60 protein-coding genes, 1 tRNA gene, 1 pseudogene and 2 riboswitches (2 of these 64 only partly in view) are annotated in these 55,385 nt (G+C 59.9%); of the genes and pseudogenes, 29 read left to right on the forward strand and 33 right to left on the reverse strand.

What is annotated here, in order from left to right:
* Positions 1-126, reverse strand: partial view of an L-serine ammonia-lyase gene (locus G6K99_RS12275; protein ID WP_174196670.1) — the beginning only. It extends 1,275 nt beyond the left edge of the window; the window shows 126 of its 1,401 coding nt (coding positions 1-126); the start codon lies at positions 124-126; the stop codon falls past the left edge of the window.
* 217 nt (positions 127-343) lie between these two features.
* On the opposite strand from G6K99_RS12275, the gene G6K99_RS12280 reads away from it, so the two are divergent.
* Together G6K99_RS12280 and G6K99_RS12285 are read left to right on the forward strand one after the other, a co-directional pair.
* Complete coding sequence (locus G6K99_RS12280; RefSeq protein WP_062457000.1) at positions 344-1,075, forward strand: DUF599 domain-containing protein; 732 nt, start codon at positions 344-346, stop codon at positions 1,073-1,075.
* Positions 1,072-2,061: a heparan-alpha-glucosaminide N-acetyltransferase domain-containing protein gene (locus G6K99_RS12285; protein ID WP_174196671.1), complete on the forward strand. Its 990-nt coding sequence runs from the start codon at positions 1,072-1,074 to the stop codon at positions 2,059-2,061. The genes G6K99_RS12280 and G6K99_RS12285 overlap by 4 nt, the downstream gene beginning before the upstream one ends.
* Positions 2,062-2,065: 4 nt before the next feature.
* Here G6K99_RS12285 and G6K99_RS12290 read toward each other — a convergent pair whose 3' ends face one another.
* Positions 2,066-2,452, reverse strand: a complete 387-nt coding sequence (locus G6K99_RS12290; RefSeq protein WP_092662576.1) for a MerR family DNA-binding transcriptional regulator — start codon at positions 2,450-2,452, stop codon at positions 2,066-2,068.
* 77 nt (positions 2,453-2,529) lie between these two features.
* Positions 2,530-3,948: a magnesium transporter gene (gene mgtE, locus G6K99_RS12295; protein WP_062457009.1), complete on the reverse strand. Its 1,419-nt coding sequence runs from the start codon at positions 3,946-3,948 to the stop codon at positions 2,530-2,532.
* Positions 3,949-4,162: 214 nt separating this feature from the next.
* Between mgtE and G6K99_RS12300 the strand changes: the two genes are divergently transcribed.
* Together G6K99_RS12300 and G6K99_RS12305 are read left to right on the forward strand one after the other, a co-directional pair.
* The gene (locus G6K99_RS12300) at positions 4,163-4,654 is read left to right on the forward strand and encodes a peptide deformylase (RefSeq protein WP_174196672.1); all 492 of its coding nucleotides are present in this window, start codon (positions 4,163-4,165) and stop codon (positions 4,652-4,654) included.
* Between the two features lie 74 nt (positions 4,655-4,728).
* Complete coding sequence (locus G6K99_RS12305) at positions 4,729-5,226, forward strand: BON domain-containing protein (protein ID WP_174196673.1); 498 nt, start codon at positions 4,729-4,731, stop codon at positions 5,224-5,226.
* Between the two features lie 56 nt (positions 5,227-5,282).
* On the opposite strand, the gene lipB is transcribed toward G6K99_RS12305, so the two are convergent.
* Positions 5,283-6,020, reverse strand: coding sequence for a lipoyl(octanoyl) transferase LipB (gene lipB, locus G6K99_RS12310; protein ID WP_113110830.1), 738 nt, complete (start codon positions 6,018-6,020; stop codon positions 5,283-5,285).
* Between the two features lie 176 nt (positions 6,021-6,196).
* Between lipB and G6K99_RS12315 the strand changes: the two genes are divergently transcribed.
* The 9 genes from G6K99_RS12315 to fghA all read left to right on the forward strand — a co-directional run bounded on the left by G6K99_RS12315 (position 6,197) and on the right by fghA (position 12,093).
* A tRNA-Leu gene (locus G6K99_RS12315) sits at positions 6,197-6,281 on the forward strand.
* Positions 6,282-6,426: 145 nt separating this feature from the next.
* Positions 6,427-6,663: a hypothetical protein gene (locus G6K99_RS12320; RefSeq protein WP_062457020.1), complete on the forward strand. Its 237-nt coding sequence runs from the start codon at positions 6,427-6,429 to the stop codon at positions 6,661-6,663.
* A gap of 141 nt (positions 6,664-6,804) precedes the next feature.
* Complete coding sequence (locus G6K99_RS12325) at positions 6,805-7,725, forward strand: DMT family transporter (RefSeq protein WP_174196674.1); 921 nt, start codon at positions 6,805-6,807, stop codon at positions 7,723-7,725.
* Positions 7,726-7,766: 41 nt separating this feature from the next.
* A complete protein-coding gene (locus tag G6K99_RS12330) occupies positions 7,767-8,396 on the forward strand; it encodes a GNAT family N-acetyltransferase (RefSeq protein ID WP_244631435.1) in 630 nt (209 codons plus the stop codon).
* A 105-nt stretch (positions 8,397-8,501) separates the two neighbouring features.
* A complete protein-coding gene (locus G6K99_RS12335) occupies positions 8,502-9,629 on the forward strand; it encodes an S-(hydroxymethyl)glutathione dehydrogenase/class III alcohol dehydrogenase (RefSeq protein ID WP_174196675.1) in 1,128 nt (375 codons plus the stop codon).
* Positions 9,626-10,087, forward strand: coding sequence for a GNAT family N-acetyltransferase (locus G6K99_RS12340; RefSeq protein WP_244631436.1), 462 nt, complete (start codon positions 9,626-9,628; stop codon positions 10,085-10,087). The genes G6K99_RS12335 and G6K99_RS12340 overlap by 4 nt, the downstream gene beginning before the upstream one ends.
* Complete coding sequence (locus tag G6K99_RS12345) at positions 10,084-10,530, forward strand: YaiI/YqxD family protein (protein WP_174196676.1); 447 nt, start codon at positions 10,084-10,086, stop codon at positions 10,528-10,530. Before G6K99_RS12340 ends, G6K99_RS12345 begins: the two co-directional genes overlap by 4 nt.
* A gap of 31 nt (positions 10,531-10,561) precedes the next feature.
* Positions 10,562-11,233, forward strand: a complete 672-nt coding sequence (locus tag G6K99_RS12350; RefSeq protein WP_174196677.1) for a DUF1345 domain-containing protein — start codon at positions 10,562-10,564, stop codon at positions 11,231-11,233.
* Positions 11,234-11,259: 26 nt separating this feature from the next.
* The gene (fghA, locus tag G6K99_RS12355) at positions 11,260-12,093 is read left to right on the forward strand and encodes an S-formylglutathione hydrolase (RefSeq protein WP_062457042.1); all 834 of its coding nucleotides are present in this window, start codon (positions 11,260-11,262) and stop codon (positions 12,091-12,093) included.
* A 54-nt stretch (positions 12,094-12,147) separates the two neighbouring features.
* On the opposite strand, the gene G6K99_RS12360 is transcribed toward fghA, so the two are convergent.
* From G6K99_RS12360 to crcB, 6 genes are all read right to left on the reverse strand, one after another.
* A complete protein-coding gene (locus G6K99_RS12360; protein WP_062457045.1) occupies positions 12,148-12,531 on the reverse strand; it encodes a DoxX family protein in 384 nt (127 codons plus the stop codon).
* 93 nt (positions 12,532-12,624) lie between these two features.
* Positions 12,625-13,116, reverse strand: a complete 492-nt coding sequence (locus G6K99_RS12365) for a hypothetical protein (protein ID WP_062457054.1) — start codon at positions 13,114-13,116, stop codon at positions 12,625-12,627.
* A gap of 56 nt (positions 13,117-13,172) precedes the next feature.
* On the reverse strand, positions 13,173-13,964 hold the full coding sequence (locus G6K99_RS12370) for an ATP12 family chaperone protein (RefSeq protein WP_174196678.1): 792 nt from the start codon (positions 13,962-13,964) through the stop codon (positions 13,173-13,175).
* Positions 13,965-13,973: 9 nt separating this feature from the next.
* Entirely contained in the window at positions 13,974-14,627 is a 654-nt protein-coding gene (locus tag G6K99_RS12375) for an HAD-IA family hydrolase (protein WP_174196679.1), read from the reverse strand.
* Positions 14,624-15,616, reverse strand: coding sequence for an RluA family pseudouridine synthase (locus G6K99_RS12380; protein WP_062457061.1), 993 nt, complete (start codon positions 15,614-15,616; stop codon positions 14,624-14,626). Before G6K99_RS12380 ends, G6K99_RS12375 begins: the two co-directional genes overlap by 4 nt.
* A 38-nt stretch (positions 15,617-15,654) precedes the next feature.
* Positions 15,655-16,032, reverse strand: a complete 378-nt coding sequence (crcB, locus tag G6K99_RS12385; RefSeq protein WP_062457064.1) for a fluoride efflux transporter CrcB — start codon at positions 16,030-16,032, stop codon at positions 15,655-15,657.
* A gap of 117 nt (positions 16,033-16,149) precedes the next feature.
* On the opposite strand from crcB, the gene G6K99_RS12390 reads away from it, so the two are divergent.
* The gene (locus tag G6K99_RS12390; protein WP_062580651.1) at positions 16,150-16,431 is read left to right on the forward strand and encodes a hypothetical protein; all 282 of its coding nucleotides are present in this window, start codon (positions 16,150-16,152) and stop codon (positions 16,429-16,431) included.
* Between the two features lie 3 nt (positions 16,432-16,434).
* On the opposite strand, the gene G6K99_RS23305 is transcribed toward G6K99_RS12390, so the two are convergent.
* Both G6K99_RS23305 and G6K99_RS12400 read right to left on the reverse strand, forming a co-directional pair.
* The gene (locus G6K99_RS23305) at positions 16,435-17,622 is read right to left on the reverse strand and encodes a GNAT family N-acetyltransferase (protein WP_174196680.1); all 1,188 of its coding nucleotides are present in this window, start codon (positions 17,620-17,622) and stop codon (positions 16,435-16,437) included.
* A gap of 87 nt (positions 17,623-17,709) precedes the next feature.
* On the reverse strand, positions 17,710-18,255 hold the full coding sequence (locus G6K99_RS12400; protein WP_174196681.1) for a copper chaperone PCu(A)C: 546 nt from the start codon (positions 18,253-18,255) through the stop codon (positions 17,710-17,712).
* A gap of 173 nt (positions 18,256-18,428) precedes the next feature.
* A riboswitch (glycine riboswitch) is annotated at positions 18,429-18,515 on the forward strand.
* Positions 18,516-18,600, forward strand: a riboswitch (glycine riboswitch).
* An 85-nt stretch (positions 18,601-18,685) separates the two neighbouring features.
* On the opposite strand from G6K99_RS12400, the gene gcvT reads away from it, so the two are divergent.
* From gcvT to G6K99_RS12435, 7 genes are all read left to right on the forward strand, one after another.
* Positions 18,686-19,822: a glycine cleavage system aminomethyltransferase GcvT gene (gcvT, locus tag G6K99_RS12405; RefSeq protein WP_174196682.1), complete on the forward strand. Its 1,137-nt coding sequence runs from the start codon at positions 18,686-18,688 to the stop codon at positions 19,820-19,822.
* An 80-nt stretch (positions 19,823-19,902) separates the two neighbouring features.
* Positions 19,903-20,265: a glycine cleavage system protein GcvH gene (gene gcvH, locus G6K99_RS12410; protein ID WP_174196683.1), complete on the forward strand. Its 363-nt coding sequence runs from the start codon at positions 19,903-19,905 to the stop codon at positions 20,263-20,265.
* Positions 20,262-23,135 carry an aminomethyl-transferring glycine dehydrogenase gene (gcvP, locus tag G6K99_RS12415; protein ID WP_174196684.1) on the forward strand — a complete coding sequence of 958 codons (2,874 nt, stop codon included), beginning with the start codon at positions 20,262-20,264 and terminating at the stop codon, positions 23,133-23,135. Before gcvH ends, gcvP begins: the two co-directional genes overlap by 4 nt.
* 227 nt (positions 23,136-23,362) lie before the next feature.
* On the forward strand, positions 23,363-23,572 hold the full coding sequence (locus tag G6K99_RS12420; RefSeq protein WP_062457081.1) for a cold-shock protein: 210 nt from the start codon (positions 23,363-23,365) through the stop codon (positions 23,570-23,572).
* 233 nt (positions 23,573-23,805) lie between these two features.
* The gene (gene rpsU, locus G6K99_RS12425; protein WP_062457083.1) at positions 23,806-24,051 is read left to right on the forward strand and encodes a 30S ribosomal protein S21; all 246 of its coding nucleotides are present in this window, start codon (positions 23,806-23,808) and stop codon (positions 24,049-24,051) included.
* Positions 24,052-24,168: 117 nt separating this feature from the next.
* On the forward strand, positions 24,169-24,393 hold the full coding sequence (locus G6K99_RS12430; protein ID WP_062458069.1) for a hypothetical protein: 225 nt from the start codon (positions 24,169-24,171) through the stop codon (positions 24,391-24,393).
* Positions 24,394-24,589: 196 nt separating this feature from the next.
* Positions 24,590-24,847, forward strand: a complete 258-nt coding sequence (locus G6K99_RS12435) for a hypothetical protein (protein ID WP_062457086.1) — start codon at positions 24,590-24,592, stop codon at positions 24,845-24,847.
* 41 nt (positions 24,848-24,888) lie between these two features.
* On the opposite strand, the gene G6K99_RS12440 is transcribed toward G6K99_RS12435, so the two are convergent.
* Positions 24,889-25,278, reverse strand: a complete 390-nt coding sequence (locus G6K99_RS12440) for a RidA family protein (RefSeq protein WP_092662284.1) — start codon at positions 25,276-25,278, stop codon at positions 24,889-24,891.
* Positions 25,279-25,426: 148 nt separating this feature from the next.
* On the opposite strand from G6K99_RS12440, the gene G6K99_RS12445 reads away from it, so the two are divergent.
* On the forward strand, positions 25,427-26,029 hold the full coding sequence (locus G6K99_RS12445) for a TetR/AcrR family transcriptional regulator (RefSeq protein WP_113112177.1): 603 nt from the start codon (positions 25,427-25,429) through the stop codon (positions 26,027-26,029).
* A 9-nt stretch (positions 26,030-26,038) separates the two neighbouring features.
* Here the strand turns inward: G6K99_RS12445 and G6K99_RS12450 are convergent, their stop codons facing one another.
* Together G6K99_RS12450 and dusA are read right to left on the reverse strand one after the other, a co-directional pair.
* Complete coding sequence (locus G6K99_RS12450) at positions 26,039-28,396, reverse strand: EAL domain-containing protein (RefSeq protein ID WP_174196685.1); 2,358 nt, start codon at positions 28,394-28,396, stop codon at positions 26,039-26,041.
* Positions 28,397-28,546: 150 nt separating this feature from the next.
* The gene (gene dusA, locus G6K99_RS12455; RefSeq protein WP_244631437.1) at positions 28,547-29,512 is read right to left on the reverse strand and encodes a tRNA dihydrouridine(20/20a) synthase DusA; all 966 of its coding nucleotides are present in this window, start codon (positions 29,510-29,512) and stop codon (positions 28,547-28,549) included.
* Between dusA and G6K99_RS23525 the strand changes: the two genes are divergently transcribed.
* Positions 29,489-30,697, forward strand: a complete 1,209-nt coding sequence (locus tag G6K99_RS23525) for a helix-turn-helix domain-containing protein (RefSeq protein WP_371816168.1) — start codon at positions 29,489-29,491, stop codon at positions 30,695-30,697. The genes dusA and G6K99_RS23525 overlap by 24 nt on opposite strands.
* Positions 30,698-30,718: 21 nt before the next feature.
* A complete protein-coding gene (locus G6K99_RS12465) occupies positions 30,719-33,298 on the forward strand; it encodes an HWE histidine kinase domain-containing protein (protein ID WP_062580637.1) in 2,580 nt (859 codons plus the stop codon).
* Positions 33,299-33,402: 104 nt separating this feature from the next.
* Here the strand turns inward: G6K99_RS12465 and G6K99_RS12470 are convergent, their stop codons facing one another.
* The gene (locus G6K99_RS12470) at positions 33,403-33,666 is read right to left on the reverse strand and encodes a hypothetical protein (protein ID WP_062457099.1); all 264 of its coding nucleotides are present in this window, start codon (positions 33,664-33,666) and stop codon (positions 33,403-33,405) included.
* A 219-nt stretch (positions 33,667-33,885) separates the two neighbouring features.
* Between G6K99_RS12470 and G6K99_RS12475 the strand changes: the two genes are divergently transcribed.
* Together G6K99_RS12475 and G6K99_RS12480 are read left to right on the forward strand one after the other, a co-directional pair.
* The gene (locus G6K99_RS12475; RefSeq protein ID WP_174196841.1) at positions 33,886-34,572 is read left to right on the forward strand and encodes a fumarylacetoacetate hydrolase family protein; all 687 of its coding nucleotides are present in this window, start codon (positions 33,886-33,888) and stop codon (positions 34,570-34,572) included.
* A gap of 22 nt (positions 34,573-34,594) precedes the next feature.
* The gene (locus tag G6K99_RS12480) at positions 34,595-35,122 is read left to right on the forward strand and encodes a gamma carbonic anhydrase family protein (RefSeq protein ID WP_174196687.1); all 528 of its coding nucleotides are present in this window, start codon (positions 34,595-34,597) and stop codon (positions 35,120-35,122) included.
* Here G6K99_RS12480 and G6K99_RS12485 read toward each other — a convergent pair whose 3' ends face one another.
* Genes G6K99_RS12485 through G6K99_RS12495 form a run of 3 tightly spaced genes read right to left on the reverse strand, consistent with a single transcriptional unit; the run spans position 35,123 to position 37,312 of the window.
* On the reverse strand, positions 35,123-35,545 hold the full coding sequence (locus G6K99_RS12485; RefSeq protein WP_180215487.1) for a Fur family transcriptional regulator: 423 nt from the start codon (positions 35,543-35,545) through the stop codon (positions 35,123-35,125).
* Positions 35,542-36,369 (reverse strand): zinc ABC transporter permease subunit ZnuB, encoded by an 828-nt coding sequence (gene znuB / locus G6K99_RS12490; RefSeq protein WP_174196688.1) that lies wholly within the window; start codon positions 36,367-36,369, stop codon positions 35,542-35,544. The genes G6K99_RS12485 and znuB overlap by 4 nt, the downstream gene beginning before the upstream one ends.
* Complete coding sequence (locus tag G6K99_RS12495) at positions 36,362-37,312, reverse strand: ATP-binding cassette domain-containing protein (protein WP_371816188.1); 951 nt, start codon at positions 37,310-37,312, stop codon at positions 36,362-36,364. Before G6K99_RS12495 ends, znuB begins: the two co-directional genes overlap by 8 nt.
* Before the next feature lie 115 nt (positions 37,313-37,427).
* Here G6K99_RS12495 and znuA point away from each other — a divergent pair, with 115 nt between their 5' ends.
* The gene (znuA, locus tag G6K99_RS12500; protein WP_113112168.1) at positions 37,428-38,411 is read left to right on the forward strand and encodes a zinc ABC transporter substrate-binding protein ZnuA; all 984 of its coding nucleotides are present in this window, start codon (positions 37,428-37,430) and stop codon (positions 38,409-38,411) included.
* Between the two features lie 93 nt (positions 38,412-38,504).
* Here the strand turns inward: znuA and G6K99_RS12505 are convergent, their stop codons facing one another.
* From G6K99_RS12505 to G6K99_RS12545, 9 genes are all read right to left on the reverse strand, one after another.
* Complete coding sequence (locus G6K99_RS12505) at positions 38,505-38,846, reverse strand: RcnB family protein (protein WP_062457117.1); 342 nt, start codon at positions 38,844-38,846, stop codon at positions 38,505-38,507.
* Between the two features lie 142 nt (positions 38,847-38,988).
* Positions 38,989-40,599, reverse strand: a complete 1,611-nt coding sequence (locus G6K99_RS12510) for a glycoside hydrolase family 43 protein (protein WP_174196690.1) — start codon at positions 40,597-40,599, stop codon at positions 38,989-38,991.
* Between the two features lie 84 nt (positions 40,600-40,683).
* On the reverse strand, positions 40,684-41,730 hold the full coding sequence (gene mgrA, locus G6K99_RS12515; protein ID WP_174196691.1) for an L-glyceraldehyde 3-phosphate reductase: 1,047 nt from the start codon (positions 41,728-41,730) through the stop codon (positions 40,684-40,686).
* Positions 41,731-41,798: 68 nt separating this feature from the next.
* Positions 41,799-42,935 (reverse strand): Gfo/Idh/MocA family protein, encoded by a 1,137-nt coding sequence (locus tag G6K99_RS12520; protein ID WP_174196692.1) that lies wholly within the window; start codon positions 42,933-42,935, stop codon positions 41,799-41,801.
* 26 nt (positions 42,936-42,961) lie between these two features.
* Positions 42,962-43,723: a sugar phosphate isomerase/epimerase gene (locus G6K99_RS12525; RefSeq protein WP_174196693.1), complete on the reverse strand. Its 762-nt coding sequence runs from the start codon at positions 43,721-43,723 to the stop codon at positions 42,962-42,964.
* A gap of 102 nt (positions 43,724-43,825) precedes the next feature.
* Entirely contained in the window at positions 43,826-44,998 is a 1,173-nt protein-coding gene (locus G6K99_RS12530) for an ABC transporter ATP-binding protein (RefSeq protein ID WP_174196694.1), read from the reverse strand.
* A gap of 4 nt (positions 44,999-45,002) precedes the next feature.
* Positions 45,003-45,965, reverse strand: a complete 963-nt coding sequence (locus G6K99_RS12535; protein ID WP_174196695.1) for an ABC transporter permease subunit — start codon at positions 45,963-45,965, stop codon at positions 45,003-45,005.
* Positions 45,958-46,860 carry a carbohydrate ABC transporter permease gene (locus G6K99_RS12540; protein ID WP_174196696.1) on the reverse strand — a complete coding sequence of 301 codons (903 nt, stop codon included), beginning with the start codon at positions 46,858-46,860 and terminating at the stop codon, positions 45,958-45,960. The genes G6K99_RS12535 and G6K99_RS12540 overlap by 8 nt, the downstream gene beginning before the upstream one ends.
* A 97-nt stretch (positions 46,861-46,957) precedes the next feature.
* Positions 46,958-48,187: an ABC transporter substrate-binding protein gene (locus G6K99_RS12545; RefSeq protein ID WP_174196697.1), complete on the reverse strand. Its 1,230-nt coding sequence runs from the start codon at positions 48,185-48,187 to the stop codon at positions 46,958-46,960.
* A 353-nt stretch (positions 48,188-48,540) separates the two neighbouring features.
* Between G6K99_RS12545 and G6K99_RS12550 the strand changes: the two genes are divergently transcribed.
* Positions 48,541-49,584: a LacI family transcriptional regulator gene (locus G6K99_RS12550; RefSeq protein WP_062581404.1), complete on the forward strand. Its 1,044-nt coding sequence runs from the start codon at positions 48,541-48,543 to the stop codon at positions 49,582-49,584.
* 54 nt (positions 49,585-49,638) lie between these two features.
* Here the strand turns inward: G6K99_RS12550 and gndA are convergent, their stop codons facing one another.
* Positions 49,639-51,072 (reverse strand): NADP-dependent phosphogluconate dehydrogenase, encoded by a 1,434-nt coding sequence (gene gndA, locus G6K99_RS12555; RefSeq protein WP_174196698.1) that lies wholly within the window; start codon positions 51,070-51,072, stop codon positions 49,639-49,641.
* Between the two features lie 163 nt (positions 51,073-51,235).
* Here gndA and G6K99_RS12560 point away from each other — a divergent pair.
* Positions 51,236-51,634: pseudogene (locus G6K99_RS12560) on the forward strand (SRPBCC family protein); the annotation flags it as partial.
* A 6-nt stretch (positions 51,635-51,640) separates the two neighbouring features.
* Here G6K99_RS12560 and G6K99_RS12565 read toward each other — a convergent pair.
* The 4 genes from G6K99_RS12565 to G6K99_RS12580 all read right to left on the reverse strand — a co-directional run.
* Positions 51,641-52,354: a PAS domain-containing protein gene (locus G6K99_RS12565; protein ID WP_162237989.1), complete on the reverse strand. Its 714-nt coding sequence runs from the start codon at positions 52,352-52,354 to the stop codon at positions 51,641-51,643.
* A gap of 171 nt (positions 52,355-52,525) precedes the next feature.
* Positions 52,526-53,461, reverse strand: coding sequence for a lipid A biosynthesis lauroyl acyltransferase (locus G6K99_RS12570; RefSeq protein WP_174196699.1), 936 nt, complete (start codon positions 53,459-53,461; stop codon positions 52,526-52,528).
* 6 nt (positions 53,462-53,467) lie between these two features.
* Positions 53,468-54,496 (reverse strand): zinc-binding dehydrogenase, encoded by a 1,029-nt coding sequence (locus tag G6K99_RS12575; protein ID WP_174196700.1) that lies wholly within the window; start codon positions 54,494-54,496, stop codon positions 53,468-53,470.
* 62 nt (positions 54,497-54,558) lie between these two features.
* On the reverse strand, positions 54,559-55,385 hold the 3' portion of the coding sequence (locus G6K99_RS12580; RefSeq protein WP_174196701.1) for a beta-ketoacyl-ACP synthase. It continues 460 nt past the right edge of the window; only the last 827 of its 1,287 coding nucleotides appear in the window; its start codon lies off the right edge, out of view; it ends in the stop codon at positions 54,559-54,561.

Below are 55,385 nucleotides of genomic sequence, written 5' to 3' on the forward strand. Positions count from 1 at the left end.
CGGGCGTGGCCAGTCATTGGAAAGGAGGAGCTCCAGAAAACGATTGGCTGCCGACATCGGCCCCATCGTGTGCGAGCTGGAAGGACCGATACCGATTTTGAAAACGTCGAAAACTGAAAGAAACATGATTGTTCACGGGACCGTTCGTTTGGGCAGAGGCTACGCCAAACCTGAGTTCGGCTCAGGCGATCACCCGACATCCGCTTGGACACGAGCGACATGCATCACAGAGACACGCTCCACAGATAGGTGTTGCAAAACCTATACCAGGCACACGCCTCTTGCCCGGACAGCCGAAACAAAGCAAGACGAAACGAGGCATACACGATTTGTGGCGAGACCCATGACGACTGCGGACTATATCGCGCTGGCACTGTTTCTCGCCCTGTGGGCCCTTTATTCCTGGCTCACAGCGGGGTCTGGCAGTCGCTTTTTCCCCCGCTTGAGCCTTAACCGGGCCATGGCGGAGCGGCGTCGGAACTGGATCTACAACTCGCTTCGGCGCGATCTCAAGATGATCGACACGCAAATCCTGGCCGGCCTGCAGAACGGGACGGCATTTTTCGCCTCGACCTCGATCTTCGCGATTGGTGGCTGCTTTGCGCTGCTTGGCTCGACCGACAAGGTGGAGGACGTGTTCAGCAACCTGCCCTTCGTCTATTACGGCGGGCGGACGGCCTTCGAGCTCAAGGTTGCCGGTCTGACGGTGCTGTTCGGCTATTCCTTCTTCAAATTCGGCTGGGCCTACCGTCTGTTCAACTACTGCACCATCCTGTTCGGCGCCCTGCCGATGATGCACGACACGAATGCTGATCGTGCCAAAGCTGAGATCGCCGCAGATCAAGTCATCCAGATGAACACGATCGCCGCCGGCCACTTCAATGCAGGCCTTCGGGCGCTGTTTCTTTCCATCGGCTACCTGGGCTGGTTCGCCGGGCCCTACATGTTCATGGCGATGACCGCGATCGTGGTCTTCGTTCTGACACGCCGCCAGTATTTCTCCGACGCCCGTCTCGCGCTGATGGACCCGGTGAGCGACACCAAAGACAAACAAGAGCGGGACATGCGAACGTGACATCATCAGAGATCCAACCCAATGCCTCCCGCGTGCCGCGCATTGTCTTGATCGATACGCTGCGCGGCGTGGCACTGATCGCCATGGCGACCTATCATTTCACCTGGGATCTCGAATTCTTCGGCTATCTCGATCCGGGGACAGCGACGCAGGGTTTCTTCAAGATCTATGCGCGACTCATCGCCAGTTCGTTTCTCTTTCTCGCCGGCGTCAGTCTGGTCCTTGCACATACGCCGCAGATCCGCTGGCAGTCCTTTGCGAAACGGCTCGGCATCGTTGCCGGTGCAGCCCTTGCCATCAGCGTCGCGACATTCGTCGCCTTCCCGGGCGAATGGATCTATTTCGGCATTCTGCATAACATCGCCCTGTCGAGCCTTATCGGCCTGGCGTTCCTGCGGCTTCCTCCGGCGCTCACGGCTGCGGTCGCCGCGATGATCGCGGTTCTGATGCTGGTCGATTACGTCGCTATGCCGGGAACTCTCGATTCGGCTCTGTTCGACACGCGCTGGCTCGCCTGGATGGGCTTCGCCGAAGCTCCGCCCCGTTCGAACGATTACGTGCCGTTGTTTCCCTGGGTTGCCGCTCTTCTCGCAGGCGTCGCCGCAACCAAGTTCCTGATGACACGAAACGTGCTGCCGCGCATTGCGAAGGTCCAGACAAGACAGAACCTACTCTCAAAGGCCGGTCAGCACAGCCTGCTGATCTATCTCGTGCATCAGCCGATCCTGATCGCTCTCGTCTATCTCTTCTCGCTGGTCCACCCCGCTCCGCCGCCGGATGTCCGCAAAGGTTACATCTTGAGCTGCGAGAGGGGCTGCATAGAGAGTGCCGACGCCAACATCTGCCGCGCGTTCTGCACCTGCACGGCCGATCGGCTGATTGCCCAGAACCTCATGACGCCCATGCAGTCAGGCGTGATCACGCCACAGGACGACCGGATCCAGATGCTCGCACAGGAATGCGCCATCGCTTCGCCGCCTCCCTGAGAGTTCAGGTGCCGACGCCGATTTCGGCGAGACGGGTCAGGCAGGCCTCCTCGACATTGTCGAGTTCGAGCAGCGTTTCCTCGATGTCCTTGCGCTTCTGGCGCAGGTCATCGCGTTTCTCGTCGACCTTCTTCATCAGAAGCTTGAGCTGGCCCATTTCGCCCGGAGGCTCCTTGTAGATCTGGACGATCTCGCGGATCTCCGCGATGGAAAAGCCGATGCGACGTCCACGTAGAATTTCCATGATCAGACGGCGGTCTGCAGCCCTGAAAAGACGCGTACGTCCCCGGCGCTCCGGATGGATCAGGCCCTCATCTTCATAGAAGCGCAAGGTGCGCGTGGAAACGCCGAACTCGCGGGTCAACTCGGTGATGCTGTAATATTTGTTCACGGCCACATCCTGACATTTCTGCCTCAAATAATTGACTTTTACGTAACAGTCAATTTTTCGGATATTTGCTGCTTTCGTTACCCGATCGCAAACCACCAAGTGGCGAGGCCCAGAAAAGAGAAGAACCCGGTCGTGTCGGTGATCGCAGTCACAAAGACCGCGGAGGAAACGGCGGGATCCGCCCCTGCCCGGTTGAGGAGAATCGGCACCATCAGACCGGCGCTGGCGGCCGCGACCATGTTGATGAGCATCGCCGTCGCAATTAGTCCGCCGATGTTCGGATCCTGAAACCAGAAGCCCGCCACCAGCCCGACGAGTGTGCCGATCAGACACCCATTGATCAGGCCGACGCAGATTTCACGCCGCGCGACGCGCCAGGCATTGTGGATATCGAGATCGCGGGTCGCGATGGCGCGCACCGTGACCGTCATCGTCTGCGACCCCGCATTGCCGCCCATGCCGGCGACGATCGGCATCAGGATCGCCAATGCGACCACTTCTTCGATCGTAGCCTCGAACAGCGAGATCACCGACGCCGCCAGGAAAGCGGTCAGGAGGTTGACGAGCAGCCAGGGCACGCGAGACCGCGAGATATCGACCACGGTGTCGGACAGTTCTTCATCGCCGACGCCGCCGAGGCGCATGATGTCTTCTTCGGCCTCTTCCTGCATCACGTCGACGATGTCGTCGATCGTCAGGACGCCGACGAGCCGGCCGTTTTCATCGACGACAGCGGCTGAGAGAAGATCGTATTGCTCGAAGAGCTGTGCTGCCTCTTCCTGGTCCATATCGGCGGGGATTGGGTAGTTGGTCTCCCGCATGATCGTCTCAATCTTTACCTGCCGGTTGGTACGCAGGATGCGGTCGAGATAGATGACGCCGAGCAGCTTGAAGGTCGGGTCGATCACGAAGACCTGCGTAAAGCTTTCCGGCAGGCCTTCATCTTCGCGCATGTAATCGATCGTCTGGCCCACCGTCCAGAACGGCGGCACGGCCACGAATTCGGTCTGCATGCGGCGTCCGGCCGAGCTTTCCGGATAGTCGAGCGCGCGTCTGAGACGAACGCGCTCCGTAAACGGCAGCTGCGCGAGGATCTCTTCGCGATCCTCCTTGTCGAGATCTTCGAGAATGTAGACCGCGTCGTCGGAATCGAGACCGCCAATACCCGCAGCAATCTGCGCGTTCGACATATGCTCGACGATCTCCATACGGATCGCCTCGTCCACCTCGGTCAGAGCCGTCAGGTCGAAGTCGGTGCCCAGCAGCCGAACCATCGCCCGGCGCTGGTCGGGCATGATCGATTCGAGAAGGTCGCCGAGTTCGGATTCGTGCAGGCGCGCTACATGCTGGCGCAGATAGAGAACATCCCGATCGGCGATTGCTGCCCCGACCCTCGCGAGGAAATCGGGCCGAACCGCGCCTTCTTCGGTATAGATGTCGTGGGCCGGTTCGTTGGCCTTGCTGCGACCGCGGGTCTCTTCGCCGATATCGCTCATTGCCGCCCTCGCTATCCGCATCTCGCAGGTTGAAGATAACGGCAGAAACTGATTTTCAACAACCAGATAACCGTCTTAGATCGAACGCGTTTGCCGCTTCATTCCAGCTAGAGCAAATGGTCGGGATGGTCCAGTGCGCAATGGTCAAACATCTGTGGCGAAACGGTTCTCGCCATGCCAATGGGAACGCTTGAGAGACGAGGAAGGATAACGAATGGCACCCCTGACGATATTGCGATATCCGGATCCCGGCCTGTCAAAGCCGTGTCAACCGATTACCGTGTTCGACGCAGCACTCGAGACGTTCGCGCAGGATCTGCTCGCCACCATGCGGGCTGCACGGGGCGTCGGAATCACCGCCGCGCATGTCGGGGTTCACATCCGGCTTGTCGTGCTCGAACTGTCGGCGAAAGACGGTCCGCGCTTTTATGCCAACCCGGTAATCCTTTCGTTCGGTGAACAGCCCATGCGCTACACCGAGGGAAGCGTATCCATGCCAGGTGCGACCGAAGAGGTCGAGCGTCCCGCCATGATCCGGTTCCGCTATCAGCGCCTGGACGGGACGCACGCAGAAGAGGACGCCACGGGCTTTTACTCCGTCTGCATGCAACATGAGATCGACCAGCTGGACGGCGTCTTCTGGCTGAAGCGTCTATCGAGGTTGAAACGCGACCGGTTGGTCCGCAAGTGGGAAAAAGGTCGGTAGAGGAACCAAGGCTGTTCCTGACGGTTATCGAGGCAACCCTCTACCGACTGACGAACCTTACGGAAGGAACCACAATGCCCGCCCCCCGCAAGCCCGACGATATTTCCCGCGAAGAAGATTTCCGCGATTACGACGACCGCAACATCGACGAAGGCTGGCCTTATGACGATGCAGCCGGTGCCGGTGCGCGTCCGGTCGGCAACGCCGCCTATGGCGAGCCTGCTGCGAACTTCGAAAGCGATCGTAACGAAGGCTACCAGGTCGAAGGCATCGAGGCCGACGGGCAGCAGGAACGGCTTGTCGACAGCGATACGCCCGCAACGATCGGGGTCGAAGAATCAGACGATCTTGAAGAGCGCATCACGGACGCGATCGAATCGCTCGATATCGCCATGATGGATGCCATCGACGTGCATGTCGATGACGGAGAGGTCACGCTCGAAGGCCTGGTCGACGAGGCATCTGCCGTGCGCATCATCGCTGCCAAGGTAAAAAGCATTTCCGGCGTGAAATCCGTCGTCAACAACCTGCGCGCTGGCGGCGTCGATGGACGTATGCCCGACGAGGACTGAGGCTCGCACGCCGGTTGTTATGACCGTCGCTTCCAACCATCAGACGATTGCACAGGTCACCGTGAGGTGACCTGTTCTCGTTCGTTCACTGTCGGGCCGAAGATCTGCTCGAAAGCCTCACGAAGCCGGATATCGACATCCGTCATCATGACCGGCAGGCCGAGATCCACCAGGCTGGTCACACCATATCCAGTTATACCGCAAGGCACGATGCCGGAGAAATGCGACAGGTCGGGCTCGACGTTGAGCGACAGACCGTGAAAGCTCACCCAGCGGCGCAGGCGAATACCCAGTGCGGCAATCTTGTCCTCGGTCACCGACCCGTCGAACATGGTGGGCTTGTCAGGCCGCTTCACCCATACGCCAACACGATCCTCGCGCCGCTCGCCGCGAACGTTCATCATGTCGAGCGTCTGGATGACCAGCTCCTCGAGGCCCGCCACATAGGCTCGAACGTCCTGACGCCGGCGCTTCAGGTCCAGCATAACATAGGCAACGCGCTGGCCCGGGCCATGATAGGTGTATTCTCCGCCGCGACCCGTCGCAAATACGGGAAACCGATCCGGCTCGATGAGATCGGCGGTCTGTGCACTGGTTCCTGCAGTATAAAGCGGCGGATGCTCCAGCAGCCAGACGAGTTCGTCGGCATGGCCGTCGGCAATGGCTGCAACCTCCGCCTCCATCGTGGCGATCGCCACGTCGTAAGGCACGAGTTCGTCCGAAACCCGCCATCTTACGGGCGGACAGTCGGCTTGCGGCAGCATGGAGAGATTGAGATCGGTGCGTGTCAGCATGGCCAGTCTTCTGTCAAAAGCGAACAAGGGCGGCAAGAGCCCTGTTTTCCGGGACTTTATATAAGGTTATCCCCAACCCGTTTAAATCCTTCAAAAATCTGTCACGACGCACTTGTGCACCCCAAATCCTTTTGCTACATGCTCGCTCGCCGGAGCAATTCGGCTCTACCACGGATGCGGTCGTGGCGGAATTGGTAGACGCGCAGCGTTGAGGTCGCTGTGGGGCAACCCGTGGAAGTTCGAGTCTTCTCGACCGCACCAAAAGAACCCGGCTTCGGCCGGGTTTTTTCGTTTCTGGCGTCAAGCGACGTTTCAAGCCTCGTCATGTCACCCAATTCACATCTTCACAAACGAATTGACTTCTTGCTCCCTCTGGAACATAAACAGAACAACACAGGAGCGTAACATGGCAACCGCAGAAAAATTCATCGTTCTCCAATTCAAGAAGAACCGCGGCCACATCGTCCCCGGTGAAATGCGCCAGGCCTCGAACGCGGCCTCCGCCGAGAAGATCGCGACGGCCATGTCGGTGCGCGTCATCGGTGTCGCTGCCTATTCGGTAATGGTGGACGAAGAGACCGGCGACATGACCTCCCCGCGCCTTCTCATCGAACACGGTGAGACCACGGAACTCGCGGCCTAACATACCGCGACCTCTGTATCTCAGCATCCGATATGCTTTCCGGTGCTTGCAGCGCCAAGCGTTGCTGATGTGCCCGCACCTGCGGCTTGCCGACAAGGTCAGCCTGTGTTTGAACTCAGGTTCAATTGAAAGCGCAGGCCAATGCCCCCAAAGACTTCCGAAAACCCGCTCAAGGGCATGGCGATCATGGCCTCGTGCATGGCCATTCTGCCGGTCATGGATGCCATCGCCAAATACATGGCGAATTTCGAGCACATGTCGCCCGGACAGGTCACCTTCTATCGGTTCCTGTTCCAGTTCCTGAGCCTGCTGCCGCTGGCACTGCTTACCGCCCGGTCGCTCATCCATGCGAACCGCCCGTGGATGAACCTGTTGCGCGGCACGTTGCATGCGTCGGCAAGCCTGATGTTTTTTGCCGCCGTCAAATATATGCCGCTTGCCGATGTGTTCGCGATCTACTTCGTTGAACCCTTCATGCTGACGATGATGTCGGCCATCTTTCTCGGAGAGAGGGTCGGCTGGCGGCGCTGGCTTGCCATCGTCGTCGGATTCGGCGGTGCGATGATCGTGATCCAGCCGAGCTATTCGATATTCGGGTGGACGGCGCTTCTGCCGGTCGCCTGCGCCTTTCTCTTCACGCTCTATCTGTTTCTCAATCGCGCCATTGGTGAGGGTGATTCGCCGCTGGTGATGCAAACCATTGCAGGCCTCGGCGGCACCGTCTTCATGGGCCTCGCGATGACGGCCGGAAGCGGTTTCGGCGTGACCGACTTCGAGCCGTCCCTGCCCGCTTCCGCGCTCGGGTTGCTGCTGCTGGTCGTCCTGGGTTCGATCTCGGGATACATGCACCTCCTCGTGGTCAAGGCGTTCAGGATGGCACCCCTGTCGCTGCTCGCACCCTTTCAGTATTTCGAGATCATATCGGCGACCGTGCTTGGCTATGCGCTGTTTGGTGACTTTCCGACGGCATCGAAATGGTTCGGCATCCTCGTCATCGTGGCCTCGGGCCTGTTCATCATCTGGCGCGAACATGCGCAGTCGAAACAGCTCGTACCTGCGTGACCGTCGTTGACAACAACCATCAAACATCGTGAAAAGACCTCATGAGCCAAGACCCGATGTCCCCTGACAATCTCATGCTTCTCAGCGGATATTCCAATGTTCCGCCGGGAATGATCGCGACCGTGGTGACCTGTCTGGAGATGCAGGAACGACCGGAACCCGGTTCCAATCCTCCTGCAGGATCGCTCACCGTCGAACACTGGCCGTCGCCGTCGATCGCGGATTATCGCGCGCTCTACAGATCAGTCGGCGAACACTGGATGTGGACCTCGCGCCTCATCATGGATGACAGCGAGCTTTCCGCTATCCTTCAAGACCCACTGATCGAAGTTCATGCCCTGATGGATGGCGATCGCGCGGTTGGGCTTCTGGAACTCGATTTTCGCAAGGAAGGCGAATGTGAGATCGGCTATTTCGGTCTTGCCGCCGGTACGATCGGCAAGGGGGCCGGCCGGTTCCTGATGAATGCTGCTATCGAAAAGGCGTGGTCGCGCCCGATCTCGCGCTTGTGGGTTCACACCTGCCACCTTGATTCGTCTCACGCTCTGCCATTTTACCAGCGCTCCGGCTTCAAACCCTTCAAGATGATGGTCGAAGTCGTCGATGATGTGCGGCTGACAGGCCTGGTGCCGCGCAGCGCATCTCCGCAGGCGCCGATCATCGAGCCCTGACCGATCACCCGATTGCGACTATTCATACCGTCTTCCGGCTTGAGCCCGAACCACTTGCCGTGCAAAAGTCCCGGCAGAATCTTATAGATAGAATGGAGTGACACCATGGATGTCCGCGCCGCCGTAGCCGTTCAGGCTGGCAAACCGCTCGAAGTGATGATCGTACAGCTGGAAGGCCCTCGCGCCGGCGAAGTGCTGATCGAGATAAAGGCGACCGGCATCTGCCACACCGACGATTTCACCCTGTCGGGTGCGGATCCGGAAGGCCTCTTCCCTGCCATTCTCGGCCATGAGGGCGCCGGCATCGTCGTCGATGTCGGACCGGGTGTCACCTCGGTCAAGAAGGGCGATCACGTCATTCCGCTCTACACGCCGGAATGCCGCGAATGCTATTCCTGCACGTCGCGCAAGACCAACCTCTGCACCTCGATCCGCACCACGCAGGGCCAGGGCGTTATGCCCGACGGCACCAGCCGGTTCTCGATCGGCAAGGACAAGATCCACCATTACATGGGTTGTTCGACGTTCTCGAACTTCACGGTTCTGCCGGAGATCGCGGTTGCCAAGGTCAATCCCGACGCGCCCTTCGACAAGATCTGCTACATCGGCTGCGGCGTCACGACGGGCATCGGCGCCGTCATCAATACGGCCAAGGTTGAAATCGGTTCGACCGCGATCGTCTTCGGTCTAGGCGGCATCGGCCTTAACGTCCTTCAGGGCCTGAGGCTTGCCGGTGCCGACATGATCATCGGCGTCGACATCAATCCCGACCGCAAGGAATGGGGCGAGAAGTTCGGCATGACACATTTCGTCAACCCGAAAGAGGTCGGCGAAGACATCGTGCCCTATCTCGTCAACATGACCAAGCGCAACGGCGACCTGATCGGCGGCGCCGACTACACGTTCGATTGCACCGGCAATACCAAGGTCATGCGCCAGGCGCTCGAATCGTCGCATCGCGGCTGGGGCAAGTCGGTCATCATCGGCGTTGCCGGAGCCGGTCAGGAGATCTCGACCCGTCCGTTCCAGCTGGTCACCGGCCGCAACTGGATGGGCACGGCCTTCGGCGGCGCCCGTGGACGCACCGACGTGCCGAAGATCGTCGACTGGTACATGGAAGGCAAGATCCAGATCGATCCGATGATCACCCACACAATGCCGCTCGAAGACATCAACAAGGGTTTCGAGCTGATGCATTCGGGCGAAAGCATCCGTGGCGTGGTGGTCTATTGACCACCCTGCCGTCCTACACGACCGATGTTCGGAGGCTCGAAGAGTTCTCCGCACTCGATCTCTATGCCATGCTGAAGATGCGCGTGGACGTGTTCGTTGTCGAGCAGAATTGCCCCTATCCGGAACTCGACGGCAACGATCCGGCCTGTCTGCATCTGCGTCTTCTCGACGGCCGCGATCTGCTGGCCTGCGCCCGCATCTGGCGGCCGGAGCCCTCAGACAATCCGCGCATCGGCCGCGTTGCCGTCTCGCCGTATCATCGGGGCAAGCGGCTCGGCGAAGCGCTGATGCGCGAAGCGATCACCGTCTGCGAACAGGCCTATCCCGGAGAAACGATCGAGATTTCCGCGCAGGCGCATCTTCAGAAATTCTACGCCTCGTTCGGCTTCTCGCCGATATCAGAGGAATATCTGGAGGACGGTATTCCGCATGTGGACATGCTGAGGGCAAAGCCTTGATCTATGTCGATGCTGATGCCTGCCCCGTGAAGGCGGAAGTCCTTAAAGTCGCGGAGCGTCACGCGTTTGAGGTGACGTTTGTTGCCAATTCCGGCTTGCGTCCGTCCCGCGATCCGATGGTGAAGAACGTCATCGTCTCGGCCGGTTTCGACGCCGCCGACGACTGGATTGCCGAGCGCGCCGGCCCTGCCGACATCGTCATTACGGCCGACGTGCCGCTTGCCGTGCGTTGTGTGGCCGCCGGTGCCTTTGTCACGGGACCGACCGGGCGCGTGTTCGACGAGACCAATATCGGCATGGCGAGCGCCATGCGCGATCTTGGCCAGCATCTGCGCGAGACGGGCGAAAGCAAAGGCTATAACGCAGCCTTCTCGCCACGCGACCGATCCAAATTCCTGGAGACGCTGGACAGGCTCTGCCGGCGCGCCAAATCAAACGGCTAGACCGCGCTATCAAGGCGGTACGGGAGGGCGGATGTCGACACAACAGGGCAAGGCATCGCTGTGGCACTGGCGCCGCCGCCGGCATGGGCCCTTCTTCGTGTCGGCGATCGTCGCAGTCGTCGCGTTGCCTGTGCTGATCTGGCAGCTGCCGGAGCTTGCCGCACCGCTGACGGCGATCGTCTTTTTCGTCGTCTATCTTGGATTCATGGCATTCCGAATCCCGCATCTGGACGCCGACCACTTCGAGAAAAGCGGCCAGAACACCGACGAACCGGCACCGCTTATCCTGGCCGTCACGCTTGCAGCGGCGGCGATTTCGTTGGTGACGCTGTTTGAAGCGATGAACGACAAGCAGACGTCAGGTGCGTTGGATGTGATGGTCGGCTTTACCGCCGTCATTCTCGGCTGGTTTTCGCTGCACATGATGTTTGCCCTACACTACGCCCACCTCTACTGGCGCCCCGGCGACGACAAGGTCGAGGGCCCGGTTGGCGGTCTCGACTTTCCGGGAACCGATCGCCCGGGCGGCTGGGAGTTTCTCTATTTCGGCTATATCATCGGCATGACCGCCCAGACGTCCGATGTCGCGATCACGGCGACCGACATGCGCAGGATCAATCTCCTCCACTCGGTCGTGTCTTTCTTTTTCAACACGGTGCTGGTAGCCGCTGCGGTCAATGCCGTCGTTTCGCTGGCCGGCTGAAGTCCCAACATCGAGGAACATGACCGATGAAGATCATCTCACAGAACACCGCATTTGGCGGCATGCAGGGCGTCTATTCGCATCCGTCGGATGCCTGCAAATGCGATATGACCTTTGCCGTGTTCGTGCCGCCGCAGGCGGTGTCGCAGCCGTGCCCGGTTCTCTGGTATCTGTCGGGTCTCACCTGCACCCATCAGAACGTGATGGACAAGGGCGAGTATCGCCGGCTGGCTGCAGAGCTCGGTCTCGTCATCGTCTGCCCCGACACAAGCCCGCGCGGAGACGACGTCGCGGATGAGGCGACCAACTGGCAGATGGGCAAGGGTGCCGGATTTTATCTCGATGCGACTCAGCAGCCCTGGGCCGAGAACTACCAGATGTACACCTACATCACGCAGGAACTGCCCGCCCTCATCGGCGAACAATTCCGCGTCGACATGAGCCGTCAGGGAATTTTCGGCCACTCCATGGGGGGTCACGGCGCCATGACGATTGCTCTCAAAAACCCCGACCGGTTCAAGAGCTGCTCGGCCTTTGCGCCCATAGTCGAGCCGACAACCGCCGACTGGTCTGCGCCGGCACTCGAAAAATATCTCGGTGCCGATCGGTCAACGTGGCGGCCATACGACGCCTGCGCGCTGGTGAAGGACGGGGCGCATTTTCCGGAATTCCTGATCGATCAAGGCAACGCCGACAACTTCCTCGATAGCGGCCTGCGGCCATGGCTGTTCGAACAGGCAATCGAGGGCAAGGACATTGCTCTGACGCTCAGGATGCATGAGCGCTACGACCATTCCTACTTCTTCATCTCGACATTCATGGACGACCATCTGCGCTGGCACGCCGAGCGTCTGGCCTAGTCTCCCGTTCGAGAATCAGGACGCCCGCGCGCAATCGCTCGCGGGCGTAAAATCTCAATTCTTGTCGACTGCCCAGGCACCGGGGCCGGAGAAGACGAGATACAGGAAAATGAAGCAGAACAGGATGGCGCCTTCGCCGCCGTTCAGCGCCGGCCAGAAGCCCTTGCTGGCATGCGCCATGAAATAGGCGACGGCCATCTGGCCGGACAGGAGAAACGCGACCGGGCGGGTCATGAAGCCGACAACCAGCAAGGCGCCGCCGACCACTTCAAGCAGCGCTGCAATCAGCAGAAGCGGCGGCAAAGCACCGTCGCCCATCGGTGCCGGAAAACCGAACAACTTCATAGTGCCGTGCTCGATGAAGAGCAGGGCTGCAATGATCCGCAGCACGGCGAGCGCCTGCGGACGGTATTGTCCCAGACTATTAAAAAACTGCATGTCAAATCCCTCTCGTAGCATTGCCGCGGCTGCGCGGCAGCAAACGAGTTAAGCTCGGTTTGCCTGCGGAAATCAAATGCATTTCGTCGAGAATCAGGGCTCGAACAGGGCAGATGTGATGGTTGCGGAATGTCCGCTGCGCAGACGGAACTCGCTTGCCACCCGGTCGGCGATCTTTCTGGCAAGAGCTGCATCGGCATCCTTGTTGCCGAAGAGGAAGACCGACGTTTCGAAGGAGCCCGTCGCGACCGGTTCACCTGTCGAGACTGAGACGGCCTGAACCGTGACCCTCGCCTCCAGCCGCCGGCCGAAGACGACGGGAACGGGCGCTGCGCGGTCGATGCGAACGGAGATGATGGTTCGCGGCAGCATGCTCGGCCGCATGGTCGAGCGGACAGCCTCATCGATCAGCATGTCGGTGGCAATGACGAGGCCCTGTGGCACGTCGGGCCGTGCCGTCACGAAAGCTCCCCTGACGTCGTAGAGAAGCTTGTCGCGCACACCATCTTCCAACGGCATGCGAAACGCCATCAGCGATGGCGTCAGGGTCAAGATCAGGGCTAGGCGCAGGACACCGGAACGCATGGGAAAACTCGATACGCAGACTGTACCGATCTTCCCCCAACAGGGTTAGAGAAGGATTAAATCCGCCCTGTGGTTGCGTCAAAAACCGCAGCAGCGGCCTGCATCTCTTCGAACCGCTTTGCGCGGCGATGTTCGGCCTCGGCATCGGATCCCCAATGCTCGATTGCCCAGTCTTCCTCCAGATGCGCAAGCCGCCATGTGTCATCGACGGAGAGTTCGCCTTCGGCGAAAGCAATCGCCAGGATTGCGGAGCCCGTCAGCGATGTCACCGTGTGGAGAGACGCAAGCTCGATCGGGGACGCATATTTGCGCAACACCCCGGAAAGGGCGGCGATCGCTTCCTTAGGCTGCTCCTTGGGCATGACGCCCTCGATCACCTCGAAGCGAGCGCCGATCGCGTTGGCGGCCCAGTCCAGGACCGGATCCCACTGCTCGGCCTGCCGAAGCGTAAGGTTTGCAGGTGTTTCTGCGCGGTAGCACAGCATGTCGCTCGACGAGAAGCGAAGGATGTCCTCGAACACGGCCTGCGGGTCGGCGGCAATGCCGTCGATCGCGGTGTTGACGAGCCGTGTCACCGGCATCGTGCGCGGATCGATCACATCCACCTGCGATGCCCATTCGTCACGGACGAGTTCGGCAACCCGTGTGGTCGGCATTCTCAAGGCGTTCTTGGCGGGTGTCTTCACCGGCCGCCCGTCGAGAAGGATAGCAAAGTCACCCTCGCCCGCCTCAACCGAGACTTCCTTGTAGAAGCGCTTCGGCAGAGGCTTGTGCATCTGGATCTGTGCCCGCCGGGTCGGGTCTTCGTGGCTCAAACCGGCGTTCGGGTCGGATAGTATGTCGCGCATGGAAAACCCTCAGCCGATCAACGGCAGCAATTCGCTTGGATGATGGACGATGTGGTCGGCTCCGGCCTTCTGAAGCTCGCCAACCGAGGCGTATCCCCAGGAAACACCGATTGCCGTTGCACCGGCCGCCTTTGCCATCTGCATGTCGTAGATCGCATCGCCAATGACAAGAGTGTCTCCGGGCGACACGCCCGTCGCGTCGCAGCATTCGGTGACCATCGCCGGATGTGGTTTGGACGGGCAATCATCTGCCGTGCGGCTGACGACGAAATGGTCTGCATAGCCGTGCGTGTTCATGATCATGTCGAGGCCGCGACGGGATTTGCCGGTGACAGCGCCGATCAACAGGTCGTCTCGCGGTCCGATCGTCTCGATCAGGTCCTTTATGCCATCGAACAAAGGCTCGCGAAAATCGAGATCCTGGCGCACCACGGAAAAGAGCGACTTGTAGTAGGCCATCATCTCGACGGCTTCTTCATCGGCATGCGGCTTGCCGTCGATGCGGGCGATCGCGATGTCGAGCGTCAGTCCGATGATCGACTTGGTCTGCGCCAATGTGGGTTCCGCCTTGCCGAAGTGGCGGAAGGTGCGCAGCATTGTCTCGTGGATCAGTTCGGCGCTGTCGACCAGCGTGCCGTCGCAGTCGAACAGGACAAGCTTCATTCCTGGTCCTCCCGCCGACCGTTCTCCATGTCGAAGCCCAGAAGGTTCCAGGACTGCACCATGTGCGGCGGCAGCGGAGCCGTGACCCGCAGACGACCGCCATCCGGATGCGGGATGTCGATGTGGCGCGCGTGCAGATGCAGCTTTTTCTGGATGCCGCCCGGGAACGGCCAGTTGTGATCGTCGTCGAAATATTTCGGATCGCCGATGATCTGGTGACCGAGATGCAGCGCATGGACACGCAGCTGGTGCGTACGGCCGGTATAGGGCTCCATCTCCAGCCACGCCATTGTCTGCGCTGCGGTTTCCAAAACGCGGTAATAAGAGACCGCGTGATCGGCGCCCTCCTCACCATGCCTGGCGATCCGCATGCGGTCGCCGTCGGGCGTCTGTTCCTTGACGAGCCAGTTGGAAATCTTGTCTTCGCGCTTGCGCGGCACGCCCTTGACCAGCGCCCAGTAGGTCTTCTTGGTATCGCGTTCGCGGAATGCCGCGGTCAGCTTCTGCGCCGCACCGCGTGTGCGGGCAACCACGAGGACACCTGATGTGTCGCGGTCGATCCGGTGGACGAGACGCGGTTTTTCGCCTCTCTTGTTGGTGAAGGCATCCATCATCTGGTCGATATGGCGGGTCACGCCGGATCCGCCCTGCACAGCCAGACCCGCGGGCTTGTTCAGTACGAAGACCTTGTCGTCTTCATGCAGCATCATCCGCTGCAAAAGCTCGTAGTCGCCGGCGTGCTTCAGATCCTTGCCCGCGATCGGCCCGCTGTTCTTCGCGTCGGTATCCATCGGGGGAATGCGGACCATCTGGCCGGGCTCAACACGGGTGTCGCTTTTTACACGGCCACCGTCGATGCGCACCTGTCCGGAGCGCAGTAGTTTCTGTAGAGGGCCGAAGCCGAGACCCGGGAAATGGATCTTGAACCAACGGTCGAGGCGCATGCCTGCCTCGTCCGCCTCGACGCGGATATGCTCGATGCCTGCCATCAAAGCTCTTTCATCTTATCTGTGATCAGTCCTGCCCTTTAGAGCATTGCCCGCCCGAGCGCCAGCCCAGCAAAGACCGCACACAGCGACACACCAACGCTTGCGATCACATAACTTGCCCCCGCTACCGTCGCGCCGCGCTCGAAGAGCGAGATGACATCCAGCGAAAAGGCCGAGAATGTCGTGAAGCCGCCGAGAAATCCAGTCACCAGCAGGAGACGCATCTCAGGCGAGGCGTTGAGGCGCCGGGCAATCACCTCGCTTAGCAAACCGATTGCGAAACAGCCGACGATGTTGACGGTCAGCGTTCCCCAGGGAAAGTTCGGCCCGAACCGGCGCAGCGTCCAGACGCCCACGAGGTAGCGGGCGACGGAACCGAATGCGCCGCCCAGTGCGACAAGTATGATATTGATCATCGAGATATCCAGAAAAGTCCTAAATCGTGCCTACCGTTAAAATGCCGGGATTTCGGTTAAATCGCGGCAAACTCGACGCATATTACATATGTGCCGAATGGGTTGAAGGCGGTTGCTATGGTTCAGTTGACGACAATTTCGGCAAGCATGGCAGCGCTCGCCATAGAGACGTTACGAACGCCGCCGCAACTGTCCGTCAAAGCGAGAATTGGTGAGGCCAAACGTGTCGCCGAACGCGCTTCTGCGCGTGATCAGAGTGCGACCGATCCGACGGTCACCGGGGCGATGACGCTTGCGACCAGCCTGTCTCTCGATTTCCTCGATGCCGGCCAGCAGCCTCCGCAGCAGCAGGCATCGCTGCAGATGGCCGAAGCCGCCTATCGTGACACGGAAGAGTGACCCTCAGATGCCGAGAACGAGAAGTCCGACGCCCTGAATGCCGCTGACGAAGCGGCGCCAGCTTTCCGGTATCGTGAAATATACCCGCTTGGCGAATGGACGGATGACCGGCAGCCAAGCCTGCGCGTAGAGGCGCCCTTTCCACGAGAATGGCAGGCTATAGCCGTTCAGCACCAGTTTCTGGTTTGCCCAGGATTGTTTGTAGGCGCCATCGCCGCCGAGAAGATCGTAGGTCTTGATCCCGTTGTCGATCAGCCAGCAGACTGTCATTTCCATTTGCACCTTGCCGGCGGAGAGATGCCGCAGGCTCCAGTCGAAGCTGCCAAGATAGGCGTAGTAGTGCCCTGCCCGCACGAAGCCGAGCTCCATCGCCACCGTGACATCGCCGGCCCGCAGGATCGAAAGGCACGCACCCTCTAGCAACGCGGCATCACCCGTCAGGCTCGCCAGGAAATCGTCCAGGCCATCGAAGGAAAAACCGCTGCTGCTTCTCCCGGTCTCGCGGAGCCAGACCCGCTTCATCGCCGCACAGTCGCGAACGTATTCGGCAAACCTTTGATCGGAGGGCCAGATCATCTCGAAGGTGAGTTCGCCGAGCCGCGCCAGGTGGTTGCGCCGACGGTTGCGATTGCGCTTCTTCAATTTGCCGCCGTGCGAGCGGTATGCGTCCGAATCGGCAAACTGCGTGAGATCGAGCACGGCGCTGCTTCCGCCGTAGCCTCGGATCGTCGGCTGTGAGCGAAGCAGGAGACCCAGCGAGGATTGATGCGGAACGGGGTGAAAGACCGCGACATCACAATCGGGCATCATCTCGATACGGGTGAGCAACTTGCCCATCAGCAATCCGGCAAGATGGGCGTCGTCGCACAGGAGATTGCAGTATTGCGAGTGAGGTGCGCCGAGGTTTTCCAACACCCTTATGCCGCTGACGGTCTGGATCATCAGAGGCCAGACTGCGACGAGACTGCCGTTGCGCCAGACAGTTTCGATCCGGAATTCGAACGCGGAACCACCACCGGCAAAAGCCGCGACCCAGCCGCGGCACCAATCGAAACTCTGAAAATAGGTCAGCCGGTCTTCGCACCGGCTTTCAAGGGCCCGCCAGGCGTCGGCAACCGTGTCGATTTCTGCAAGCGTGCTGAGGCGTCGGTAAATGCCGGCGTCCGGTTCCGGTGCACTGGAAATATCCACGATCTTCGTCCCCACAAAGCCAACCCATCGGTAGAATAGATGGCGGAGCTAAACGAGATATTACGCCTGAGATCACATCCCGCGTGATCAGTTATGCTGGTTGCCAGGACGGAAACCCTGGACCGGGAGCGTGAGATCGAGACTGCCGGACTTCTCGAAGGTCAGCTTCAGGGGCACGCTGTCGCCCTGCTTGAAAGGCGTCGCGACTTTGGTGAACATCAGATGCAGTCCACTGGGCCTCAACTCGACGGTCTGGCCGGCCGGGACCGCAATGCCGCCTTCGAGACGGCGCATCTTCATGATCTGGCCCTGCATCGACATTTCGTGGATCTCCACGGCAGGCGACAGAGGCGATGAGGCAGAGACGAGTCTATCGTCTTCGCTGCCCGTGTTGCGGATCACGAGATAGCCACCGCCGACCGGCTGGCCGGGAAGCATGGCGCGAACATAGCCGCCGGAAATCTCGAGCGTACCGACTTTGACTGTGGCGCCCGATGTGGCCGCCGGATCGGACGATCCGTGCATGTGCATGCCACCATTCCCGGAACCGGCATCTCCCGCCTGGGCATAGGATTGATCTGCCGCCGCACCAAGTGTCGCTGCAAACAGCGCCAGAGTCGCAAGAAATTTCATGACAACGCCTCCCATCGTCTTTCAAGACGACGGGTAGAGCAGATTAATGAACGTGCGGAAAGCTTGAACCTTGGCACTCAGTCGCGATGCCTAAACCTATGGTGTACGACAAAAATCTTTGTCACGACGACATTCTCCCCTTGTCAAACCTGTCGCCTCCTCGATAATGAACCTCATACCCGTTGGGAGAAGCCGCTTCGATGCGGTGCCGAAGGAGCAACCGCCCCGGAAACTCTCAGGCAAAAGGACCACGGGCGACCAACCGGAACTCTGGAGAGTAGCAACCGTCATCGGGGGCTCGCCGAAGGGATAACAATCTCAGGCGAAAAGGACAGAGGGGGCTCGAAACAGGCGCGTAACCGCGCCCTGATCAGAGCCGGCGTGTGAGCTGATTTTACTCAGCGAGCGCCCAAAACCTGGAGGCGCCTTTTTGGACGATCACTCAGTTCTCAAGACCACACCGCTCAACGCGCTGCATCTCTCGCTTGGCGCGAAGATGGTGCCGTTCGCGGGCTACGACATGCCGGTGCAATATCCGCTCGGCGTGATGAAGGAGCACCTCCATACGCGCGCCGCCGCAGGCCTGTTCGATGTCTCCCACATGGGCCAGGTCATCGTCAGAGCGAAGTCCGGCGACTATGCAGATGCAGCACTTGCGCTGGAAAAGCTCGTTCCGGTCGATATCCTGTCGCTGAAGGAAGGCCGTCAGCGGTATGGGTTCTTTACCGACGCCAATGGCTGCATTCTCGACGACCTCATGATCACCAATCGCGGCGACCATCTTCTCGTTGTCGTCAATGCCGCCTGCAAGGATGCCGACCTTGCGCACATGAAGGCGCACCTTCCGGACTGCGAGGTCACCCTGCTGGACGACCGCGCGCTGATCGCCCTCCAGGGGCCACGCGCCGAAGCTGTTCTGGCTGAGCTTTGGGCTGGCGTCTCCTCGATGAAGTTCATGGATGTCCGCGAAGTGCCGCTGCACGACGTTGCTTGCATCATCTCGCGCTCCGGTTATTCCGGCGAGGATGGTTTTGAGATCTCGATCCCGCAGGACCATGCCGTCTCAGTTGCCAAGGCACTGCTCGAACATCCCGACAGCGAAGCCATCGGCCTCGGCGCTCGTGATAGCTTGCGGCTCGAAGCCGGTCTGTGTCTTTATGGAAACGACATCGACACGACGACGTCACCGATCGAAGCATCGCTCGAATGGGCGCTGCAGAAGGCCCGCAAGGCCGGCGGCGATCGTGAAGGCGGGTTTCCGGGAGCGGACCGCATCCTCGCCGAACTGGCCGGTGGCACCAGCCGCCGCCGAGTTGGTCTGAAGCCGGAAGGCAAGGCGCCTGTGCGTTCGCATGCGAAACTGTTTGCCGATGCGGACGGGCTCAAGGAGCTCGGCGAAGTTACGTCGGGCACATTCGGCCCGACGGTCGAAGGTCCGGTCGCCATGGGCTACCTGCCGGTTACCCATGCAGCAGCGGGTACGCAGGTCTTTGCCGAGGTCCGTGGAAAATACCTGCCGATGACGGTGGCCGCGCTGCCGTTCATCACGCCGACCTACAAGCGATAAACACGCGCGGGCGGCCTGGCCCCATCCCCGGCCTCCCCCCACGTCATCCCGATCCACGCTTTCCTCAAGAGGACATTCCCATGCTGAAATTCACCGCCGAACACGAATGGCTGAAACTCGAAGACGGCGTTGCCACCGTCGGCATCACCACCCATGCTGCCGAGCAGCTCGGTGATCTCGTGTTTGTCGAACTGCCGGAAGTCGGTGCCGAGCTGGTGAAGGACGGCAATGCCGCAACCGTCGAAAGCGTCAAGGCAGCCTCCGACGTCTATTCGCCGCTCGACGGCGAAGTCACCGAAGTCAATCAGGCGATCGTCGACGACCCGTCGCTGGTCAATTCCGATCCGCAGGCTGCCGGCTGGTTCTTCAAGCTGAAGCTCAAGAATGCGGCTGACGCAGACGCGCTGATGGACGAAGCTACCTATAAGGAACTGATCGGATGAGCGACTCGACCGACTTCCACTTCACCGACTACGATCCTTACGACTTTGCCAACCGTCGCCATATCGGTCCCTCCCCGACGGAGATGACCGATATGCTTGCCGTGATCGGCTACAAGTCGCTCGACGCGCTGATCGATGCCACGGTTCCCGCCTCCATCCGTCAGCAGAACCCGCTGACCTGGGGTGCGGCGCTGACCGAACGCGAAGCGCTCGACAAGCTGCGCGAGACCGCAAATAAGAACCAGGTGCTGACCACGCTGATCGGACAGGGCTATTACGGCACCGTGACGCCGCCGGTCATCCAGCGCAACATTCTGGAGAACCCAGCCTGGTACACGGCATACACGCCCTACCAGCCGGAAATCTCCCAAGGCCGCCTCGAAGCGCTCCTGAACTTCCAGACGATGATCTGCGACCTGACCGGCCTCGACGTCGCCAATGCCTCGCTGCTCGATGAAGCGACGGCGGCTGCCGAAGCCATGGCGCTTTGCCAGCGCCAGGCGAAATCGAAGGCAACCGCCTTCTTCGTCGATCACGCCTGTCATCCGCAGACGATTGCGTTGATCGAGACACGTGCAGCCCCGCTCGGCTGGAGCGTGATCGTCGGTGATCCGATGACCGATCTCGACCCGGTCGACGTGTTCGGCGCGATCTTCCAGTATCCCGGCACGAACGGCGAAGTGCGTGACTTCTCGGGCCTTATCTCCCGCCTGCACCAGACCGGTGCGGTCGCTGCTATGGCGGCCGATCTTCTGGCGCTGACGCTTTTGAAATCGCCCGGCGAAATGGGTGCGGATATCGCGATCGGCTCGTCGCAGCGATTTGGCGTGCCTGTCGGTTACGGCGGCCCGCACGCGGCCTACATGTCGGTCAAGGATGCGCACAAGCGCGCCATGCCCGGCCGCCTCGTCGGCGTCTCCGTCGATGCCCGCGGCAACCGTGCCTACCGCCTGTCGCTGCAGACCCGCGAACAGCATATCCGCCGCGAGAAGGCGACATCGAACATCTGCACGGCGCAGGTTCTGCTCGCCGTCATGGCCTCGATGTACGGCGTCTTCCACGGCCCGGAAGGCCTGAAGGCGATTGCCCAGGCTGTCCACAAGAAAGCCGTGCTGATGGCCAAGGGCCTCGAAAAGCTCGGCTACACGATCGAACCCGATACGTTCTTCGACACGTTCACTGTCGAGGTCGGCCACATGCAGGGTGTGATCATGCGGGCGGCCGTTGCTGAAGGCGTCAACCTGCGCAAGGTCGGTGAAACCAAGATCGGCATGTCGCTCGACGAACGCACCCGCCCGGCAACGCTGGAAGCCGTCTGGCGCGCATTCGGCGGCGACTTCAATGTGTCGGACTTCGCGGTCGAATACCGCCTGCCCAACGCACTTCTCAGAAAATCGGATTACATGACCCATCCGATCTTCCACATGAACCGCGCCGAAAGCGAGATGACCCGCTACATCCGCCGCCTGTCGGACCGCGACCTGGCGCTCGATCGCGCGATGATCCCGCTCGGCTCCTGCACGATGAAGCTGAACGCGACGGCTGAAATGCTGCCGATCACCTGGCCGGAGTTTTCCGACATCCATCCGTTCGTGCCCGTCGACCAGGCGCTCGGCTACAAGGAGATGATCGACGATCTCTCGGCAAAGCTCTGCCAGATCACCGGTTACGATGCTTTCTCGATGCAGCCGAATTCCGGTGCGCAGGGCGAGTATGCGGGCCTGCTGACGATCCGCAACTATCATATCGCCAATGGCGATACGCATCGCGACGTCTGCCTCATCCCCACCTCCGCGCACGGCACCAATCCTGCCTCGGCCCAGATGGTCGGCATGAAGGTCGTGGTCGTGAAAGTGCTCGAGAACGGCGATATCGATCTCGAAGACTTCCGTGCCAAGGCACAGCAGCATGCGGCAAATCTGTCTTGCTGCATGATCACCTATCCTTCGACACACGGCGTGTTCGAGGAGACGGTGAAGGAGATCTGCGAGATCACCCATGCCAATGGCGGCCAGGTCTATCTCGACGGTGCCAATATGAATGCCATGGTCGGATTGTCCCGCCCCGGTGACATTGGCTCCGACGTTTCGCATCTCAATCTGCACAAGACGTTCTGCATTCCGCATGGCGGCGGCGGTCCCGGCATGGGTCCGATCGGCGTCAAGGCGCACCTGGCAAGCCACCTGCCCGGTCACCCGCAATGGGCCGGAGAACTTGGCAGCGAAGGTGCGGTTTCGGCGGCGCCGTTCGGCTCTCCCTCGATCCTGCCGATCTCCTGGTCCTACTGCCTGATGATGGGCGGCGAAGGGCTCACGCAGGCGACGAAGGTTGCGATCCTCAACGCCAACTATATCGCAGCCCGGCTCAAGGGCGCCTACGATGTGCTCTACAAGTCCGCAAGCGGACGCGTCGCGCATGAGTGCATCATCGACACCCGCCCGCTCAACGCCTCGGCCGGCGTCTCTGTCGACGATGTTGCAAAACGCCTGATCGACTGCGGCTTTCACGCCCCGACGATGAGCTGGCCGGTTGCCGGTACGCTGATGATCGAACCGACGGAATCGGAAACGAAGGCTGAGATCGACCGGTTCTGCGATGCGATGCTGGCAGTCCGCGAAGAGGCTCGTGCGATCGAAGACGGTCGCATGGACAGGGTCAACAACCCGCTGAAGAACGCCCCGCACACGGTGGAAGACCTGGTCGGCGAATGGGATCGTCCTTATAGCCGCGAACAGGCCTGCTACCCGCCGGGCGCTTTCCGTGTCGACAAATACTGGTCGCCGGTCAACCGCGTCGACAATGTCTATGGCGACCGCAATCTGCTCTGCACCTGCCCGCCGCTTGAGGACTACGCGGAGGCCGCGGAGTAACACGAATACCGGAAAGGCCCAGGCTTTGGGCCTCTCCGGTATATATTTTCGCGCAGCCCTTGTTTAAGTGCAATTATTCTCTATTTTGAGTTTCATCGAACTTTGCTAGCGACTCGTCCGCAGCTCCCGGAAAACTTGGAGCTCTTTCTGATTTCCTCTCAACGTCGATCTACCCCCGACCCCGTATTTCAGGGTTGGCAACTTACTACGATTGAAAGGAAATCGTTATGGATACCGGCACTGTAAAGTGGTTTAACAGCACCAAGGGTTTTGGTTTCATTCAGCCTGACAACGGCAGCCAGGATGTGTTCGTTCACATTTCCGCTGTTGAGCGCGCTGGCATGAATGGCCTGAACGAAGGTCAGAAGATCAGCTACGAAATCGTCCAGGACAAGCGTTCTGGCAAGAGCTCCGCAGACAACCTGCGCGCTGCTTAAGGTTTTGTCATTGCCCCGCGTGACCACGGATGTACTGGCACGAAGGCGGCGATGATGGTGGAAGGTCGGGGTTCATCTCCCGGCCTTTTGTTTTTTCGTCCATTCTGAGGTTTTACTGTGCTAGACGGTTTAACTTCGAATGGGTGAAAAGAGAGCGGATGTGAGATCGCTTCCCGATCAACCCGCGTCCGACAAATTTCAAGAGATAGCGGTTCGCCGCGTAAGGAGATATTTTGCAGGTACTCGTCAGAGATAACAACGTTGATCAGGCTCTCCGCGTCCTGAAGAAGAAGATGCAGCGCGAAGGTATCTTCCGCGAAATGAAGGCTCGTAGCGCTTACGAAAAGCCTTCCGAAAAGCGTGCACGTGAAAAAGCAGATGCGATCCGTCGCGCGCGCAAGCTTGCTCGCAAGCAGATGCAGCGCGAAGGCCTGCTTCCGGCTCCGAAGAAAAAAGTCATCGTAGCTCGCGCCCGCTAGGCTCCGACATGAGCGTGGTTTTGAGCACAAGCCAGAGCCACGCAACCAATCGCAGGATGGCAGTCTATGCCATTCTCGCGGTCCACGGCAGACATCGGCCGTTTCCAGGAGGAAAGCATGACAGCGACCAAGGACCAGTTCTTCAAGCCCGCGAAAATGTCGGCACAAGCCAAATCGGAGCAGACCAACTCCGTGGTGCGTGACATCCTGGACGCCGAAGTTATTGCTCGTGAAAAGAAGACAGAAAAACTACGTGCTCTGCGGCTCCAGCAGACCGCTGATGCCCCCGCCCCTGTAAAAAAAGCGGCGACGAAGACCAAGCGCGCGGTCAAGACTTCCTAATCTTTCGTTTTACTCCCGACTGCTTTTCCCGAATTGAACCAATTCGTTGGTTCTGCGTTAACTTGCACTGCGGGACGCATGCATACTCCGGGATGCAGCGCTCAGGTGTCGCCTTTTCAAAGACGCCCCGCAGTCTTTTCTGATCATCCGGCTATGCCGATATCAGGAGAGTGCCTGTCAAGGATGCGAGGGTAGAATGTGTCAGGACAACGCCTCATCGGCGATCGTGCTAGGTTCGGATGATCTCGAACTTCTTCAGAGATTCCTGGAAGCCTGGTGCGAGGAGAGACATGTGGACGTGTCGAGCGAGGAGGCTCAGACTGTCGCATCGGGTCTTTTCAACTGGTACCAGTTTGAACTCAATGATCGCAACAACCTCAAGTCGGAACCGCCCGAGCCTCTGCCGGAATCGGTCGAATTGAAGCGATTGCTACGGCAACTCGCCGTAGCCTGATATTGGGCCCTGACCGTGCTGCAATCGCGTCTCGCTCGGGATTACGGGATACGAGCGATCACTTTGATCTCGAAATCGAACCCCGCGAGCCAGTTTACCCCGACCGCTGTCCAATTCGGGTACGGCTTTTCCCCCATTATGCCCAAGCGAACTGCCTGAATCGTCCCGAACTGATTTTCAGGGTCGGTGTGAAACGTGGTGACGTCGATGATGTCGTCGAACCCGCAGCCTGCCGCTGCGAGAACCGCACGCAGATTGTCGAACGCGAGTTGAACCTGTTTTTCAAAATTCGGTTCCGGCGTTCCGTCATCACGGCTGCCAACCTGTCCGGACACAAAGAGAAGATCACCCGACCTTATCGCGGCTGAGTATTTGTTGATCTCGTAAAGGGCCTGTCGGCCTGCGGGGAAAATTGCTTCTCGTTCGATCATAGCTCGTCTCCAATCGGTTGTTGAGTGCTCGGCGTTGCAGGAGCCTTCCCTGCCCACGTCAATCTTGATATACGCTCCGTATGCAACTGCGTATCTCAGATACGCTGCGTATGTCAACTGCTGTAAGAATTCGATCCGGGGGTGAGCGATGGCGCCGAGCAAGCGTACAACAATGATGGAAGAAACGCGGGTCAAGCTGATCAGCGCGGCTCGCAAGTCCTTCGCCGAGAAAGGCTATGCCAGCTCGTCCATGGACGACTTCACGGCGTCCGCCGGCCTGACGCGGGGTGCGCTCTACCATAATTTCGGTGACAAGAAGGGTCTTTTACAAGCGGTGATCGATCAGATCGATTCCGAGATGCTGCGGCGGATGCGTGCTGCAGCAGACCACGCTGGCGGGACACTTTGGGACGGCTTTCTTGCCGAGGCGGTCGCCTATATCGAGATGTCGCTGGAGCCGGAAATTCAGCGCATCATGTTGCTGGATGGTCCTGCTGTCCTCGGCGACCCATCGCGTTGGCCCAATCAGAACGCCTGTCTGCGCACCACGGCGGATACGATCAGCGCTCTCATCGCCGAAGGGACGGTCAAGAGTATGGATGCGGAGGCCGCCGCACGTCTCATCAACGGTGCGGCACTCAACGCCGCACTGTGGATCGCTGCGGCCGACGATCCGCCGGCCGTGTTGGAAAAAGCCGTCGAAGCGTTCCGTCATCTTGCCAGCGGGTTGCTGACGAAACAGCCCGTATGATCGCCCACCTCAACCTCGACGGCGATAAGTCGGAAGATTGCGAATTCCTGAGAGGATCTCCACTTCGCCCTCGCTCTTCGGCTTGCCGAGGAGAAAACCCTGCAGCTGTTCGCAGCCGTCTTCGACCACCATCCGGTGCTGCCCGAAGGTCTCGATGCCTTCCGCGACGACGGGCAAGTCCAGGCTCTTGCCGAGACCGATGATGGCTTTGACGATGGCACGGGCGCTGTCGCTTTCCTCCATCTCGCTGATAAAACTGCGGTCGATCTTGATCTTGTCAAAGGGGAAGCTGTGCAGGTTGCTGAGCGACGAATAGCCGGTGCCGAAGTCATCCATCACCACATGGACTCCCAGCGCCTTCAACCGGAGCAAGGTCGCGAGCGTTGTGTCGCGATCCTTGAGCAGCGAGGTCTCTGTGATCTCGAGTTCAAGCCGATGGGGCTCCAGGCCGCTCTCATCCAGTGCCGACGCAATCATGTCGACAAGGTTCGGGAAGCGAAACTGGATGGCCGAAACGTTGACCGCTACCGCCAGGCCGTCATCCCAGGTACTGGCGACCCTGCAGGCTTCGCGCATCGCCCATTCACCGATCGGCACGATGATGCCGGTTTCCTCGGCAACCGGAATGAAGACGCTCGGTGAGACATTGCCCCATTGCGGATGCTTCCACCGCATCAGGGCCTCATAGCCCGAGCAGAGGCCGCTTGTGGCATCAAAGAGTGGCTGGAATACCATGCTGAGTTGCGAGCGCAGTACGGCGTAGCGCAACTCGCTCTCGATCTCGCGCCGCTCGCGCAGCTCTGCGTCCATTGCCGCGGAATAGAATGCTGCCGTACCACGTCCCGAGAACTTCGCATTGTAGAGGGCCATGTCGGCCGCATTGCGCAAGTCATCAGGCGTTTCTCCGTCGTCCGGATAAACCGCGCAGCCGATGCTTACGCCCACGGCGGTGGGATCGAGTGCGACATTCATTTCGGTGCGGAAGGTTTCCAGGATACGCTCGGCGAGCAGGTTTGCGCCCGCCGGCTGCTCGACGCCTGTCTGGAGGATGATGAACTCGTCGCCGCCGATGCGGGACGGCGTATCGGCCGGACCGACACAGCGCCGCAGGATATCGGCGACCCGGATCAGGACACGATCGCCTTCCGCATGGCCGAACACATCGTTGACGGCCTTGAAGCGGTCGAGATCAAGGGCAAGCACCGCCAGCACATCGCCGGAAAGTGCAGCCGTCCTCAAGGCACCGTCGAGCCGATCGTTGAAGAGCGTACGGTTGGGAAGGTCCGTCAACGCGTCGTGGCGGGCCATGTGTTCGATGCGGCGCTCCGCAATGCGCTTCTCGGTCAGATCGCGGACAGCCAGAACCTGGCAGGAGCGACCGCGATACTCGATCGTATGGACGGCAACCTCGAGAAAGACCTCACGGTCCGTCACTTTCGGCGTGGCAGCGACTGCGGAATTCCTTTGAGCCGTCAGCGGAAGACCGTCGGCTGCCGCCAGAAGATCGTCGGGATCTCGGCCGAGGATGTCTCGGTCGCGCAGCAACAGCAATTCGGCAAAGCGAGCATTGGTCTCGATGACGCGGCCATCGCGAACCACCGCGAGGCCTTCAAGCGTCGCGTTGGCGAAGCCACGCAAATCCGTCAGGTACCGGTCGATGAAGCTCGCGGCAACAGTCGTCAGCACGATCACACTCATGACGATCGAAACCGCGCCGGTCAGCCAGATCCGCCCGCCACCGTCGAGCGAGGCCTCTGGAAGCGTCGGATCGGGGATCAGCTCGGTCGCCGACATTGCAGTGAAATGCAGGATGCAAATGGCAGCAACACTGGCAGCGACTGCACAGATCAGGCGCAGGGTGCTTCTTCGAAGCGTCGTGGAGGCGAACGCCGCGGTGAAGAGAGAGAAAGAGACAACAGAGCCGATCAAGATCGGCGTCATTTCGTAGCGGGTCGTTGCCGCGGCACGGATCGCTTCGGTGCCGATCAAGTGCATGGCGGCGACCGTGACGGTGGCGACCATGCCGGCTGCGAGCGAAGAAACCGTCTTCGATCGATCGGCGATCTGCAGCGCCAACCAGAAGCCGGCGACGGCAGTCAGAGCCGAGACAAGGGTGAGGACGCGCTCGAATTCGATCGCGATCGTGCCCTGGTAGGCGAGCATTGCCACGAAATGCGTCGACCAGATGGAAAGCCCGCCCGTGGCGCTGGCGACAAGGAGCCAGACCCGCCGCCGACGTTCGTTGCACTCGATCGCCCGTCTATGGATCAGAAAAAAGGCGAGCATGCCGACGACGCAGATGCCGGCCGCGAGAAGAACAGTGCTTCGATCATGCTGAACCACGACGCATTCGAGAACTCGAAACATGGATGCCACCACAAGAATGCACGACGAACAATTTCATCGACTTGTCAGCAAAACACTAGGTGTTAATATTTAAGGAAATAATAATATACAGTCCCGGCATCCACGTGTCCGGTAACGCGCCCTGGGTGCGCGATCTTGATCCCAAAAGGCTTATCCGGCCGCCTTTTCGAGCCCGGAGCTCAAATCTACCGCCGCGAACGCAGCCGTCATGATTTCGGTGCCAGCGCCAGGCTTCGTCGCCTCCGACGACAGGATCTGGCGGAACCGACGCGCCCCGGGATAGCCCTGAAACAAACCAACCATGTGACGCGTCACGTGATGCAATCTGCCACCGGAGGCGATAACCTGATCCGCATAGGCAATCATCGCGTCGCGCAGCGCCAGCCAGTCAGGGTCTGGATACTCAAGTCTTTCATCCAGAAGCGCATCGACGCCCGCCAGCAAGCCGGTGTTGTGATAGGCAGCGCGGCCGAGCATGACGCCATCCATTACCTCCAGGTGTTCAGCAGCTTGCTTAAGATCGGCAATACCGCCGTTGATCCCGAGAAACACATCCGGGTTCTCACGCTTCATCCGATGGACCAGATCGTAATCCAGTGGAGGAACCTCGCGGTTTTGTTTCGGCGACAGTCCCTGCAGCCAGGCCTTGCGGGCATGGATCCAGATCGCGTCGGCACCGGCACCAATCATTCTCGCGAGAAAGTCCGGCAGGACGTCGGCCGGCTCCTGATCATCAACGCCGATGCGGCATTTGACGGTCACAGGCGCCTGTGAAACCTTTTTCATGGCTGTGACGAGATCTGCAACATGCGCAGGATCGCGCATCAGGCAGGCACCGAATGTCCCCGACTGCACCCGGTCCGAGGGGCATCCGACATTGAGGTTGATCTCGTCGTAACCGTAATCACCGGCGATCCGGATCGCCTCGGACAGCTTTTCCGCATTCGAGCCGCCGAGCTGCAAGGCAACAGGATGTTCTGCCGGCGAATAGGACAAGAGCCGCTCCCGCGGCCCATGGATGATCGCATCGGCGACGACCATCTCCGTATAAAGAAGCGCGCGCGACGACAGCTGCCGGTGCAGGAAACGGCAGTGACGATCGGTCCAGTCGATCATCGGGGCGACAGCGAAGACTTTTTTATGAGGATGCGTTGGCATTGTTTCCGAGCGACTATTCCGGTGCGTGGCGGCACGGATAACAAGATTTTGAGCCTGGCGAAAGACAAACGGCAAAAATGCGTTGTCGCCAGGTTGGTGCGGATTGGAACCGGCTGGAGCGTAGATGGGCTGAGTCTCGAGGTGAAAGCCTCTTCTACAGGGAATTCGACTTTGGACGGACGAGATGCCATCGAAGGTGAGCGGTCGCCAACCAAGGTGCAAACCCTACCCTTCAGTAGCAAATTTTGTTTAATCCGAGCAAAATGCGTGCTAGTCAGGCATATGAGTTCTTCTCGCGGTCTTGAGATAGATTTTGCAGAGCCGGCCATGGCGCATGTCGCACGGGCGGCGTTCGACTTGAACGGAATTTCGGCCGAGTATGTCGAGCTGAGCGGTGCTGAACCGTATGACTTCAGAAGCCGTGGCGAGAACCACTATCTCGCATTGCACGACATCACTCTCACTGATGGTGAGCTGCGCGTGGACGGTCTTCCGACGCTCCATAAAAAGGACTTGCGCGACACGATCACCTTCGTGCCCAAAGGCTGCGGCATCGAGGGCTGGTGCCAGCCTCAGCCACGAACCAACCGATTTGTCGCTATGTATTTCGATCCAAAGGCGATCCGTGAAGATCTGGCTGGTAGATATTCCGAGCGGGATCCTGCGCCGTTCGCCTACTCCCGCGATCCACAGTTACGCGCCACACTCAAGAAGCTTGAAGCGGTTCTCAGGGCGCCTCATGTGGACGAGCTCCACGCGGAGAGCGTCTGCCTGCTGGCATCGCTTGAGGTTTTCGGGGTGATGGCCGACAGGCAGGGGCGTCTGTCGGACCGGCAGATCGCCGCGGTCACGGATTTCGTGGAGGGGCATCTGCAGGCAACAGTCGGCCTGGCGGAGCTGGCAGCTGTCGCCGGGCTCAGCCGTTTTCATTTTTCCCGTGCCTTCAAGGCGACGACCGGGGAAAATCCACACTCGTTTGTTCAACGGCGGCGCATCTCGCGAGCTGTCACGCTCCTTGCTCAGGTTGACCTGCCCATCGACGCGATTGCCGGGGCAGTCGGGTACAAGGGCACACCACAGTTTCGAAGGGCGTTTCATGAGGTGATGGGGACCTCTCCGCTGAAATATCGTCTGCAACGTTAGGCAAAATGGCGGGGGCCACCAATGGGCTATGAGTACACAGATGCCAGTCTGATCGTCTGCGATAGGGAGCCGATCACGCGGCTCGAAGAGATCCAGAACTTCGCGTTCCTCGTTGCGATGTCGAACGACTGGACGATCGTTCGCGTATCCGAGAACTGCGAAACATTCTTCAACGTCAAACCGGAGAAACTCCTGGGCACGCGCTTCGACACGTGGATCAGTGAGACGGCGCTCCACGACATCCGGAACCGGATGGCGATTTTGGCGTCAACGACAGGAGAGAGAATCTTCGACGTGAAGCTGGTGCAGGGATTGCCCAACGTCGATCTGTCGATCCATTTTCAGGGCGATCTTCTGATTGTCGAAGGAGAACGGACACAGAAGACCGAACGGGTGGAGGCGGCTTCGATGGTTCGCGCAATGGCTGCGCGTCTGACCAAAGTTCCTTCAATCGAGAAATTCCACAGAGATGCGGTCCGACAGGTCCTGGCGATCACCGGCTTTGATCGAGTGATGATCTATCGGTTCGACACAGACGGTCATGGCGAAGTCATCGCGGAATCAACACGCGCCGGGGTGGATAGCTTCCTCGGGCTTCATTATCCCGCGTCGGACATCCCACGCCAGGCGCGCGAATTGTACTTGCGCAACCCTTTCCGCATCATAGCCGACGTCGCGGCACCAACCGTGGCGTTACTGCCTCCCGCGGATGCGGTCACGCCACCGCTTGACCTGTCGATGTCGATCAGCCGTGCCGTGTCTCCGGTCCATATCGAATATCTGCGCAACATGGAGGTCGGTGCCTCCCTATCGATTTCGATCGTCGTCGAGGAAAAGCTTTGGGGGCTTATCGCATGCCATGCCAATGGACCGCGCCTGCCGAGCTTCATCATGCGGACCGCATCGGAACTGTTCGGCGCGATGTATTCGATGATGCTGGAGAGCCGTCTGCGGCGCGGCAGCGAGGAGCACGAGCATCGCGCACGTGCTTTGGCTGATCGCGTCATTACGATGATTGCTGGTGACGAATCGTTGATGGAAGATGCTCAGTGGCTGCAGGACATGACGCGCGACATGTTGGATTGCGATGGTGTCGCAATTTACCGTCGCGGCAAAGCTCATCTTCACGGCGCCACGCCGTCGGAACATAATGTCATCTCTCTGGCCCATCATCTGAACGCCGCCTCGCCGAGCCGGGTCTTCACGACCGACAACTTGGCTTCGGTCCATGCGCCGTGCAGCGAGACAGCGGACCGCGCCGCCGGCATGCTGTCGATCCCCATCTCGCGGGTTCCGCGCGACTATATCTTGCTGTTCCGCCGCGAGCGGCTGAGCGAGATCAGGTGGGGTGGCAATCCTGCAAAGCCAGCGGAAGCAGGCACCGAGAGCGAACGCATATCGCCCCGCAAAAGCTTCGCAGCATTCGCCGAACTCGTCCGCGGCAAATCCAACCCTTTTTCCGATCGCGATCAGCGCATCGGCGAAGCGATCAGACAGGCACTGATCGAAGTCATCCTGCGCTATTCGGACGGCGCCAGCGACGAGAGACGACGTGCTTCCGAACGTCAGGAAGTGCTGATTGCCGAACTCAATCACCGCGTCCGCAACATCCTTGCCCTGATCCGCAGTCTCATGACGAAGACAAGCCACACGGCCGTTGATGTCGCGAGCTATGTCGAATCGCTCGGCGGACGGGTGCAGGCGCTCGCGCGAGCCCATGACCGCGTCACGCGCCAGAGCTGGGGCCCCGCGCCGCTCGCCGGCATCTTTCAGGATGAGATCGCGGCACATGACGGCGTACGCGGTCGATTTACCTTGAAGGGGCCGAACGTTCTGCTGCAGCCACAGGCGATGTCGACCATTGCGCTGGTGGTTCATGAACTCGTCACCAACAGCTGCAAGCATGGCGCGCTTTCGGCCAACGGCCGCATAGAGGTGACCGTCGACTCGGTCGACGGTGAAGGCGTTTACATCAAATGGAAGGAAATCGGCGGCCCGGCCGTGGTTGCGCCGACACGGCGAGGGTTTGGGTCTGTCATCGTCGAGAAAACGATTCCGTTCGATCTGAAGGGAACGGCAGAGGTCCGCTTCCTGCTGGCCGGGTTGGAAGCGGATTTCTTCATCCCGCTGAATTATGTGATCATTGCGCCTGAAGACCCGGCACCGACGCAGACGATGATCGAGCCCGATACCCTGAAAGCAACCAGCCTCCCCCCAAAGCAACTACTGCACGATGCGCAGGTTCTGCTGGTCGAGGACAACATGCTCATCGCACTGGAGGCCGAGGACATGCTGTACGAGCTGGGCGCGGTTCAAGTTCACCTCGCCTCCACTATTGCCGAAGCCGAACAGTTGCTTGCCAAGCAGAGTTTCCAGTTCGCTATGCTGGACATCAATGTCGGTCGCGGCACAAGTTTCGATCTTGCGACCAAGCTCGGGCAAGCCGGAACGCCGTTTATCTTCGCGACCGGCTACGGCAACGAACTGGCGATCGCGCGCAGAAAGGAAAGTGAGGTCGTCATCCAGAAGCCCTATGAGCGTGATCATCTTGCGCGCGCCGTGCAACAGGTGCTGACGAAAGCGACTGTCGAAGGTGGCTGACGAAAGTGCTCGCGCGCTCGTCATTCATCCGCTCTGAAACGACGTTCCCTGCTCCCACTGCGGTCAATGACCTCAACCTGCAGGTTGCCGGCATGACAGCCTGTTCAGTGGACCGACTGGCCGTCGTCTTCTTCAAGGAAGCTCTTGATGCCGTCGCGCTCGGCGGTGGCAAGGAATTCTTCCCAGGCGTCCTTGTCGGTCGCGAACGTCTCTTCCCAGCTGGTCACGACTTCCGTCTGGCTGATGACCTCGAGCGTCCAGTCGCCATTGGTATCGGCCGGGCGATAGATATCGACGAGCACGGTGACGCCATCGTCTTCGAACTCACCGGCGAATTCTGAATGTTCGAGTTTGGGCTGTTTCGTCATCGGTGAAGAACCTTCGTTTTCGTGCTGTCTTTAGAGAGACGCCAGCTCAACACGCCGGCCCTTGTTCGGTTGCATGGCCGGCATATTTGCCGAATGCGCTTTCCCTTATAGCAAAGCGAAAATTCACGCCAGCCGTACGGCTGTGCAGAAATCGGGCTAGGATTGTCGGCCGAATTGGTGGACAAAGGACGCCTATCGATGACCGAAGGAATTTTTTCGATGCGCGCTACCGTGATCCCTGCCCCCAAGCCCGTGCTTCTTGATGTCGAGGGCGAGACCGAACAGTTTCCGGTGCGCCGGGTTTATTGCGTCGGCCGCAACTATGCGGACCACGCCATCGAAATGGGCCATGATCCGTCACGCGAGCCGCCCTTCTTCTTTCAGAAGAATGCCGACAATCTCTATCATGGCGACACGTTTCCATACCCGCCAGTCTCTTCCGATGTGCATTTCGAAGTCGAGTTGGTGATGGCGCTTTCCGATGGCGGCGCAGACATTCCGGTCGAAGAGGCCCTGTCCAAGGTCTATGGCTACGGGATCGGCATCGACTTCACGCGGCGCGATGTGCAGGACAAGGCAAAGAAGATGAGCCGGCCGTGGGAATCGGCAAAGGCGTTCGAGCATTCGGCGCCCGTCTCCGCGCTCGTCCCGGCCGCAAAGATCGGACATCCGCAGGAAGGTGCGATCTGGCTCGAGGTCAATGGCGAGCGCAAGCAGTCCGGCAACCTCAACCAGATGATCTGGAAGCTGCCGGAAATCATCGCCGAACTGTCGAAGCTCTTCGTGCTTGCGCCCGGTGACGTGATCATGACCGGGACGCCGGCCGGCGTCGGTCCGATCGTCAAGGGCGACACGATCACCTGCAGCGCCGAGGGTGTCGGCGAACTCTCTCTCACGGTGGTCTGAAGCACGAACCGGAGGTCAACAGATGCCGATCTACGCGCTTGGTGAATTCCAGCCTAAACTCCCCTCCGCCGACCGCTTCTGGATCGCGCCGGATGCGAACGTGATTGGCAAGGTGGAACTGGGCGAGGATGTCGGCATCTGGTTCGGCGTGACGCTTCGCGGCGACAACGAGCCGATCACCGTCGGCGCGCGGTCGAACATTCAGGAGGGCGTGATGGTGCATACCGATCCCGCCTACCCCGTCGTGATCGGCTCGGACTGCACGATCGGCCACCATGCGATCGTGCATGGCTGCATCATCGGCGATAATTCGCTTGTCGGGATGGGTGCTACCATTCTGAACGGCGCAAGGATCGGCCGCAACTGCCTGGTGGGCGCGAATGCGCTTGTGACCGAGGGGAAGGAATTCCCCGACAATTCACTGATCGTCGGCTCGCCTGCCAAGGCGATCCGTACGCTGGATGATGACGCTGTCGAACGGCTGCGGCAATCTGCGGCGCGCTATGTGGAAAACTGGAAACGGTTTTCCCGCGATCTCAGGCCGGTGTGACTACGCGGCACATTTCTCGCAGATGCCGCGGATCTCGATCGTCGTCTTTGATGGCTTGAAGCCTTTGCTGGACGCCCAGTCGGTGAGGTGGTGATCGACCTCGTGATCGTGGAATTCCAGCACCTGGCTGCAGCTTTCGCAGATCGCGAAGGCAACCGTACCGTGGCCATGACCCTTGCCGCAGCACGCGCTTTCCCGGTGCGCGCAGGCGACAAAGGCGTTGAGGCTTTCGAGCCGGTGGACCATGCCGAATTCAGTCAGCTTGTCGAGCGCACGGTAAACCTGAAGCGGTGCACGGAAGCCGTGGTCGCGCAGTTTGTCGAGGATCGTGTAGGCGCTGAGCGGCCCATCGGCACGGTCAAGTGCCTCAAACACCAGAGACTGGTTCTTGGTCAGGGCCGGATTGACGATCGGGGCGTTCATCCGCGCACTCCTTTATTGGTTGCCCGCTCATTCGTTTTGCGGCCGAAGGCGGGAAGCAAACTCATGATGAAAAGTAGGAGTGCGGCCACCACGATGGAAGGGCCGGACGGCGTATCATAGGTCAAAGAGCCGAATAGACCGCCGACGACAGCTGCAGCACCGATCAGCGAGGCGAAGACCGCCATCCATTCCGGGCTTGCCGAAAAGCGTCTGGCGGTCGCTGCAGGAATGATCAGTAGCGAGGTGATCAGCATGATGCCGACGATCTTCATGGCGATCGCGATGACCAGCGCCATCAGAAGCATGAAGAACAGTTTTGCCTGAGCCGGCCGCATGCCTTCGGCTTCCGCCACGTCTTCACTCACCGTCGAAGCGATCAGCGGGCGCCAGAGGAATGCGAGCGCTGCGATCACGACGATCCCGCCACCCCAGATCAGTGCAATATCGGATGGCGTGACCGCCAGGATGTCGCCGAACAGGAAGGCGATCAGATCGATCCGAACCCAGGTCATGAAGGCAACGAGGACAAGGCCGATCGCCAGAGCCGAATGGGAGAGGATTCCGAGCAGCGCATCCGCAGACAGCGACTGGCGACGCTGAAGGAGGAGCAGCAGGCCGGAGACGAGGACGGCGACGCCGAACACCGACAGAAGAAGATTGACCTCGAAAAACAGCGACAGCGCCACGCCGAGCAGCGCCGAATGGGCCATCGTGTCGCCGAAATAGGCCATGCGGCGCCAGACGACGAAACAGCCGAGCGGTCCGGCTGTCAGCGCCACGCCGACGCCGGCGATCATTGCGCGAGTGAAGAAGTCGTCAAGCATGGGGCTTGCCCTCGCCGTGATGGTGGTGGGCGTGGTCGCCATCGTGGCGATGGTCGTGAGCACCATCGTGATGGTGCTCGTGGTCACCATGGTCGTGGTCGTGCCCGGCAGCAGGCTCGTGATGATGGCCGTCCTCGGGGTGGCAATGATCCGTGATCGAGCCGTCGCGGTGCTGGACCCGGCCGTCCGGCAGGTGGGTATGGTCGTGATTGTGGCTATAGACTGCGAGCGCACGGCCATTGGCGCCAAACAGCTTGGCATAGTCAGAACTCTGGCTGACCACTTCCGGCGTGCCACGGCAGCAGATATGACCGTTGAGGCAGATCACCGTGTCGGTCCCCGCCATCACCATGTGCAGATCATGCGAAATCATCAGGATGCCGCAACCCGTCGTGGTGCGGATCTTGCGGATCAGATCGTAGAGCGCTGCCTCGCCAGCGAAATCGACGCCCTGCACCGGCTCGTCCAGCACCAGCAGGTCCGGCTTGCGTGCCAAGGCGCGGGCCAGCAGCGCGCGCTGGAATTCGCCGCCCGACAGGTGCCGGACTTCGGCGTCTGCAAGATGCGCGATGCCGGTCGCTTCGAGCGCTGCGATCGTATCCTGATCGGAAATCGAGCTCGTCAGCCGCATCAGGCGACGAACCGAAAGCGGCATCGTCCAGTCGATCGAAAGCTTTTGCGGCACATAGCCGATGCGCAGGTCGCGGCTACGGGTAACGGCACCCTCGTCTGCCTTCAGGACACCAATCGCCATCTTGGCGGTCGTCGACTTGCCGGCGCCATTGGGTCCGATCAGCGTCACCACTTCGCCGCGGGCAATCGACAGATCGACGCCGCGCACCAGCCAGCGATTATCCCGGAAAATGCCGGCATTCGACAGCGATACGAGTTTCGCTGCGGCCTTTGCATGATCTCCAAGCGGCAGGTCGGCCCGGTTTCTCATCAGCATGGTCGTCTAAAAATCCTGTTGTCAGGCCTCTTGCAGACCCTCATGGCACACGTTATAGCATAACGCAATTGATGTAATAACATTACGTCATTTCACAAGGAGCTATCCGATGAAATTTGCCGCAACCCTCCTCCTCTCATGCTCGGCCCTGATGACCGCATCGAACGCATTTGCCGATGCACCCAGCGTCGTGGTCTCGATCAAGCCGATCCATTCGCTGGTCGCCTCGGTCATGAAAGGCGTGGGCGAGCCGAAGCTGATCGTCGAGGGCGCGGCCTCCCCGCATACCTACAACATGCGCCCATCCAACGCGTCGGCCCTGCAGAAAGCCGACCTGATCTTCTGGGTCGGCCATGGCATGGAAGCGTTTTTGGAAAAGCCGCTTGAGGCGCTCGGCGCCAAGGCTGCCGTGGTAAGCCTGGAAGACGCGCCGGGCCTGACCAAACTGAAGTTCCGCGAGGGCGGTGTGTTCGAGCCGGAAGCCGAAGAGGAAGGCCATGATCACGGACATAGTCACGGCAGCGAGGATCACGCAGCCGGCGCGGAGGACGACGGCGACCACGACCATGACGGCAATGACGTGCATCTATGGCTCGACCCGATGAATGCCAAGGCGATGGCGCAGGAGATCGAAAAGGCGCTGGTGCAGGCCGACCCGGAAAACGCGACGACATATCAGGCGAATGGCGCAGACCTGATGAAGAGGCTCGATGCACTCGATACGGAACTGAAGACCACGCTCGAGCCGGTCAAGGACAAGCCGTTTATCGTCTTCCACGATGCCTATCAGTATTTCGAGAACCGCTACGGCGTGAAGGTTGCGGGCTCGATCACGGTGAGCCCCGAATCCATTCCCGGCGCAGAGCGCGTGAAGGAAATCCACCAGAAGGTGGAGGAGCTTGGCGCCACCTGCGTGTTTGCGGAGCCTCAGTTCGAGCCGAAGCTGGTGAAAGTCGTGACGGAAGGAAGCAAGGCGCGTTCCGGCGTTCTTGATCCGGAAGCCGGCGCACTGACCGAGGGGCCTGATCTCTACTTCGAGTTGATGCGCGGCCTCGCAACGTCGTTGAAGACCTGCCTCTCGCAGGCTTCCTGATCTTCAAGACATTCGCGGTGCTGCGACCTGCAGTGCCGCGTGTTGAGAGAAACAGGTGGGGGACGTCGAACACTCGACGTCCCCCAACTCAATTTATCGGCCGGAAATGATGCTTGCGATCACGCCACTGGTGATGCCGACGAGCAGGAAGTCGTTATCCACCTTCACCCAACGCTGACCGCGCGGCGGGGCCGACAGGCGGTAGCGGCGATAATCGCGGACTTCCGCCATATGGCGGCGCTCAGCGGCCGACATGCGATGACCCCGCACCCAGCGCTTCTTGGTGACGACGACTTTCTTCTTTTCGATGACGACATGCTTGCCGGCCGGGCGGTGATGCTCCGGACCCTTGCGCCAATCCTGCGCCTGCGCCGTGGAGGCGATCGGCGCGACCAGAACGGTAGCGGCGAGCATGGCAATGATGAACTTCTTCATGGTTGTTTCCTCGTATTGAACACACGAGAGAATTAGAGCCCAACCGATGAACGCGATATGAATGCAAGATTAAACTTACGTAATGATCCTAGTGCCTTGGCGTCATATCTTATCGCAGGAAGTTAAGCGCTACGGGAGCTTCTCATACGATTGGCTCGTATACGAAGTCGTCGAAATCAGCGGCTTTCGCACGACCTGAGGTATCGAAGGCGAACACGCCCACGAATGCGCCGGTGAAGGAGCCATGCTCACCGCGACCACCTTCGTCTGAGATGACAGAGGCATCCAGCTTCGGCCCGATCGGTTCCCAGTCATTCGCTCCACCGGCGCGCCAGAAGAACTGGAGATCATTGTCATGGACCTCGATCGCCAGATGCACCGGTCCATCCGGCACCGGCACGCCGCTTCCGGCTGGCCAGACGAGCTTTGCATGCGGGAAGTCACCGGGGCATGACAACACCGTTACGACGCGGCCAAGCTTCTCGTGCAGCGTGACGGCAACGGCATGCAGCTTGTGGCGATTGTAGTAATGGGTAAGGCCTGCCACCTGCTGATAGGTATCGGGCGAGAAATTGACCACCGTCTCGGCCCTGAAGCGATGGTGCTCCTGCCTGCGGGCGACCAGAGCCTGCTCGAACCAGGAACCGATGCTCTCGCGGCCGATCAGGCGCAGATGGCCCGGACGTTCCGTCAGGCTGAAGATCCGCTCGGGCTCCGGTGTGCGCAGCCACTGGAATTCGCTCGGCAGCACTTCCGTGTCAAACCCGTGCGCGATACGGCCAACGTCCTGTGCCGCCTCGGCGCTGTTCAACACAGGGACGTCGACGGCGGGAACCACGCCGCCATGTTCGAGATAGAGCCAGTCGTCCTTCCAGACGCATTTCTGCAATGCCGTCTCGCGGCCGAGCGGTGAGCGGCGATGCGGTTCGATCGGTCTGCTGCAGAGGTGGGTGTGATAGACCTCTCCTTCCGGCGTCTCCACATACTGCCCATGGCCGGACCGCTGCAGCTCCGCCTCCGGTGCATCCTTGGACGTGATCAGATGGTTATCGGGATGTAGCTCGTAAGGGCCGCCGATCGTCTTCGACCGGGCCATCGTCACAGCGTGATTATAGCCTGTGCCGCCTTCTGCCGTCGTCAGATAGTACCAGCCATTGCGCTTGAAGAGATGCGGGCCTTCGACAAGGCCGAGAGCGCTGCCCGGAAAGATATTGCTGATGGGACCCGTCAACGTCTTCGTCTCGGCGTCCCATTCCTGCATGAGGATGCCATCGAACGCGGGCGATTTCGGCGCGCCACCAAAGCTCTCGGTCCGGTGGTTCCACTGCATGTTCAGGAACCACTTTCGCCCGTCGTCGTCCTGAAACAGCGACGGATCGAAGCCGGAGGAATTGACATAGATCGGGTCCGACCATTCACCTTCAATTGTCGGCGATATGACGATGTAGTTGTGAGCGTCCTTGAAGCTGCCGTCGAACCGTTTCACGTCGGTATAGACCAGCCAGAACAATCCGTCCGCATAGGAGAGGCACGGCGCCCAGACGCCGCAGCTGTCGGGATTGCCGCGCATGTCGAGCTGGCTTTTCCGCTCCAGAGGCCGCCGCACGAGCGTCCAGTTCACGAGGTCGCGGGAGTGGTGGATCTGAACGCCCGGATACCACTCGAATGTGGAGGTCGCGATATAATAGTCCTCGCCGACACGGCAGATCGATGGATCGGGATTGAAACCTGGCAGGATCGGATTGCGGATCATGGATTTCCTCCGGTGGTCGTAAAGTCTCAGGGCGCAGACTGCTCTCTCCTCAGTCTGCACCCGTGTCTCCCGCTGTGGGGAGGTTCACTTGCGGGCGGGACCCTCGCGTTCGGCCGACGCTGCCCAGAGGTTGATATCGGCCTCCTTGGCGTAACCGTCGATCTCGGCCAGTTCAGCTGCCGTGAATTCCGGGTTCTCGAGCGCCTTGACGCAATCCTCGACCTGTTCCGGACGGCTGGCGCCGATCAGCGCCGTGGTCACGCGGCCGCCGCGCAGAACCCACGCAAGCGCCATCTGCGCCAGCGTCTGGCCTCGCCTTTCGGCAATCGCATTCAGACCCTTCAGGTTCTCGACATTCTTGTCGTTGAGGAAGGCCGGGCGCAGCGACTTGCCCTGGGCGGCACGGCTGTCTTCTGGAATGCCGCCCAGATATTTCGATGTGAGCATGCCCTGGGCCAGCGGCGAAAACACGATCGAGCCGACGCCGAGATCGTCCAGCGTGTCGAGCAGACCGTCTTCCTCGACCCAGCGATTGATCATTGAATAGCTCGGCTGGTGGATGAGAACAGGCGTGCCCAGAGCCTTCAGGATCGCCGTAGCTTCCCGCGTGCGCTGCGAATTGTAGGACGAGAGGCCGACATAGAGCGCCCTGCCCGAGCGAACGATGTGATCCAGCGCGCCGCAGGTCTCTTCCAGTGGCGTATCCGGATCGAAGCGGTGGGAATAGAAGATATCGACATAGTCGAGACCCATGCGCTTCAGGCTCTGGTCGCAGGACGCGATCAGGTACTTGCGGCTGCCCCATTCGCCATAGGGGCCGGGCCACATGTTGTAGCCGGCTTTCGACGAGATGATCAGTTCATCGCGCAGCCCGTGAAACTCATCGCGCAGGATCTGGCCGAAGGCCGTTTCGGCGCTGCCAGCCTTCGGGCCGTAATTGTTGGCGAGATCGAAATGGGTGATGCCGAGATCGAAGGCTTTTCTGCAGATATCAACCTTGCGCTGGTGCGGCGTGTCGTCACCGAAATTGTGCCACAGGCCGAGCGAGATCGCCGGAAGTTTGAGGCCGGACCGGCCGCAGCGATTGTATTTCATGGTGTCGTAGCGGTTTTCCGCCGGGTGCCAAGCCATCTTTGAAAAATCCTCCGAATGAAAAACGGCGCCGACCTCTTCTTCGGCGCCGTGCACGTCATAGAGTATCAGACAAGAAGCGCCAGCGCTTCATCGATGCCGAGCGCGGCCGGTTGAGTGCAGGTCGTTGTGGTCGCAACGAAATTGCCCTCTTCCCCGGATTTGAGGATCGACGTCATCACGTCGACGCCGTGCAGCGCCCGGTCGATCGAGCAGCGAATGTCGCGCCCCTCGATCAGTGCCATTGCCATGTCAGCCAGTCCTGCGGTGCGATAATTGGCGCGCGGGCCGTTCGTCGGATGCTCCTGGTTGTTTTTGCTGAAAGGATGATCCCAGTCCTTGAGCGGCTGGATATCCTTGTCGCGGCCGCTGGCTTCCACCACGCCACCGAAGAAGTTCGGGTCGGGGACGTAGATCGAGCCCTCCGTGCCGTAGAGTTCCATATTGGCATGGCGATGCGACCAGACATCCCAGCTGGCCGACAGGGTGATCGTTGCGCCTGCCGCAAACTCGAGCAGCGCGTGGATATTGGTCGGGGTCTCGACAGGGATGCTCTGGCCCTTCAGAGGCTCGCTGGTGATCGTGCGCGTCGGATTGGCCATCGACGTCAATGCCGCGACCCGTTTGACGGGGCCGAGGAAGTTGACGAGGTTGGCGATGTAGTACGGCCCGAGATCAAGGATCGGACCTCCGCCGTTGAGAAAGAAGAAGCCGGGGTTCGGGTGCCACATTTCCATGCCCGGACTCATGACATGGCATGTACCCGACGTGATGCGTCCCACGCCGCCGTCATCGATGAATTTTCGGGCCAGCTGGTGTGCGCCGCCCAAAAAAGTGTCCGGCGCACAACCGATCGCCAGCCCCTTTTCCCGTCCAAGCGCCTGCAACTGCTTTCCCTCTTCCAGCGTGATGGTCAGTGGCTTTTCGGAATAGACGTGCTTGCCGGCATCGAGAATGGCCTTCGAGACCTCGAAATGCGCGGCCGGGATCGTCAGGTTGACGATCACGTCCAGCTCGTCATTGGCGAGCAGCTCCGGAATGGTCTGCGCCTTCACGCCGTATTCTGTTGCCCGCTGCCGCGCCGCCTCCGGATTGAGGTCGGCGCAGGCCAGAACCTTGATCCCCTTAAACAGCGGAGACAGCGCGAAATAGGTCATGGAAATGTTGCCGCATCCGATGATGCCGACGCCAAGTTCCTTGGTCATGGGAAACTCCGATCCAATATCTGAATTCAGTAGGTCTTGAAGGCGGCCATCGAACGGGACGCGAGCCGCTCGATATCCTTCGGGTTGTCGTGCTCCAGCACGAAGTGCTTGGCGGGTGTCTTCTTCAGTGCCGCGATCAGTTCCTTCCACGGAACGGTGCCATGGCCGACGTCGGCCCATCCGTCTTCATCCGTGTTCTCGCCCGCTGGCGCGATGTCCTTGACGTGAACCGCCGAGATCTTCTTGCCGTAGCTTTCGATCCAGGTGAACGGATCGGCACCGCCACGGACGACCCAGGCAATATCCGCTTCCCAGCTCAGATCAGGGCCGCCGGCAAAGATCTGTTCCTGTGGCGTGGAGCCATCAGGCAGCTGCTTGAACTCGAAATCGTGGTTGTGCCAACCGAATGTATAGCCGGCGTCCTGATAGCATTTTCCGGCTTCCTGCAGGCGCTGACCGAAGGCAAACCAGCCTTCCGCATCCGTGGGTCTCTGATCGGCTGCGAGGTGGGGGCAATAGATGGCACTGATGCCGAGCGTCTTTGCGATCAGCAGTGCCTGCTCAGGCTCCTGTTCGAGGAGGTCGAGACCGAAATGGCCTGTGGGCATCGTGAGTTCGTTGGCGTCGAGATCTGCACGAAACTTTTGCAGACCCGCTTCATCCAGGGTCCCGTAGAGACCGCCATAGCCCTCGACCTCACGGTAGCCGTGACTGGCCACGAGTTTCAGGACATCGGATAGCGGCGGAAAATTGCGGGCGCTGTAAAGCTGGAAACCGAGCGTCGTCATGTCATTCTCCTTGAAATGAAACTTTGGTCCGCGGAAAGCGAGAATACCGCCCCACGGCCGGTCACCCTCTTGGGGAGAGGTGAACTATTGAAAAGCTGCGGATCAGATCCGCTCCTCTGTCGCCGCGTCAAACAGCGACGCCATGGTCATGTCGAAACCCAGCCGGACCTTCGATCCGACAGCGTAACGACGGGCCCCGCCGACGCGAACGGACAGCGTGTGAGCGGCGAGTTTCAGCCAGATGAGATTGTCTGCACCCATCGGCTCCTCGATATCGACGATCGCCTCATGGACTTCCTCACCGGCGATATCGGCATCGACCTTGATATGCTCCGGACGGACGCCGAGGACGACCTTGCGCCCGGGCGTTAACGGTTCAGACGCGCTGTAACCGTCGAGCAGGAAGCTGACGCCGTTTGTCTTGAACACAGGACGGCCGCCCTCTTCCGCCAGCTCGCCATCCAGGAAATTCATCGAGGGTGAACCGATGAAGCCCGCGACGAACTTGTTCTTCGGTCGGTTGTAGATTGTGACCGGGTCGGCAAGCTGCTGGATGACACCGCTCTTCATGATGGCGATGCGGTCGGCCAGCGTCAGTGCCTCGATCTGGTCATGGGTCACGTAGATCATCGTGTTCTTGAGCTGCTGATGCAGCCGCTTGATCTCGACACGCAGCTCGGATCTGAGCTTTGCGTCCAGGTTGGAAAGCGGTTCGTCGAACAGGAACACGTCGACATCGCGCACCAGGGCACGGCCGATTGCGACACGCTGCCGCTGGCCGCCGGAAAGAGCTGCCGGCTTTCGCTGCAGAAGCGGTTCAATCTGCAGGATCGCCGAAGCACGCGCGACGCGTTTGGCGATGTCTTCCTTCGGCAGTCCGGCAACCCGCAGGCCGAAGGACAGGTTCTTTTCGACCGTCATCTGCGGGTAAAGCGCATAGGACTGGAACACCATGCCGATGCCGCGATCCTTGGGTTCCTCCCAGGTGACGTTGCGGCCCTTGATGAAGATCTGGCCATCGGTCGGCTCCAGCAGGCCGGCGATGCAGTTGAGGAGCGTCGATTTCCCGCAGCCGGAGGAGCCGAGCAGAACAAGGAATTCACCATCGTGAATGTCGAGGTTCAGGTCTTCGAGAACCGTGACCGCCCCGAAGGACAGCGACAGGTCGCGGATCGAGACGCTGTGCTCGCCGGATACGGTGGAGGGTTCGGGCAACGAGGTTGCACCTGGGGGAAATGCGTTGGTGTGTGGTGTCTGGACGGAAAGATCGGTCATGGGGTCATCCCTTCACTGCGCCAGCGGCGATGCCGCGGACGAAAAGGCGGCCGGATACGAAATAGACGATGAGAGGAACGGCACCGGTCAGGAGCGTTGCCGCCATATTGACGTTGTATTCCTTCACCCCCTGCACGGAGTTGACGATGTTGTTGAGCTGAACCGTCATCGGGTAGCTGTCGGGCCGCGTAAAGACGACGCCGAACAGGAAGTCGTTCCAGATGCCGGTGACCTGCAGGATCATCGCCACCACGAAGATCGGGAGTGCCATGGGCAACATGATGCGCCCGTAGATCTGCCAGAAACCGGCCCCATCGATGCGCGCCGCCTTAAAAAGTTCTTCCGGCAGCGAGGTGAAATAGTTGCGGAACAGAAGCGTCAGGATCGGCATGCCGAAGATGGTATGGACGATGATGAGCCCGGTCAGGGTTCCGTAGATCCCGATCTCACGCAGGATGATGACGATCGGATAGATCATGACCTGGTAGGGGATGAAGGCTCCGATGATCAGGATGGAGAAGAACAGCTCCGACCCTTTGAAGCGCCAGTTGGCGAGCGAGTAGCCGCTGACCGAGGCGATGAAGATCGAGACCACCACAGATGGCAAAAGGATGCGGACGGAGTTCCAGAAGCCGCGTGACAAGCCGTCGCAATTGAGGCCGGTGCAGGCTTCTGCCCATGCCTTTACCCAGGGCTCGAACGTGATCTCCATGGGCGGCGAGAAGACGTTGCCCATGCGTATCTCGGGCATGCCCTTTAGCGATGTCACGACCATCACGTAAAGCGGCAGAAGGTAGTAAAGCGCCGCAAGGCCGAGCGTGCCGTAGAGAATGATGTTGCGGCGTGAGAGCCTGCGCTTTGGTTTGCGACCGCTCGGGCCCTCTAAGGCGCGTGACGGCGTTGTCGCCAGTACGGTAGCATCTGTGACGACGGTCGATGTGGTGTCGAAAGTGGAAACGTTAGCCACGCTTGCGCCCTCCGAATTCGAGATAAGCCCATGGGACAATGATGATGGCGACGGTCAGCAGCATCATGGTCGATGCGGCAAAGCCCTGGCCAAGGTTCTGCGCCTGAAACATGTAGTCGTAGACGTATTTCGCGGGCACTTCGGACGCGTTGCCGGGTCCGCCTGAGGTCTGCGCCACGACGAGGTCGTAGAGTTTGACGATGCCGCTCGCGATGATGACCAGCGTGGTGATGAAGACCGGACGCATCATCGGGATGACGATGAAGATGTAGGTGCGCCACATGGGGATGCCGTCGACGCGTGATGCCTTCCAGATATCCTCGTCGATGCCGCGAAGCCCTGCCAGCATCAGGCACATGACGAGCCCCGTGCCCTGCCACAGCCCGGCAATCACGATGCCGTAGATGACGATGTCGGGGTCGTAGACCGGATTGAACTCGAATGTTTCCCAGCCGAGCGAACGTACGATGTGCTGGATGCCGAATTCGGGGTTCAAGATCCACTGCCAGACGAGACCGGTGACGATGAACGAGAGCGCGAACGGATAGAGAAAGATCGTCCGGAAAACGTTTTCGAAGCGGATCTTCTGGTCCATCAGCGCGGCGAGCACGAAGCCGACAACGAGGCTGAAGATCAGCGACAGGATGCCGTAGATCGCGAGATTCTGGATCGAGATCAGCCAACGCGCCGAGCCCCACAGGCGCTCGTATTGATCAAGCCCGACGAATGTTGCCCGCGGCAGCAGTCTCGAATTGGTGAATGAGTAAATGACGGTCCATACGGAACCGCCGAGGAAAATCACCAGCGCGACGAAGATCATCGGAAGGGAGGCAATTTTCGAGTTCAGGTTGCGAAAAAGCTGGTTTGGTCTGGCAGATTGATGGGTTTTCGCCATGTGTTGTCCTCGATCGGCTGCAGCGTGAAGGCCGCAGGTTTCCGGGCCGGCCCCGCGGTGATGCGGGGCCGGTCAAGGTCAGCGATTTGAAGCGGTGTCAGTCCGCAGAGCTGATGATATCGACGAAGCGCGCCTGAGCATCCTTCACGGAGATGGAGCTGCTGAAGAACTCCGACATCAGATCTTCCTTCTGTTTCTGCGTATCGGCAGAGACAAGCTGGTCGGTGCTGGTGGCGGTGTTACCCTTGGCGATGATCGCGATACCCTTCTTCATGCAGTCGTTGGCGGCTGCCATGTCGATATCGCCACGGATCGGAACCGATCCCTTTTTCAGGTTAAAAGCGACCTGTAGCTTCGGATCGACGATCGTTTCGGCGAGAACGTTCTGCGCCTCCGATTTTGCCTCGTCCTTCAGCAATGGGAAATAGATCGCATCGCCGTTGGTGGTGAGCACGTCATTGATGCCGAGCCCTGGCAGGCAGGTGTAGTCGGTGCCGGCAGTCTTTCCTGCCAACGAGAACTCACCCTGTGCCCAGTCACCCATGACCTGGCCACCGGCCTTGCCGGTCAGCACCATGTTGGTTGCCTGGTTCCAGTCCTGTACGTTCGAACCCTTGGCGAGTTCGCGTGCCTTGTCGGCGGCTGCAAAGATCTTGGCCATTTCAGGCCCTGCGGCAACCTTTGCGTCCTTGTCCTTGTAGACCTTCTCGTAGAGGTCTTTGCCGCCCAGCGAGATCAGCAAGGTATCGAACAAGCCATTGGCCTGCCACGGCTGACCACCCAGTGCCAAAGGCTGGATACCGGCCTTCTTGAGCGCGGGCGCTGCTGCGACGAACTCGTTCCAGTCCTTCGGAACGGCAACGCCTGCCGTCTTGAAGGCTGCGTTCGAGAGCCACAGCCATTGCCACGAGTGGATGTTGATCGGGGCACAATAGATCTTGCCCTCGAACGTGCAGCTGTCGAGCAGGTTGGCAGGCTTGATAACCTCTTTCCACTTGCCCTTCTCAGCCACATCGCTCAGGTCTCGCATGAGACCTGACTGGACCAGTTCTTCGGCCTGCCGGCCGTGGTTGAACTGCGTGGCGCCCATCGGGTCACCACCGGTGATCCGGCTGATCATGATCGGCCGCGCGGTTCCTCCCGAACCTGCGATGGCACCATCAACCCATTTGTTGCCGGTAGCATTGAAAGCGCTCGCCAGTTCCTTGACAGCTGCAGCCTCTCCCCCCGACGTCCACCAATGGGTGACCTCAAGATCGGCTGCCTGAACAAAGCACGGCAATGCCACGGTGGCAGCCATAGCGGCTGCAAAAGCACGGATGCGCATGAGTCTCCTCCCTCACTGAAACGTTGCAGTAAAAGGCTAGGACAAACATCGATGGAGGGCAACCGAAAATCGCGTGAAAGATTCGGAGCAGGTTCGCAGCGATGTCCGACAGCAGCCCGCGTGCTTCGTGTTGATGCACTTATCTCGTTACATAACAATGCTTTATAGGATTATTGAATTGATCCTTCTTCGCAGACGCAAAAGAATTGTGCGTCTGCGTTGTAACGGGTATATCGACGGCAAGTCGTTGGTTTTCAGCGAAAATAGGACTGTATCGTTGCAGTTTTTTACCGTATGAACGGTGCTTGTGGAGAAGGTCGCAGTCGCCGGTGATCTCCGAGAAAGCTGCAGCCATGGATGAAGACAAACGTAGATCCTTCGGGACGATCGGCAATCAACGCCCGACCCTTAAGACAATTGCCTACATGACGGGGCTGGGTATCACGACGGTGTCGCGGGCCCTCAAGGATGCACCCGACATCGGGGCCGATACGAAGGAACGCGTTCGACTTGTGGCCGGCCAGCTCGGCTATCACCCGAACCGGGCGGGCGTCCGGTTGCGCACAGGCAAGACCAATGTGATCGCGCTCGTGCTCAGCATCGAACAGGAACTGATGGGCTTTTCCAGCCAGATGGTGCAGGGCATTTCCGAGGTTCTCGGGGGCACGCAATACCACCTCGTGTTGACGCCCCACTCGTTCGAGAAAGACCCGATGGTGCCGGTGCGCTATATCCTCGATACGGGATCGGCAGATGGCGTGATCATCTCGAGGATCGAGCCGGACGATCCGCGTGTGCGGCTGATGACGGAGCGCAACCTGCCTTTCGTCACCCACGGCCGAACCAGTATGGGGATCGAGCACCCCTACCACGACTTCGACAACACGGCGTTTGCCTATCAGGCGGTCGAGCGGCTCGCCAAGCGAGGCAGGCGGCATATCTGTCTGCTCGCCCCACAGAGCAGGTTTGCCTACTATACCCATAGCCGCATCGGCTTCGAACGGGCGCTAGCCGACTTTGGCCTGAGCGAGGTGCCGATGGGACGGATCACGACGGAGACGTCGCTGGAGGATATCAGAGCCTATTCGGAGAAGCTGTCGCGGCTTCCGCAACCGCCTGATGGAATCATTTCGATGAGCGGCTCTGCAACGATCGCGATCGCCTCAGGCCTTGAAGCTTCCGGTCGAAAACTCGGCCGCAATGTCGATATCGTCTCAAAGCAGTCGGCCGAATTTCTCAACTGGATCAGGCCGGAAATCCTTGCCGTAAACGAGGACATCCGTTGGGCGGGACGGGAACTTGCAAAGGCCTTGCTGGCCCGAATCGATGGGGCGGCCCCAGAGCTTTTGCAAAGCGTCAGCCAACCGGAATGGTCGATCAAGTCACCACAGGACTGATCGAATGCAAAAAGCCCGGCGCTTGGCCGGGCTTTCCGTGTTTGCAAGATAGCCTTAGGCGAAGTCGGCGAGCCCGCTGCCCCACGGGCCATGGTGCTTGTCGACGCCATCGAGACGATCGAAACCGTGGGCACCAAAGAAGTCGCGCTGCGCCTGGATGAGGTTCGCTGTCCCGCGACCACGGCGGTAGGCATCGAAGTAGGACAGCGCGGAGGAGAGTGCCGGAACCGGCAGGCCGGACATGACGGCATAGGAGACAACGCGGCGAAGTGCGCCATCGGTGTCTGCGACCATCTGGGCAAATGCCGGTGTCACGATCAGGTTTGCAACATCCGGGTCCTTCGAGAAGGCCGAGGTGATCTCATCGAGGAAGGCCGAACGGATGATGCAGCCATCGCGCCAGATCTTGGCGATCGTCGGCATCGGCAGGTTCCAGCCATACTCCTTGGAGGCGGCAGCTATGACGGCAAAGCCCTGCGCATAGGCGCCGATCTTGGCCGCAAGCAGCGCGTTTTCGAGATCGGCGAGGAACGCCGCGCTGTCTGCCGGCGCATCGATCGCTTTCGGCAGGCCAAACTGCTTTTCTGCGGCGAGGCGCTCGGTGCGCTGAGACGACAGAACACGCCCGGCGACGGCGGCCTCGATCGCGGTTGCCGCGACACCCATGTTCTGGGCTTCGATGACCGACCACTTGCCGGTGCCCTTCTGGCCGGCGGAATCAACGATCACGTCGACCATCGGCTTGCCGGAGATCGGGTCCTTTGCCTTCAGAACCTTCTCCGAAATCTCGATCAGGTACGAATTCAGGCGGCCGGTATTCCACTTGCCGAAGACGTCGCCAATTTCGGTGGCGCCCATGCCGAGACCATCGCGCAGGATGCCGTAGATTTCGGCAATCATCTGCATGTCAGCGTATTCGATGCCGTTATGGATCGTTTTCACGAAATGGCCGGCGCCGTTTTCACCGAGCCAGGCGACGCAGGGTTCATCGTGGAATTTCGCGGAGATCGAGGTCAGCACCTTCTCGACGCGCTTCCAGCTTTCCTCAGCACCGCCGACCATGATCGACGGTCCATGGCGTGCGCCTTCTTCCCCACCGGATACGCCCATGCCGATAAAGGTCAGGCCGGAACCTTCGAGGTTTTCGAAACGGCGCATCGTATCGCGGAAGTTGGCGTTGCCGGCATCGATCATGATGTCGCCCTGCGAAAGATAGGGCTTCAGGAGCTCCATCTGCTGATCGACCGGATCGCCGGCCTTGATCATGATGATGATCGGGCGTGGGGGCCGGATTGCAGCGATGAATTCTTCCAAGGTCTCGCAAGGAACGATCTGGCCTTGCAACGCGCCCGCCTCGGCGTAGAATTTCTTGGTAACTTCCGCTGTCCGGTTGAAGACGGCGATCTTGTTGCCTTTTTCCGCGATGTTGAGCGCGAGGTTTGCACCCATAACGCCAAGACCGATAAGACCGATTTCTGCCTGTTCCACGGATATGCCTCCAGTTTTAATTTGACGCTGTTTTGGCATCCTCGTTTCCAAACGGCAAGGCTAAGACGAAAGCGAGCCCGTTTATTCGCGGATGCGCCGGCTCGTGCGATCAAGAGAATTTCCGAGTGGCATGCCACTCGGCGTAGAAACCAAGGAGGCCTTCATGACGGTCATGCCCGCACGCGTAATCCACCTCTCGATCGAGCGGAACTGGAGGGATGTCTACGCATTTGCAAGGCGTCCGGAAAACATGGCAAGCTGGGCTTCAGGCCTTGCAGCAGACCTGCGCGCCGAAGGTGAAGACTGGATCGGCGATGGCGGTCCGGTTGGAACAATCCGTGTTCGCTTCGCTCCCGACAACGACTTCGGCGTGATCGATCACAGGGTCACGTTGGAAAACGGGATGTCGATGGACAACGCGCTGCGTATCATACCGAACGGTGATGGAGCTGAAGTTCTGTTCACTCTTTTGCGCCAACCCGGTACCGACGATGCGGCGCACGAAGCGGATGCCGCGCATGTCCTCAAGGATCTGCAGTCGCTGAGGGCAATCATGGAACGCTCAGCGTCAGGCCGCAGGCCGCTTCCGCCGATCGGCGGTCTCTTGAATGACCAGAAGAACACCGATCATCGTTGAAGACCGCTGGAACGGCGACATGCGGCAGCGAAGCACAAGCGTCTCGCCTCCGACTTGATCTGCATAGGTGACCGACGTGCTTTCGCCTTCGAAGCAGCGGTCCAGGTTCGGCTTGAACTCGTTTCGAAATCGATGGAGACCGACAAATTCCCCGATGTGCCGGCCGACGAGTTCCTCACGCGGAATGTTCAGCCGCTGCGCGTTCGTCTCGTTGGAATAGAGAATGCGGTAACCGGGAGCGACGACAAGAATGCGGTCCGAAAGCTGGTTCAGGAGGGAATCGTCGAGAATGCCGCTGGAGACGGCTTGGTCGATCGGCGACGATTGGTCCTGCCCCTCACCGGGAGCTCCCGGCGCTTCCGCACAGGTCGTCTGCGGTGCAAGATACCGCTCGACCAGGGTCTGCAGGAGGTGAGCGTTGCGCCGAACGCAGCTGCGATCGTCCGCTTCCTCATTCAGGAGGTCGAGCGCAAAACGGAACTGGGCCTGAATGCTGCCGGCATCGGATTCCGCGCTGCCAAAGATCGCCAGGAGCAAAGGATCAAGTTCGCGGTCGAGACTGGCTGTCAAAGCCTCGTCTTCGCGGTCGATCGCCTGCTGTAGCTCTCCATATTTCGACCAGAAAAGATCGATCAATGCTTGCAAGACAATGCCCTCTCCACACGAGCCTCACGTCAGCCGTGGCCCTCTGAGACGACTGCGTCCAATCTCGTATAATACATCACACGTTAAATGTAGTCTCAAAAACGGCCCCTAAAAATGGCCGGTAAATACCCGTAGACGCTTGCAACCCACGAGAATTGTGGCCGCAGGAAATCAATCCGTGACCGTTTTCTTGATGTGCCAGCGGTCGTGATACCACAGCCACTGTTCAGGGTATTCCCGCACCCAGGATTCGACCTTGTCGTTCAGGACCTGAGACGTGCCCTGGATGTCGAGATTGCCGCGTTCGTCGCGCGGAAGTTCGATGCGAGGCTCTATCTCAAGGCGAAAACGATTGTTCGGGAGACGGATGCAGCGGGCCGGATAGACATCCGCATCAAACTGACGCACGAGCTTGGCAAGAAGCGGGTTCGTTTTAACAGGGCGTCCGAAGAAATTGGTCGACAACCCTTTTCTGAACTTCTGGTCGACAAGGACACCGACCCCCCCGCCCGCGTCCAGGCGCCTCGCCAGCGAGAACGATGACCCCGCATGCGACGGCACGAGCTGCCCCATGCGGGCACTGCGGAACGAGAAGACCTTTTCGGCGATGTAAGGGTTGTTCGGCGGACGGAACAACACCATGACCTCGAGACCAAAGGCCTTGCCGGCGACAGGCAGGAGCTCGAAATTGCCGGTGTGGGCGGTAAAGACGATAAACGGACGTGGGTTGTCGCGCAGGTCCAGGAAGATCGGGGTGCCCGAGACTTCCACCCTGCCTGGCTCTGCCTGTTCGGGGTCGAAATCGAACAGCCGGTCGAGGAAGACATATTCGGCGGCGAGCCTGCCCATGTGTCCCCAACTCGCGACAGCGATCTCCTGCAGCTCCGCCTCACCCTTTTCCGGAAAGGCGTTGCGCAGATTGGTCATCATCAGTTTATGACGCCAGAATTTCGGCCCGATGTAGCGTGCGAAGCGATCGGCAAACCGGATCGCCGGATCCGCCGGAAAGATCTTCAGGAAATTCAGCAGCCCGAACGTGAGCTGCGCCACCAGCCATTGGCGGAAGTGGATAAGCTTCAGAACAATCCGGGTAATGACCATCTTCATCAGTGGTCAGTCCATCCTCAGGACGATCTTGCCGAAGATCTGGCGGCTCTCCATGCGGGCAAGTGCCTTGTGGATTTCATCAAACGTGACTTCTGTGTCGATCACCGGATGAACGATGCCCTGGGCCATCTTCTGCATGGCATCGGCCATGTTCTCCATGCGGCAGCCAAACGAGCCGATGAGCTTCAACTGCTGCTGGAACAGCATCATCAGATTGAGGTCGGTGGAAACACCCGAGGTGGAGCCGCAAGTGACGAGGCGTCCGCCGCGCTTCATGCACAGCATGGAACCCGCCCAGGTATCCTTGCCGACATGTTCGAAGACGACATCAACGCCCTTCTTCTTGGTCAGCTTGCGCACGACGCCTTCAAACCGATCGACGCGGTAGTTGATGACATGATCGGCGCCGAGGGCCTTGGCCTTCTCGATCTTGTCGTCCGAACCGACCGTGGTGATGACCGTGCAGCCCATTTTCTTTGCCAGCTGGATGGCGGCAGATCCGATGCCCGAGCCGCCGGCGTGAATAAGGATCGTCTCGCCGGGCTGGAGCTTGGCGTTATCGAACAGCATATGCTCGACCGTGCCGAACGTGACAGGCGCGAGTGCTGCTGCAACGGCATCGACGCCCGGAGGTGCCGGAACGAGAAGACGGGCCGGAAGATTGGCCTTTTCCTGCGCGAAGCCATCGAGATGGAAGCCATGAACACCCGAGACATTTTCGCAAAGGTTGTCGCGCTTTTCGCGGCACGCCTTGCAGAGACCACAGGTACGGGCGCCGTAAATCGACACAAGCTGGCCGGGCAGAACATTCGAAACGCCCGGGCCGATGGCTTCCACGATGCCGGAAGCTTCGGCACCGATCGTCAGCGGCATCTTGCGCTTGGCGAAGGCCATGCCGCGCCAGCCCCAGACGTCGATATGGTTGAGCGCAACAGCCTTGACGCGCAACGTGACTTCGCCGGGACCCGGCGCTTCCGGCTCGGGAATATCGACGGCTTCGAGCTTGCGGTCATCAATCAGTTGCAGCGCGCGCATAACAGGTCATCCTCCGCCCGTTTGGGCGTTCAAAAGTCTATCAAATCTCTTGGGGGCTCGCCTTACGCCGGTTCAAGCGTCATGACAAGGCTGGCGTTCTGGCCGCCGAAGCCGAAGGAATTGGACAGAACCGCCTTCGGGGCACCGTCCCGCTTCACATTCGGCACCACATCCAGCTCGATCGTCGGATCGGGATTGGTGTAGTTGATCGTCGGCGGCAGAGTGCCGGTCAGCATCGTCTGGATAGAGAACACGGCTTCGACAGCACCAGCCGCCGTCAGCGTGTGACCGATCATCGACTTGTTCGAAGACACCGGAATACCCTTCAAACCTTCGCCAAATACGGCCAGCATGGAGCTATATTCCATCTTGTCGTTTTCCGGGGTCGATGTGCCGTGGGCGTTGATATAGCCGATGCCGCTTTCGTCCATGCCCGCATCTTCAAGCGCCGCCCGGATCGTGGCGATCGCCGGGCCGCCGTCCGGGGACGAGCGGGTGCGGTGGAAGTGATCGGCCTTTTCGCCGAGACCCTTGACGATGCCGAGCACCTTGGCGCCGCGCGCGATAGCCGACTGCAGGGATTCCAGAACGAGCGTTGCCGCACCTTCCGCGATGACAAAGCCGTCGCGATCCTTGCTGAACGGCTTGGACGCCTTTTCCGGCGGATCGTTTTGCGTCGAAAGCGCGGACAGAAGCGAGAAGCGCACGAGTGCCTCGACGCTGACCGATCCGTCGGTCGCAGCGACCAGCGCCTTGTCAGTTCGACCCTGACGGATCGCTTCGACGCCGAGCTGGATCGCGGTTGCACCAGAGGCGCAGGCGGTGGAAAGCGTTACGGGCAGGCCACGGGTACCAAACTTGTCGGCCAGGCGCTCCGAAATCGAACCGA

This window comes from Neorhizobium sp. AL 9.2.2, assembly GCF_013317225.1.
GTDB lineage: Bacteria > Pseudomonadota > Alphaproteobacteria > Rhizobiales > Rhizobiaceae > Neorhizobium > Neorhizobium soli.

Excerpts from the sequence above, each read along its gene's own strand:
- G6K99_RS12370 (WP_174196678.1), bottom strand. The coding sequence starts at position 13,964 with ATGCGCGACATACTATCCGACCCGAACGCCGGTTTGAGCCACGAAGAC.
- G6K99_RS12485 (WP_180215487.1), bottom strand. The coding sequence starts at position 35,545 with ATGAACGCCCCGATCGTCAATCCGGCCCTGACCAAGAACCAGTCTCTG.
- G6K99_RS12495 (WP_371816188.1), bottom strand. The coding sequence starts at position 37,312 with ATGAGAAACCGGGCCGACCTGCCGCTTGGAGATCATGCAAAGGCCGCA.
- gcvP (WP_174196684.1), top strand. The coding sequence starts at position 20,262 with ATGAGCGACTCGACCGACTTCCACTTCACCGACTACGATCCTTACGAC.
- G6K99_RS12390 (WP_062580651.1), top strand. The coding sequence starts at position 16,150 with ATGGTTCAGTTGACGACAATTTCGGCAAGCATGGCAGCGCTCGCCATA.
- G6K99_RS12330 (WP_244631435.1), top strand. The coding sequence starts at position 7,767 with ATGAGCCAAGACCCGATGTCCCCTGACAATCTCATGCTTCTCAGCGGA.
- G6K99_RS12420 (WP_062457081.1), top strand. The coding sequence starts at position 23,363 with ATGGATACCGGCACTGTAAAGTGGTTTAACAGCACCAAGGGTTTTGGT.
- G6K99_RS12325 (WP_174196674.1), top strand. The coding sequence starts at position 6,805 with ATGCCCCCAAAGACTTCCGAAAACCCGCTCAAGGGCATGGCGATCATG.
- lipB (WP_113110830.1), bottom strand. The coding sequence starts at position 6,020 with ATGCTGACACGCACCGATCTCAATCTCTCCATGCTGCCGCAAGCCGAC.
- G6K99_RS12440 (WP_092662284.1), bottom strand. The coding sequence starts at position 25,278 with ATGATCGAACGAGAAGCAATTTTCCCCGCAGGCCGACAGGCCCTTTAC.
- G6K99_RS12430 (WP_062458069.1), top strand. The coding sequence starts at position 24,169 with ATGACAGCGACCAAGGACCAGTTCTTCAAGCCCGCGAAAATGTCGGCA.
- mgtE (WP_062457009.1), bottom strand. The coding sequence starts at position 3,948 with ATGAGCGATATCGGCGAAGAGACCCGCGGTCGCAGCAAGGCCAACGAA.
- G6K99_RS12380 (WP_062457061.1), bottom strand. The coding sequence starts at position 15,616 with ATGGCAGGCATCGAGCATATCCGCGTCGAGGCGGACGAGGCAGGCATG.
- znuB (WP_174196688.1), bottom strand. The coding sequence starts at position 36,369 with ATGCTTGACGACTTCTTCACTCGCGCAATGATCGCCGGCGTCGGCGTG.
- G6K99_RS12540 (WP_174196696.1), bottom strand. The coding sequence starts at position 46,860 with ATGGCGAAAACCCATCAATCTGCCAGACCAAACCAGCTTTTTCGCAAC.
- fghA (WP_062457042.1), top strand. The coding sequence starts at position 11,260 with ATGAAGATCATCTCACAGAACACCGCATTTGGCGGCATGCAGGGCGTC.
- G6K99_RS12375 (WP_174196679.1), bottom strand. The coding sequence starts at position 14,627 with ATGAAGCTTGTCCTGTTCGACTGCGACGGCACGCTGGTCGACAGCGCC.
- G6K99_RS12575 (WP_174196700.1), bottom strand. The coding sequence starts at position 54,496 with ATGCGCGCGCTGCAACTGATTGATGACCGCAAGCTCGAAGCCGTCGAT.
- G6K99_RS12305 (WP_174196673.1), top strand. The coding sequence starts at position 4,729 with ATGCCCGCCCCCCGCAAGCCCGACGATATTTCCCGCGAAGAAGATTTC.
- G6K99_RS12450 (WP_174196685.1), bottom strand. The coding sequence starts at position 28,396 with ATGTTTCGAGTTCTCGAATGCGTCGTGGTTCAGCATGATCGAAGCACT.
- G6K99_RS12520 (WP_174196692.1), bottom strand. The coding sequence starts at position 42,935 with ATGACCAAGGAACTTGGCGTCGGCATCATCGGATGCGGCAACATTTCC.
- G6K99_RS12435 (WP_062457086.1), top strand. The coding sequence starts at position 24,590 with ATGTGTCAGGACAACGCCTCATCGGCGATCGTGCTAGGTTCGGATGAT.
- G6K99_RS12365 (WP_062457054.1), bottom strand. The coding sequence starts at position 13,116 with ATGCGTTCCGGTGTCCTGCGCCTAGCCCTGATCTTGACCCTGACGCCA.
- G6K99_RS12335 (WP_174196675.1), top strand. The coding sequence starts at position 8,502 with ATGGATGTCCGCGCCGCCGTAGCCGTTCAGGCTGGCAAACCGCTCGAA.
- znuA (WP_113112168.1), top strand. The coding sequence starts at position 37,428 with ATGAAATTTGCCGCAACCCTCCTCCTCTCATGCTCGGCCCTGATGACC.
- G6K99_RS12470 (WP_062457099.1), bottom strand. The coding sequence starts at position 33,666 with ATGACGAAACAGCCCAAACTCGAACATTCAGAATTCGCCGGTGAGTTC.
- G6K99_RS12505 (WP_062457117.1), bottom strand. The coding sequence starts at position 38,846 with ATGAAGAAGTTCATCATTGCCATGCTCGCCGCTACCGTTCTGGTCGCG.
- G6K99_RS12400 (WP_174196681.1), bottom strand. The coding sequence starts at position 18,255 with ATGAAATTTCTTGCGACTCTGGCGCTGTTTGCAGCGACACTTGGTGCG.
- G6K99_RS12530 (WP_174196694.1), bottom strand. The coding sequence starts at position 44,998 with ATGACCGATCTTTCCGTCCAGACACCACACACCAACGCATTTCCCCCA.
- G6K99_RS12545 (WP_174196697.1), bottom strand. The coding sequence starts at position 48,187 with ATGCGCATCCGTGCTTTTGCAGCCGCTATGGCTGCCACCGTGGCATTG.
- G6K99_RS12550 (WP_062581404.1), top strand. The coding sequence starts at position 48,541 with ATGGATGAAGACAAACGTAGATCCTTCGGGACGATCGGCAATCAACGC.
- G6K99_RS12280 (WP_062457000.1), top strand. The coding sequence starts at position 344 with ATGACGACTGCGGACTATATCGCGCTGGCACTGTTTCTCGCCCTGTGG.
- G6K99_RS12525 (WP_174196693.1), bottom strand. The coding sequence starts at position 43,723 with ATGACGACGCTCGGTTTCCAGCTTTACAGCGCCCGCAATTTTCCGCCG.
- G6K99_RS12475 (WP_174196841.1), top strand. The coding sequence starts at position 33,886 with ATGCGCGCTACCGTGATCCCTGCCCCCAAGCCCGTGCTTCTTGATGTC.
- G6K99_RS12570 (WP_174196699.1), bottom strand. The coding sequence starts at position 53,461 with ATGAAGATGGTCATTACCCGGATTGTTCTGAAGCTTATCCACTTCCGC.
- G6K99_RS12360 (WP_062457045.1), bottom strand. The coding sequence starts at position 12,531 with ATGCAGTTTTTTAATAGTCTGGGACAATACCGTCCGCAGGCGCTCGCC.
- G6K99_RS12350 (WP_174196677.1), top strand. The coding sequence starts at position 10,562 with ATGTCGACACAACAGGGCAAGGCATCGCTGTGGCACTGGCGCCGCCGC.
- gcvH (WP_174196683.1), top strand. The coding sequence starts at position 19,903 with ATGCTGAAATTCACCGCCGAACACGAATGGCTGAAACTCGAAGACGGC.
- mgrA (WP_174196691.1), bottom strand. The coding sequence starts at position 41,730 with ATGGCTTGGCACCCGGCGGAAAACCGCTACGACACCATGAAATACAAT.
- crcB (WP_062457064.1), bottom strand. The coding sequence starts at position 16,032 with ATGATCAATATCATACTTGTCGCACTGGGCGGCGCATTCGGTTCCGTC.
- G6K99_RS12445 (WP_113112177.1), top strand. The coding sequence starts at position 25,427 with ATGGCGCCGAGCAAGCGTACAACAATGATGGAAGAAACGCGGGTCAAG.
- G6K99_RS12320 (WP_062457020.1), top strand. The coding sequence starts at position 6,427 with ATGGCAACCGCAGAAAAATTCATCGTTCTCCAATTCAAGAAGAACCGC.
- G6K99_RS12480 (WP_174196687.1), top strand. The coding sequence starts at position 34,595 with ATGCCGATCTACGCGCTTGGTGAATTCCAGCCTAAACTCCCCTCCGCC.
- G6K99_RS12465 (WP_062580637.1), top strand. The coding sequence starts at position 30,719 with ATGGGCTATGAGTACACAGATGCCAGTCTGATCGTCTGCGATAGGGAG.
- dusA (WP_244631437.1), bottom strand. The coding sequence starts at position 29,512 with ATGATCGACTGGACCGATCGTCACTGCCGTTTCCTGCACCGGCAGCTG.
- G6K99_RS12510 (WP_174196690.1), bottom strand. The coding sequence starts at position 40,599 with ATGATCCGCAATCCGATCCTGCCAGGTTTCAATCCCGATCCATCGATC.
- G6K99_RS12300 (WP_174196672.1), top strand. The coding sequence starts at position 4,163 with ATGGCACCCCTGACGATATTGCGATATCCGGATCCCGGCCTGTCAAAG.